Here is a 57,494-nt window from a genome sequence, read left to right as displayed (position 1 = left end):
AGATTGGAGCCTATTGTCGTCTTCAGTTAATAGCATGATGCAACCTTCCGTTAGCTACTTTTAAGAGATGAGTTGTTCAACTGTTTTAGTTAGCAGTTGCTGATCGACAGGCTTAGTCAAATAGGCATCTGCACCTAACATAGAGCCCCACAGCTTATCGGCGTCTGTGTCTTTAGTAGAACAAATCACAATTGGGATCTTTCGAGTGTTTTCGTTTGTTTTGAGGTCGCGACAGAATTCAAATCCGCTCTGGCCTGGCAAAACAACGTCTAGAAAAACAACGTCTAGAGACATCTGTTGAATAATGTCAAGCGCCTCTTCGCAGCTTTGCGCTGTCTCTACAGTCATTCCAGCCTTCTGTAGATAGGAGGTCAAAAGATTTCGATCAGTAAGGCTATCTTCTACGATTAGAGCAGTTGTCATGGTTTTTTAAACTCGCGAATAATGTGAATTATCTTTGGTTAAGAACGAAGCTTAGCCATCAGGCTACATGCGAAGTAAGTTGAAAAGTTGGGAGAACTACGGCTCTAGCTAAGGGCTATTCAGCCATAGCATCGGGCAGTTCTCTACTATCTTGTCCCGTTAGGCAGATACTTTTGAAACACCTTTAAAATCCTTTCTTCTTGGATAGGTTTACCCATAAAGCCAGAAGCACCCACTAGTTTTGCGCGAACCCGATCGGCAATACCATCGTTGCTAGTCACAATAACCACCGGTATCTCCTTGAATGCGGTAATTCGTCGAATCTGAGCACACACTTCATATCCATTAGCAATCGGCATGACCAAATCTAAAAAAATAAGCTTAGGTTTTAGTTCAATTAGCATAGGCAGCGCTTGAAGTGGATCTTGAATGTTGACGTACTCATAACCTAGCTTTTCTACAATAGAAGACATCGCCCTGCTGTCTGCGGGGCTATCGTCGATATAAACAACTCTAGGCAATCTTTTGTTGCCTGCCTTCTTGGTTCTCTTTGACTTACTGGATTTAGCTTCACCAGATTTTCTTACCCCACTGTTGGACTGAGAAGCGTTTGATGATTGAGGCTGCTTTTTTGCATCTAGCGACTGTTTGGGCTGCTCTTTATAGAGCAAGCTGGCCTGAAGTTCTGGGCTAGGGCGCTTTTCGGTTGGCAGTGCTCCAGCTGACGAGTCTACAGCCGCTGGTCTTTTGTTAGTCGATTCTTTCTTTAGCAACTCTTGGCTCGTTAGTCCTGTCTCTAACGTCCCTTTTGCTAATGATTCTCCTACCACAAATCCTTTATTAAGCGACCTCTCGGCAACGAGCTTTTCATTCGGCCTATCTTCAGAATTGGAAGCTTCAGTAGCTGATTCTACATTAGGCTGTCTCGCAGCTAGCACCGCTTCCCTCTGGATTTGACCCTCAGGGATTGTATCCTTCTCACTATTACCAGCATCCGCAGCTTGATGAACCTCCATCATTTCTGGATGAAAGCCATGATGAGCCTTGTTTACAATATCAGAGATTTCAGTGAAGACCAACAGACGCCTAGAAACATAGGGGTAGATGGATTTGGCAATTGGAATGATAGGCTGTTTAAACTTGATAGACAAATCTCTGATCGTGTTTTCTCCATTCGCAAAACTGTTTAGGGTTTGGAATGTCTGTAGGGGCGTTTGCGCTTTAAGTTCTTCAGGCTGTTTGATAGCAGGAGCCCAATTAGGAGAGAGTTTAGCTAGACCCGCCTCCTTCCATTTTTGCCAGTCTTGCTGCGCTCTTTCCCACGAATCAAGCTGTTCAAGCATAACAAGAGGCATACTAGCAGCTTCTTTCTGCTGTGTTTCGATCAGCAACTCGCCAGCTTTCTCGTACTGTAGCGTCCCTGCTTGCAGAATATCAAACAGGACTTCTGTCACACAACCTTCGACAACCTTAGAAAACTGCTCTCGCGGAAATTGCTTTAGCTTAACTAGGCGAGAGAGCGCTGAGTAATTCCAATACTCATAGTAAAGGCTTACTGGCTCATTAATTTGCTCAGCAAGTACAGGGCTATGAACGGTCAAATGCCTTTTCCAGCTTCGAAGAGGATGCTGGCTCGACTGTGCCCAGATGATTCGACCTAGCAAGAAATAGACGTACCACGGTCTGTTTTTTGATCCGGTGATCTTGAGAAATCCGGTAAACTGCTGCTCGTAGCAATAACGTATTTTATCCGTCAGCCTTCTGGCAACTATGTTCTCTTGGATCGTTTCTATTGGGGTCATATTTTGTGCCAGAAGTGACATCCAATGTCTTTCAGCTTAAATTCTTGAAGTCTCTAAAGATTATTCCCAAACCACTATCCCTACGAGCCAACGCAAGCAGTCTTTTCCTGACAACCTCACATCACACAATCGTAGTCAAGGAGTATAACCAAGATTCTTTAATTTCCATCTAAAATTCTTTGATGTTATTCCCGAATCGCTACTTTTAAAAACCAAATTTTTCTAAAAAATATATATCAAAAAATATAAGTGTTGACAGCGGACAAACACCTAACTTATCAAATGCGAGTATAAATACTTGAGAGATTCAACATATCAGAGCAACAACCCTGCTCTACCATAATTCTGTAAATAGGAATACTGGATTATATCTTACGAATAGATTTGTTCTAGGTAATTTCCGCCTCTAGCGCCACCGTACCGAAATCATTTGTTTTCGAGATCGTCGACGGTGGAGGGTACCAATGTGTTGAGAATAGAAGAGGTTCAGTCGGGTATGCTGAAGTCAGCCGTTTAATAAAGGGTTTTATAGAGGAAGGGATTTTGTAGAAAGTCAGCAGAATCCCAAGTAGCTCGGTAACTCTAAAGCCTACTGATAAGTCTCCATATTTCATTTTCACAAGCCGTTAGCCTACAAGGCTAGATTAGTTTCTTGAGTCAGCACCACCTGCTCGCTTTATTGAGCTGATAGCTCCATCGTCCATACAGACTCATGAATCGACTTTCGCCTATCTACCTAACAGAGACTGCCCATGAACACGCCTGCCCATCCTCAAGCGCAGCGATCCCTAGCTGCTATAGTGATCACAGATGCGGTGGGATTCAGCAAGCGAATGTCACAGGATGAAGATACCGCATTGATCATGATCAATCGAGATCTCAAGGTCATCAAGCAACTGTGCAATTCCTTTGAGGGTAAGATTCTAAAAACAACTGGAGACGGTGTGTTGATGTATTTCATCAGCGCAGTTAAGGCTGTCTCTTGTGCAATGGAGATCCAAAGGCAGTTTGCAACCTTCGCAAAAAATGGCCGGGCTGACGAGCATTTCACCCACCGCATCGGTGTTCATTTAGGCGATATCTTCTTCAATCAAGAAGACATGATGGGCACTGGCGTTAACATTGCGGCTAGGCTTGAGTCGGAGGCAAAACCTGGCGCGATCTGTATGTCTCAAGTGGTGTATGAAGTCGTAAAGTATAGACTGAAGCTAGATGCCATTTACGCCGGAGAACTATCTCTCAAAAATATAGAACAATGCGTTGCGGCCTATCATGTGTGGCCACCCGGTGTGCAACCTCAAAAAAACGCAGCCCAGTTCAGCGAAGCTATCTTTCCACTTGTCACACCACTGAACACAGTATTAAAAGCGCTCTCTGCTCATCTAGAAAGCCACCGGATCAAAAAATTACTCTATGCAGTACATCACGATAGGTGGGAAGACAATGCCAAGATTTTAGAAGGTCTTTCGCTCAAACTACTGTTGGAATCGTTAACTGATCGAAATGCAGACTTAGCCGAGTGCCAAGATACTCTGAACGACACTATCAACAGCTCAGGTGAAGCCGAAGACTATAGCTTAATTGTCAAGGTTATTGTCGAAAGTCTGAAGGATTTCTACGGAGAAGATAGCCATACCGAAACGAAAGCAGGTAGCCCTTCTCTTTTGGAAAGCAATCCTTCCCTCGTAGGGATCGCCTTTAAGCGGCAGCAGCCTGATGATATGGCGGCGCTGTATAAGAGCGTTGCTGATAAGATAGAGACCTTTGAAGAGCATATCTGCATCAAGCAAATTCTCTATTACGTGTGCTGCAATCAGTGGGAGAGCCTAACTGAGCGTATTAGAGCAATACCTACAGTTTCTTTAGTTCAAGAGCTTCGGCAGAAAGTAACAAGCTTTCAGATGTTGAAAAGTCAGCTGCATAAGGTGCTCTTGTCTTCGGAAAGAGAAGAGATATATACATCTGCTGTGGACAAGATTCTACAGGAAGGCCATGTCTTATACCACGAGACAAAAGATGAGACGTTTATCAGCGCCGATATACACAGCATACGAGATGATGCTGAAGAAACGAACGGCAAACTCATACGTCAGCCTAACGTACCACCGAATTCAGCTCCTATTATTCCAGGGCTAGCTATAAATACTTAAACGCAGTACTTTAGGTAGCGGTACTTTAGTTAATTGTGTGGGCTAGCTTAGCAGACCATATGAAAGCGTAATGGCATGAAAGTGAGTAGCGTCATTTGGTCCCTATCTTCGTGGCCAAGACCTTTCCTATCTGCGTTCCTACACATCTGTAGCCATAGCATTAACTGTATAGTCAGCCTGTTTGCGACGGTTTGCTCTAGTCGGTTTGCTCTAGACATTCAGACTGTAGCTGTATCAGGCAAAGATAGATAGAAAGCTAGGTAAGAGCGAGCTATTGGTTTAGGTCGGAGCGGGCAAAGTCTGGCGTAATTGTAAGCACTGAAGGCTGAGGTAGTGAATCGCTCGTACGGTCTTTAATCACACTTCCAAGCAGCGCTTCGTAGGCACTGATTGCCTGGTCGAAAGAATAGTTTTCAATGGCAAACTGTCTGGTGCGCTGGCCAAATGCTATAGCTGCTTTGGGATTGTCATAAAGCGTTTGAATTGCGCTTGCTAGCGCCGTAGGGCATTCGGGCTTTGTCACCATACCGCCTTGGCTGCGAGCGATCGCTTCAGCCGCAGCGCTATGAGCTGGAACAGAAGCAATGATTGGCCGACCGCTGGCCATAATCACCTGAATTTTTGACGGCATATTGAAGCCAACTACATTTTGCTTTTGCATTACCAGCGACACATCCGCCGCTGCTAGCATCTCTGGCAGGTTCTCCCGGCTAACAAATGGCAGCAGCAATAGATTCTGAACGCCTAGATCATTACGAAGCTGATCTAGCTCGCTGAGCTGACTTTTCTCTCCAACAATAACAAACTGCACGTCAGCATTAGACTGCATCTGCGCTGCCGCTCGAATGATGGTACGCACACCCTGTGTACGCGCAATATTACCCGCATATAAAACAACAAACTTACCGCCTAGGCCGTAGGCCAAACGAAAGGCATTGTCCTCTTTAGACATGGGCACGATGAAGTCGACATCTACCCAGTTTGAAATGCACTCTATTTTCTGAGCGGGCACCGCCTTTTCAACCAGATTTCGGGTAAAAGATGGGCTGATAACACCAATTTTTGTAGCGTTAGCGTAGGCAAATTTTTCTAGTTTTTCAAAGACTTTGATTGCTAGCGGATTAGTCAACAGCCCAGTTTGAATTGCAGCTTCGGGCAAAATATCTTGCAAACTTAAAACGCTAGGGCAGCGATGAAACGCTTTGGCAACGGCAACTGGCAAACAGGCCGTCAAGGAAGGGCTAGTTGAGAGAATCACGTCGGGTCGCCAGCCACTGATTGCTTTGACAACGCTAAGCGCTGCAAAGCTGCTTTCTAACAGCGCCCGACAAAGCAAACCGGGCTGAGGACGAATGGCCACAAAGCAGCGTTCAATTTCGACGCCGTTGCGGTATTCGCTTTTGTAAAGCTTGCCTTTGTAACCAGGATAGATCTTGCGCTCTGGATAGTTTGGCATCGCGGTTACCACCCGCACTTGATGCCCTCGCTTGACTAGCCCTTCGGCAAGCTCTGTCATAAGAGGGGCGATGCCGATCGGCTCTGGGTAGTAGTTATAAGAATAGACAAGAATACGCATATCAGTAAATTTTGAGACAAGCAGCGCTTGCGGTGAGACAACGTATCAAGAGAGAACGCATCAGGAGAGAACGCATCAGGAGAGAACGCATCAGTTAGAGCAGTAGCTGGCAGAAGAAAGTCGCGGTAACTCGAAGGAGTGGCCCTGCGATCGCACCACTGCAATCGCACTAATTGCATCGATAGACTAAAAGATTCACCGCAAGATAGAGGCAGGCTCCTAAGTACACATCAGGTAGTATTTGCTACACCCCCTGCATTTATCAGTTCCCAAAATCATCGACGAAAGCACATATCTATGTCTCAGACACCTCCTAAAAACCCGGCTCAGTGGAACCCGGAGCGATTCTTTCAAACCCTGAATTACTTTGGCGAAATCCCTTTTTTGGGAAGTTTCCGCTGGCTACAGCAGTGGTTGGGACAGGCCAAGAACTTTCCCGGCGAATCACCCGATGCCAGTACTAAGAAAGTGGCTATAGTCGGCGATTTGCCAGCCGAGGAACTTAGCTCGCTGCGTCAACGTTTGCCTGTAGGCACGCGAATAAAAATATTCCCAAAAAAGAGGCTGCAGGCAGCAGCAGGTAATACCGAGGAAAGCGAGCAGCTAATAGCACAGCTCATGAGAGCAGATGTGGCAGTAGCAGGTAGCGGAGCTGCTCAAATCTCGGCGTTACTTATGCGATTGGAAGAAGAGAGAGGAGGTCAGGTTGTGGAACCCGTGTTTGATTTTTCTGAGCCAGGCTGCGATCTGTCGGCATGGGGAGCGCTAGATGATGTGGTGATGGGGGGCGTCAGCCAGGGTCAGATATCTTTGGTCAACAGAAATCAGCTAGACCAGCAAGCAGTCTTTGCGGGTGTCGTCTCAACCGACAATTCAGGTGGGTTTTCGTCGGTAAGAACGCAGAACTTTGAGCCGCCTTTCAACTTTTCTGGTTGGATGGGTCTACGGCTAGAGGTGAAAGGAGATGGCCATCGCTACAAATTTATTTTGCGAAACAATGCTGGCTGGGATAGTCCGGCCTATATCTATGGGTTTGATACCGTAGCTGATGAATGGATTAGTGTGGACGTGCCTTTTGCAGAGCTAGTACCGACTTTTCGAGCGCGATCGGTTCCTGATGCGTCTCCTTACGAGTCGGCTAAGACTGTTTCGTTTCAGCTCATGCTTAGCAAGTTTGAATATGACAAGCGGCTTAACCCTCGTTTTACAGCGGGACCTTTTAAGCTAGCTATCAAGCGGATAGGTCTATATCGGGTTCAGCAAGATGAAGCTATTCTCCAGGCATGATGCTTGCTCAAAACGAAGACCCAAAACAAAGATCCAAAACGAAGATCCAAAACGAAGAAAGGAGCAACAGAACTAGTCGTCCGTTACTCCTTTCGCTTTTAGCTATTGTATTTAGCGTATAAATCAATAGGTTGGGCGCGGCTCTCTGCTGCCCTGTACCTGCTGTTTGGCCCGATTAGCGCTCTTTTTTAGGGCTTCGAGTCTGCGAATAAAGCGATCGCGCTGCTTTTTCTTTGGGGTCTGCTCAATCAGTGTCTTCAACGCGCTGCCCAAACTTTTGTAAGCGTTCGGCAACGTGTAGCCAAACCTAGTCGCAATCGAGATGGCTTTTTCATCGGCTGCGATCGCCTCCTGCAAAGTCCGTTGACCGTTGTTGCGTTTGTACAGCCGCCATCCAGACACCCCGCACAGGCCCAAAGCCAGCAGCAGTAACAGGCCATCTTGGACCCATAGCTCACCAACCGCGCCGCCTAGACCAATCGCTAGCGCCGCCATCTCCCAGCCATCACGCGGGATAGTATCGCTCTGCACGCGGGCAACTTCGTGCCAAAACAGCAGATTGCGCTGATCGATAGCAAGCTGTTCCCACTTGGTCAAATCGATCTGAATTTCTACCTGGTCACGTCCGAGTTCTTCGCAGGTAATCATCGGCGGGGCCACGTCGGTAGCGGGTTCTACCGTAACCCAGCTTTGCAGCTCAGGCGGTAGCAAACTCCTCAAACGACGCAATTCACCAATGTCTGCACGAGGCGAACTGTAGCTTGCGTAGGAGGTCATAGGTTTTCGGAGGTATTCAGCACTTAATGATATTCGGCACTTAGTATTCGATACTTAGATATTGGTTATAGCACGCTTGCGCCCCCCGCATCTTTGGGGTAAAACCGTCCCTTCTATATCTTTACGGTTTTCTCTGCCATATCATGAGTTTCTTCATCAGCCAGGCCGCCGGGTAGGTTTGAGCTAGATTTAAGCGATTTGAAGCTAGCTACTAGAGGCAATTAGCTAAGCCGAAGAATTGCCTGGTCGATGAGGTAACAACCTGCTTCTACCGAATCTATTCGGCAGAGGCGATCGCGCAGCTCTGCGGCCCCCGGAAAATCTTTGGCATACCAGGCCATATGCTTTCTAGCCTGGCGAATGCCTCGAATTCCCTTGTATTCCCACAGCATAGTTAGGTGCTCTTTAGCGCAAGTCAGCCGTTCTATCACACTAGGCACAGGTTTGATTTCGCCCGTCTTAATAAAGTGGTCAATCTCGCCCACTAAAAAAGGATAGCCCAGCGTACCGCGAGAACACATAATGCCATCCGCCTGAGTCTCGATCAGACAGCGCAGCGCCGACTCCACGGAGAATATATCGCCGTTGGCAATCACCGGAATTGTCAGGGCCGCCTTGACCCTAGCAATCCAGTCCCAGCGGGCACTGCCGGTATAGCCTTGAGCGCGGGTACGACCGTGCAGTGTCAGCATCTGAGCACCCGCAGATTCCATGCGGCGAGCAAAATCTACAGCATTGATGTCTTCATCTGACCAGCCGATTCGAGTCTTAACCGTCACCGGGACATCAACCGCTTCGCAGACGGCCTCGACAATACGAACCGCCGTATCCGGGTCACGCAGTAAGGAAGAGCCGCCACCGTTCTTAGTAATCTTGTTGACGGGGCAGCCCATATTGATATCGATAGTATCTGCCCCCTGGTCAACGGCCTTGCGGGCAGCGGCAGCAAGGAAATCGGGACGACGATCAAATAGCTGAATGCTGATAGGCCGCTCGTCTAGGTCAATATCCATCAGGATAGGCAGACGCTGAAGGTGGTGCAGCTCGGCGGCACTGACCATCTCCGTATACATCATCGACTGGGGTGCATAGCGACGGACTAGGCGGCGAAAAACCTTATCAGTGACGCCAGATAGGGGCGATTGCAAAACGCGACTACGAACGACAACATCACCGATTTGCAAAGGCGATCGCAGCCGCAGGCTCAGCTCACTAGGTAGCACTAGCGGACTTGACTCTAAGGCTAGCGACGATGACTGCAAAGGCAAATCGGTTGAAGGTAGGACAGTATTCATACGGAGGTTAGTAGTCTAGAGTCTTATTTTATAGCGGTTGAGAAATGTATGAAGCAAAGGGCGATCGCTATAGGAGATTTATAGAGGATCTAGTAGCAGCGGCGTGATGACAGTAAATGGAATAGGTGAATGGAGTTTGTGAATCTGTCGACTAGCGGGGTATTAGATGGCGCGTTAGTCGGTGAAGGGGCGGCGCTACTGGCGGCGTTTCTGTGGGCGATGGCATCGCTGATGTTTGGTCGTATGGGCCGGCAGCTATCGCCTTTGGTGCTGAATTTGGTGAAGGGTGCTTTTGCCCTAGCTCTGCTGCTATTGACGATATTGATTCAGCTCGGCGGTGAGCCGGTTCCCAGTTTGCCCTGGGTTTCTGTGGTCTTGCTAGGACTCAGCGGCGGATTAGGAATTGGGCTAGGCGATATGGCTTACTTTTCGGCTATTAATGCGCTGGGGGCCAGAAAGGCGCTGCTGTTAGAGACGCTTGCACCGCCGATGAGTACTGTCTTAGCCTGGATTTTTCTATCGGAGCGTCTACCTTTGAATGCGATCGCAGGCATCCTCATCACCCTTTTAGGAATCGCCTGGGTAATTAGTGAGCGAGTACCCGGCGATCCGGTTCCGGCTACCAGAGCAGGGCTACAGATTTCACTCTTGGCAACGGCCTGTCAGGCGATAGGTGCGGTTCTCTCTAGAGCAGCGCTGGCTGAAACAACAGTATCCCCTCTATGGAGCAGCTTGATTCGATTAGGAGCCGGACTGATCTTTATGGTTGGACTAGTCGCCATTAGACCGCAGTATTTAGAAGCGAAATCGACCGGAATTCAACAGGCGGCGAAGACCACAAGAGAAAGGTGGCAATCTGTTGCGATCGCGCTGAAGTCGCCTCGACTGTTGGGTGGCGTTGCGATCGCGTCCTTCTTTGCCACCTATTTAGGTATTTGGCTTCAGCAAATCGCACTTAAATACACAGCAGCCGGCATTGCTCAGGCACTTTTAGCAACTAGCCCACTCTTCGTATTACCTGTAGCGGCCTTGCTAGGTGAGAAGATTAGTCGCCGCGCCATTCTAGGCGTTGCTGTCGCACTCAGCGGCGTGTGGTTGTTGCTATATAAATGACTATCCTTTAGCTCTAGGTATCTCGCATTGCGGTCTAGTTCCGAAATTCTTTGTCCGCTGTCGTTGCGGTGGAACGCTCTGAGAATTGTCACATCCTAAAGACTGTTTTTGTTGAGTAGAGGCTAGCTCGGGCGATATCTCTATTGGATATATGATTTGCCACCGTCCAGTAGTAGGGTCTCGATAGCTTTCAAACGGGTTCGGTGTCAGGGGCTTAAAACAACGCTGTGGCACAATAGTCTTCCTTTTGCGTGCGTCCTGCGAAGATTGCTATCTTCACCATTCGACTTCCAAGACTCGCTAACACTGCTAAGAGAATTATGCAAGGAAAGCCTAAGAGCCAGAAATCCTAGAGACAGCTTGTGATATCTAGAGCAGACATAGTAATAGCTGAATTAGGACAGAAGCTGTTACCTAAATGTTCGAACAGCAGCAGCTAGTACTTATCTACAGCTCATGACGTCTAAAGTCCGTACAAGTCTTTGCAGTTTCTGGCTATCTCGCCTACTAAATGAAATATTTTTATGACTTTTGTTAAACAATCAGTGCTTTTATCTTCTTTTTGAAGTGGTCACTCTTTTAGTAGCAAGTAATACAGAGCACCTGTGTGATTGATCAGGCCAGCCACTTCTCCAGCGTCTGCACCCGTGCCCACAAATAAATCTACGCGGCCAGCGCCTTTGATCGCCCCTCCCGTGTCTTGATCTAGTACGAATCGGCTGGTCGTTGGACTTTCTTCTACTGAGCTTTCTTCTACTGAGCTTTCTTCTACCGGGCTTTCCGTAAGGTCTGCTTCGGTTTGCGTATCGTTGACTTGAGGTAGAGGCAAGCTAATTAAAGCTAGAGCGCCTGGCGGCATCACAGTCTTATCGGTGGCGATAGAGCGCCCTGCTGTTACCGGATAGCCAAGACTGCCCGTTGCTGGAGCGCCATTGGTTGCTCTAAAGAAAACGAAGCGATTGTTGCGGGGGATATAGCGATCGAGTGCCTCAGGATTACGCTCAAAGTAAGCCATTAAAACCGGTAGCGTTAGCTCGTCTTCTGGAATAATCCCATCCTCAATTAGCGCGCGGCCAATACTGGTATAAGGGTAATTCGTGCGGCCATCGTAGCCGATTGAGTAGGTACTGCCGTCTGTCATTTCTAGTCTGGCCGACCCTTGAACCTGGACTAAAAATGCCTCTAGGCGAGTAGGCAACCAGGCCAGCTCTAAACCCTTGAGGGGTCCTTGCTGAGCCTGCAATCCGTCGATGCCTTCTAGCTCTGCGCGGGTAGGGTGAGGTTCAGACCACTGATCTAACGTGAGCGGGCGGCTGTAGAGGGGATAGCGGTAGGTTTCGTCCGGCGTCAGACTGGCGCGGTAGGTCGGTTCAAAATAGCCTGTAAAAGCGACGCTGCCAGCTTCGTCTTGACCAATCGACTGATAGAAGTCAAATTCTGTAGCTACGGCTTGCTGTAGTTCTGCAACAGAGTCACTGTCGACCACTAGGTCACGAAAGCGCTGAAGACTGCGGCGCACGCGATCATGGGTAATACCGGGAACGGCGTATTCGCGGTAGTCATCGATAGCGCTGGGGGTACGCAGGTAGGCCAGACTGTGGTCAACGGCAGCTAACAGCGCGGCGCGACCTGTTTCAAATAGAGCGGTATCTCGGGCAATTAGTTCAACTGCTTGCTGTTTTTCTTGGCCCTGTAGTAGCCTTAACGGCAATAAACTCTCTAAGACGGCTGGTTCTAAGGTCTCTTCTTCGGTGCTTTTCTGGTCTAAACTTTTGTCGGATGCTTTTTGTTCTGAGCCTCTTTGTTCTGAGCCTTTTTCTAGAGAATAGTCTGCGCGACTAATACTGCTAGTGAGCATGAGTGCGATCGCCACAACAACCGCTTTCAAAAAGACTCTTGCAGAAGTTCTCAAACCAAATACCCAAAACTTATTTATGAATTTTATGCACACATATTGCCTTTAACCCGGCAACCTTTAGACGCCTTGAAAATTGGCAGGGAAGGACTTGGCAAAACGGCGCTTACCGCTTTCTTTTGACAAGGGAAGCACTTGAATAAGCCAGACTTCATAGGATATGCGGCAAGTCACCCAAGCTGTATATTTTGACTAAAGCTGCATGTTATGGAAAGTCATTCTAGGATGCGATCAGGAAAATGTACTTCTAGTTAGATGACCGTCCACAGAGATGCATCACAGTATGGGTGTCGAGCAGTTATTCAGAAATTACTAGAGCTAACTTGGACGTTTTAGATCGAGTCGTCAATATCATCACGCTTTTTGGCTATTGGGGCATCGCTTTTCTGATGCTGCTAGAAAATGTAATACCGCCGATCCCATCCGAGCTAATCATGCCGCTAGCTGGCTTTGCAGTCGCTAAAGGAGAAATGAACATGTCGCTAGCAATCGTTGCTGGCACGATCGGCTCTGTGCTGGGAGGGCTTGCCTGGTACTACGTCGGTAAGATCCTAGGACTAGCCAGAATACGGGGTCTCGCCGATAGATATGGCAGATGGCTAGGCATCTCTAGCAAAGAAGTCGTCGCCACACAGCAGTGGTTTTCTCAGCGGGGCTACTGGGCAATTGGACTAGGGCGTCTAGTCCCTGGCATTCGCACCTATATCTCTGTGCCCGCTGGCATTGCTAAGATGCCGATGTTTCAATTTTTGACTTACTCCACAATCGGCTCTTTAGCTTGGACTAGCCTGTTGACGCTAGCTGGCTTTTGGCTAGGCGCAAGCTACGAGAAAGTAGGTGAGTTCTTGGGGCCAATTAGTAAGATTGTGCTCATTTCACTCACAGTGATTGTGATCGCGAGAGTGCTGTCTCAGCTGAAGAAGAACCTTTAGATAATAGCCTTTGGAAGGTAGCAGGTAGTGCTCTGTTAAATCAGCTCTCGCTGGTATCTTGAGTCGCTTTTGAAAATACGCAGCGCCCCATCGATAGATCGAATAGATGTAGGCCGTACTTACGTGAGAGTTCTTCGAACACACGAATCCCTCTAACGCTATTGCCATTTTTATCGATTAGCGGCGAGAAAGTGGCAATTCCCGCCTTGCCTGGTACGATCGCTAGAATGCCGCCTGAAACGCCGCTCTTGGCAGGTATACCCACCCGATAGGCCCATTCGCCAGCGCGGTTGTACATACCGCAGGTGTACATTACGCTAAGAATATCGCGAACATAGTCGGGATTGACCGCTTGCTTTTGAGTGACAGGTTGTTTGCCTTTGTTGGCTAGCGTTGCAGCCATCATAGCCAGATCTTGGCAGGTCACCATCACAGAGCACTGCTGAAAATACAGATCGAGCGCGGCGTTAATATCATGGCTGATCATGTCGAAATGAAGCATCAGATGCGCCATGGCTCTGTTTCGATGCCCTGTGGATCTCTCAGACATGAAAGTTGGCATATCGATAAATACTTCATGGCCTAGGTAGCGCTCAAACATGCTGAGCAGGTTGTTGAGTTTGCTGGTGGGTCCGCTGCCTTTGATCAAGCTAGTGGTTGCGATCGCGCCAGCGTTAATCATTGGATTAAAAGGCCGCTTAGAATCTTCGTCTAGTCGGATCAGCGAATTGAAAGGATCGCCAGTTGGCTCGACGCCTACCTTTTCTAATACCGTATCCCTGCCCTGGCTCTCTAACGCTAGTCCAAACGCAAACACCTTAGAAACAGATTGAATGGTGAACTTCTGCTGTATATCTCCAGCGCCAAAAACCCGCCCGTCTACAGTCACCACACTAATTCCAAACCAGTTAGGATCGGCCTTCTTCAGCTCAGGAATGTAGCTAGCTACAGTACCGTCGCCTAGGGTGTGGTAGCGCTGATAAAGCTCATCGAGAAAGCGTTGAAGTAGAGTCATTGAATCTAGTCAAGAAGAAGTTAGAGAAGAGAACCAATCTGCATAAGGCGTATTTTTTGCCAGATAGCGATTATAGTCTGGCTCACCATCGGTCCACCAAACCGAGCCTCGCTCTCCTAACTCTATTTTTGCCTGGTTGACCTGAGCGCGAGCTACCGATAGTGCTTCTAGGTCTTCTCTTCTTTTTGCTTGTTTGATCTGGTTTCTCGCTTTCATCAGCACTTTTACGTGTCGCTGCCGAGTCTGTTCATCTAGGTTGGGGTTCGTGCAGCGCCACAGCCGTCCCTTCACTACAAAATAGCGGCCATCCGGTGTTTTAGGATACTTCAAGATTAAAGTCCTTGAAAAGAAAGAAAAGAGAGAAGTCGCTCATAACAAGACCTTCTCGCTCTTCTCATACTTATCATTACATCTTCTTTGATCTGCCTATTCACTGGCGATTGTTTTCTTAGTCGCAGTCTTGGCCTTAGTCTTCTGCCGGAGCTCGAACAACAGATTCAAACTCTATCTTTCGATGGGTGCCATTACAGAAAGGCTGCGTAGTCGAAGCGCCGCACCGACAAAGGGGAACCATCTCCTTATCAATCGTGAAGTCGTTGCCTTCTGCGTCAGTTAGCGTAAACGGGCCTTTAACAAGAAAGGGGCCACTGTCTTTAATTGTAATTTGAGTGCTATCAGCCATTAGGAATCCTCTATCAAGGCACTGGGTAAAAGGACAATCGAGTTGACTATCTAGGTAGCGGCCCAGACATCAGTAGACTGTCACTATGAATACAGTAGTTATCACACTGTAGTTATCACACTACTGATATCACACCATTGGCGCTTTGAGCTGTTTGATATGAATGGTCTAGCAACGACCCTCTGAAGCAGCGCGGCGCTAGCAAAGGGCACTATTGAGAAGAATTTTCAGAAGACGCAGGTGAAAGTCTCACTATCGGTTGGAACAGTTGTTTCTCTTGGGGGAAGTAAAAGCACCGGTATGACCACTACCTTTAAAGATGGAAAAAGCAATGCAACGTATGACTACTCAAGAACCAATCACCACTAATTCAGCTACCAACTTGACGGTTAGTGCCGACAACGCCAAGGCAGGAAGTATGGGCCAAAAGCTACTGATTAGCGGTAATGCGATCGCCATGAGGCTTTGGGACGAGCAGCCCGGCGATGGTGAACAAAAGCAAGCAGCGGCCCGCAACTATGAAACAGTCGGCTACGTTCTTAGCGGACGAGCCGAGCTGAGCCTAGAAGGCAACACCATCCTACTTGAGCCAGGAATCTCTTGGACAGTACCAGAAGGCACAGAGCACTCGTACAAGATACTAGAGCATTTTCAGGCGGTAGAAGCAACACACCCTTCGGCTAGGGGAGATGGCTAAAGGTAGGAAACTGGCCTTTCACAAGGCTAAGACAATCCAAACCCACACACCTCAGATACGGATTGTCTCGCTCAAAGGCTTGGTCTTAGGAGATTTGAGTCTTAGGAGATTTGACCTAGGCACTTGGGCCAGTCATCTTTAGCAGAAAACTGGAGGTAACCGTTTAATAGAAAAGGAGATCACTACACACATGACTATAGACACATTCTCAAAAGCAGAGCTTCATTCTCTTAACAGTACACGGAATAGTACACAGAGCGCTCCATGCATTTCCATATATCTACCTACTCACGAAGCAGGTAGAGAAGTCAGGCAAGATCCTATCAGGTTAAAGAATCAGCTATCGGAAGCTGAAAGGCGGCTGAGTCAGTTTAACGACAGTATAGACATCGAGAAGCTGCTAAAGCCCGCTACTGATTTATTAGAAGATAGTAATTTCTGGCAGCATCAGCAGGCCGGACTTGCCTTATTTCTATCGCCCGATTCATTTCGTTACTATCGCCTGCCTTTAGCCTTCGAAGCCTTTACTTCGGTTGGGGACAAGTTCTACACGCGACCACTGGTGCCTCTGCTGAGCGAGGACGGACAGTTTTACGTTCTAGCGGCCAGTCAGAATAAGGTAGCCCTGTACCAAGCTACCCGTCACCAAGTTCGCGCTGTGTCCTTAGGAGATACGCCCAATAGCTTAGAAGTGGCTTTGCGCTACGACGACCCCGAAGAGTCTTTCCAGGGTCATGGGGCAGGCCGAGGCGGTAGCCGTCAGATATTCCACGGACAAGGCAGCGGCAAGGATAGTGAGAATACAGATATCTTAAGATTCTTTCAGCTGGTGGCTGATGGCGTAGAAAAAGTATTGGCCGGGCAGACTGTACCGCTGGTATTTGTGGGGTTAGACTTTTTGTTTCCGATCTATCAGCAAGCTAGTAAGTATCCGCATCTGCTAGAGGATGCCGTCGACTTTCAGCCGGATCAGCTGAGTCCTGAAGAAATTCGCGATCACGCTCTAAACATCATCGAGCCCCATTTTGCGGCCAGTCGCAAGCAGGCTATAGAAAAGTACGGCAGCCTGCTAGATAAAGATCAAGCAACTCAAGACATAGAACAGATCCTAAATGCTGCGGCCAATGGTCAGGTAGATACGCTGCTAGTGGCCAACAACGCAAAGCTATGGGGCACGTTCGACGAGAAGAGCCGCAAGGTAACTTATCACAATGAACAGCAGTCTGATAGCCAGGAGCTGATTGACTGGGCAGCGACCCGCGCGCTAGAAACCGATGCTGAAGTCTATATAGTTGCACAGGATGAACTGCCAGCAGAAGCGGATGCTATAGCGACGCTGCGCTATCCGATTATGCAGAAGGCTGAAACGGTCACGGCATAAGTGCAGTGGGATTTTACCGCTAGAGAATATGCGAAGCTGAATGGCGAACGCGATCGCAAGTAATCAAGCTGCAGCGGCACCGTCTACCTATAGGCGGTGCCGCTGCGGCTTCTATTTGAGAACGCTAGCAGTTAGCGATAGGCTATTGATAGATTCTTTGTAGGTCAAGACTTTGTTCCTTGAGACGTCACACTCTGTATTAGATAGCGTGAATTTTAGTACACCCAAAAGGTCTCGTCTTACAGAGTTGACGTCTGCGATACTGGTCATTCTTTTGTGCCTTCTATCCGCATTTTGCTTGGCTATGCCAACCTCAGCGGCAGCTAGTTCAGATCTCTATCAGCAGCAGGTAAAAGAACATAGCTACCCGGTAAAAGACTATCAAGAGTCCACAGAGCGCCCTAGCTCATATACTTCCAGCAGTAAATTCGATACATCACCCAGCGAGTTGACACAGCCCGCCCCCACCCAAGAAGTTTTGGTAAAACAAGATGCCGCGCCACAAAGCAGCAGGCTAGTGCCATTAGTACCTACAACAATCTTTCATCATACCGACCCTTACAGGCTAATAGCAGCAAAACGTAGACACAGTCGTCTAAGCAGCTATGGTGTGTCAGGCGAGCCAAGGGCATCATCTATCGCAGCGCAACTACCAGAACAAATTTCTCAGTTCAATACGCGGTTCTCATCAAATATCAAACAGCAGCCCGAACGCTTTCGAACAGCAGTAGTGAATAAAAAGGCCAAGCTGCAGCAGCTATCAGCGCAACAAATCAGGCAGAGTCGTCGTGACTTAGAAACATTCTTTGAAGACGTGGTTAAAACGCCTCTTAGACGCCTCTTCAAAAGAATAGAATCGCTATCTCACGATGCGATCATACGACTCAACTAATTACTGAATCTACTCGACGAGCAACTATCTCTCTTTCTATATATCTCTCATAGAGAAGATGTCCGTGTATAGAGGTCAGTGTAATATACTTTATTGTTTTTCCTTCGCTGATTACTTATGGACTATTCACTTACATCCGATATTTTTGGTAGTTGGGAAAGCATATTACACACCGTTGTCGTCGGCACTCTATCCTACTTCGGCGTTATCGTTTGGCTGCGAATTTCTGGAAAGCGCACGCTGTCTAAGTGGAACTCTTTTGATTTTGTAGTCACTGTAGCTTTCGGTTCTATACTAGCTAGTTCCCTTCTATCTACTAGCACGCCTTGGACTCAGGCAATGCTAGCGGTTGGTATGCTGGTCAGCTTTCAATACATTTTGACTTGGCTATCAGTGCGAACTAGCGTGGTTCAAGGTCTATTAAAGGCAGAACCAACGCTGCTGCTATTTAAAGGTGAGTTTTTGTACAAAACGATGAAAGAGCAGCGGGTGGCAGAAGGCGAGGTGTTAGCCGCTATCCGCACGCAAGGGGGCAGCAGCGTAGAAGATACCGACGCGGTCATCCTAGAGACTAACGGCAACTTCAGCGTGATCCAAACGCTAGACATTAGCAACGCCTCAGCGCTCCGAGATGTTCGCGGGTTCAGAGGACAAGCCGTTAAGGTAGTATAGCTGCTGCTAAAACTTTCTCTCTTTAGAGTCTTTGAAAAGCTCTCTTTCGAAGGACATTTACTTTGCCAGATACGCCATATGCTTTATTTTGTGACGCATTACACCAGAGAGGACATATTATGACCATTTTCTCAAAGACATTTATTCGCCTGGCGCGGGCTGTCAAACAGTCAGTCGACCAGTATTTGACTACGGGCAAACTGTTTTTAATTGCAGGGCTAGTTGGCATTAGCCTGATGAGTATCAGCGCACCTGCACAGGCGGCAGACGTCGATTATTCCAAGAATTCGGAAGGTGGCATTCAGTCGACCGAGCGCTATGACAACATTCAGTCTAAAAAAGGAGGAATGAACAATTTTGAGGCAGTAGACCCACGGCGTAATACGAACGATGCGAAGGCGCAGACGTTGAAAGATAGTGCCAAGCGTAGAACAGCGGAATTGAGGGCGGAAGACCCTCTAGAGGCTGTTCGAGAAGCTGTCGATGATGTCAAGGAAAAAGTCAGCAACGCGACAGACAGCTTGAAGTAAATTATTCAGTTTGCTATGTAGCGTTCGTCATTTGGCTACGCACATATCAGCTACCAGAGATTATTCGTTAGGAGGCTGGGCCTGCTCTAGGTTTAACGGGAAACCGTTTCCACCTAGAGGCGGTCTGGTCTCCGTTGGTGTATCTGTCGAGTCATTAGAGGTTGGCCGGCTGATGCCTTCGGGCTGACGAGTCCTTTCCTGCCAAGATTGAATCCTAAGCTGGGCAGAATCATACGCCTCTGTCTGTGAAGGAATTTGGCTCGCTAGATTGATTGCTCGCTGGAAGTCCAACAAATTAGCTGAGCCTTCTGCTTCGCGCAGTAAATCCCAGCTCCATCGGTTAATTTGTCTATCAGCATTGAACTTACTATCGCTTTGTGCTGGCACCTGTTGCGCTAATCTAATCGCCTCAGATAGCGCCTCGCCTGTGCCTCTAGAGGAGGCGCGAGTCGCTGCGCCTAGCCGCTGCCGACCGGTTTCTTGAGCCTGCCAGCGACCAATATCTGACTGGGCGGTGCGATGAAGGGCTCTACCTTCTCCGATTCGAGAGGCGATCGCGATCGCCCCGGCGACATCCCCAGCACTTGCCCGACGACGAGCCTGATCGAGCAGAGGCTGATCCTCAATCCGTTGAATGCGATCGCGCCAGGTAGCAATTCGCTCGGCAGCTTCAGGGCCAAGTGTCCGCTTAGCAGAAATCTTGCGGGCTTCTTGAATGGCTGCTCGTAGGTTATCAGGCGACCCCCCGGCGGCTAGCTGAGTAGCTCTTTCTAGGATGGGCCGATCCTGCACGGTTTCTACGCGCGATCGCCATTCGCCGATTTGTTTTTCAGCCGCTTCCCACTGAGTCGAGCTACGCGATATTTGGTTAGCCAGTGCGATCGCCGCTGTCAGATCTGCTGTACTGCCTCGCACAGCTCGCTCCCTAGCCTGAGAAAGCAAGTTGATTTCCCTGATCTCCTGCTGCCACTGAGCAATCAACCGCTGACCTTTGCCATATAAAGGCCGACTCTTGCCAAGACGATTCATCTGGTTGATCGCGCCTTCTAGGCCACCGATAGTGCTCAGCCATGCCTGCTGATAAGCGGCTGCAAAGATCTGCAGATCGGCCACTTCTTCTCCTAGTCCCGCGTCTCTAGGAATCGCGTTCAGCATTGCCCGAGCCGACTGCAGTTGACGATCGGCTAATAGCTGCTCTCCGGCTAGAAGCATGCTGCTGGCAATCTCTTTTCTCTCTTTCTGTGCTTCCTCGTAGAAGACGCTCTCTTCGTCAATTTTCTCTAGCTGGTCTAACGCACTTGTAAATCCTTTGAGAGTTCCTGCCTTTGCCGAAGCAAGCGCTTTGGATAGTTTACGCCCATCTTCTCTAGCAAGGCTAATTAACTTCGTTAGATCGGCGTACTTTTCGGTTGCCCAGTACTGATTATCAACATCTAATAAAGCAACAGAAAGCGTGAAAGCGGACTGAAAGTTTTTCTCTTTTAGCCGATCGGTAGCCGTATTAAAGATATCTGCACCTTCTTTCCAGATTTCCTTCCAGCGAACAATTCTCTCTTCTACAACGCTAGCGGCAGCAGCCTGTGCTGGGATCTTTCTGGCGTTATCAATCGCGCCTTCGATATCGCCTTCCTCAAAAGAACGCTCGGCGAGATCGAGCAATAGATTAGCCCAATCCTCAATTCGCCTGTTTATAATATCTTGGCGTAGCGGATGGTCTTCGGGTAGCTGATCGACTAGATCAATAGCGGCTAACAGGCTTTTGACATCGCCTTTTTCTGCGTAGGTCTCGGCGCACTGCAGCCGTAGGGCAGCAGAGGCGGTCGGCCAGAAGATAGTCCGACAGTTCGGGCTGCTGGGCATGCGAAACAGGCTAAAAACGGCTGTCGTGCCCACCGTACCTAGAAACCCAAAGATTACCAGCATCACCAAAGGCCAGCTTCGCAGCCAGCCCATACCTAGTAAGGTAGCGCCTAAAGAACGCTTCCCCGGTAGAGATAGCTCCTGGTCAGGTGGAGCCGCTGTCCAGTTCTGAGAAGACGTCGACGGATGCCCTGTTTGAGGCTCGCTATCGTCGTACTTAGAGGTCATAGAGGTTCTAGCGATCGCACGCCTTCAAAAGACCGTTCGAGAGTCAGCATCTAACCTGAGTCGAACCTAGGTTTGCTCGATTCAGACGAACAACATCAATTGATTGTAACAATTGATTGGATATCGACCGCGCATCATCGAATTTTCAGTACTCTCACGGGCGCACCTGCTTCTATTTTTGTCTGCCCCTGCGGCACTATGCCTAGTCCGCTCGTGTTCACCAGATTCACCATATTTCCTGAGCTATGGCCACCTGCGGCTCGGTCAAAGCAATAGCCAAATTCATCCGTACTGAGCTGTCCCCATAGGTACGTCTCGCGCCTACCGCCTGCTGTCAGTTCGGTCGCTGCCTTAGCCATGACAAACTCTGGTGCCCACGGCCCTTTTCTACCCGAGAGCTTGGCGATCGCTGGCTCGACAAACCGCCAGAACCCTACCATCGCCGATGCTGGATTGCCCGGCAAACCGAAGTAAAGTTGAGTGCCTACCGTCGCGACCGTCAGCGGCTTACCCGGCTTCACCGCCACTGAGCGAATATGTAGGGTGGCACCGAGTTCTGCTAAAACCCGATCGACATAGTCATAAGCCCCAACCGATACGCCACCCGTCGAAAGCACCATGTCCGCTTGAGAAAGAGCAGCGGCGATCGCAGCTTTCACACTGGCCGGGTCATCTTGCACAATTCCCATGGGTAGGGGCACTGCGCCTGTCTTTGCGACTAGCGCCGCCAACGCATATTGATTGGAGTCGACAATTTGCCCCGGCGGCAAAGGCTGGTCGATTTTGGCTAGCTCACTGCCGGTTGAAAGAATTGCTATTCGGGGTCGGCGATAAACGCTTAGCTTAGTCTGCTGGGCCGCCGCGAGCAGGGCCACTTCTGGCGGTGCGATCGCCGCTCCCTGATCCAAAATCTGTGCCCCTGCTGGCGTAAAACTTCCCTGGGGGCGGACAAAAGCGCCCGGTTTCGCCACCGTCAAGATCGTCACCTGGTCGCCGTCGCGCTCAGTCTCTTCTTGCATAATGACGGTATCGGCACCCTTTGGCAGCATTGCCCCAGTCAAAATTCTGGCCGCCTGTCCTTTTTCTATTGTCTTTTGCGGCGATCGCCCCGCCGGAATTTCTTCAACCACACTCAGCTGCGCTGGCACAGAGCGAACATCTTCTGCGCGCACCGCATAGCCATCCATGGCCGAATTATCCCAGTGAGGAAAGTCTAGGTCGCTAGTCACGGACTGAGCTAATACTCGCCCTAAGCTGGCAGCCGCCTCTGCTGGCGTCGTTAGCGTCAGGGTCTCTACCGCCTCAATCGGTGAAACCAACGTAAAGATTAGCCGTTCCGCCTCAGCCGCTGGCAACATATAAAGAAGAAGATATCCACCACAAGCAAAGTATCATACCCCATGCAACCCGCGCCAAACCGCCCCTCTCTAGTGCCCGATCAATCACCTGATCAATTACCTAATCAATCGGCAGATGACTTCAATACGCCTTCACTGTCGGAAGTATTGCGATCGCGCCGCCACCGCCTTGCCCAGCTAATCGACTTTCCAGTTTTGCTGTGGTCAGGCACGCCGAAGCCGCGTAACTTCGCAGCGAATATCTATCCTTTTCGCGCCAGCAGCCATTTCCTCTATTTCGCGGGCCTTCCATTGCAAAACGCGGCTATCTTGCTAGGCGGCGACCAGCTCATTTTGTTTATCGACAACAGCACACCCGATGACGCGCTTTGGCATGGGCCTACGCCTAATCGCGACGACATCGCCCAGCAAATCGGCGCAGCACAAGCCTATCCACTCAGCGAGCTAGCCAACATTGCTAGAGGCGCGGCCACACTGGGCGATCGCGATGAAACGGTCAAAGCTATGGAGCAAACGCTTTTGCAAAGAGGTATCGTTTTGCAGAGGCAGCGGCCCTTGGGCGAGAAGAGGTTAGAAAAAGCGATTGTCAGACTGCGGATGATTCAAGATCGAGGTGCGATCGCCGCTATCCGCAAAGCCCTTGCAGTCACGATCCGCGCCCATAAAGCTGGGATGGCCGCTACTCCCACCGCCAAAACCGAAGCCCACGTCCGCGCCGCCATGGAATCGGTCATCATTGGCGAGAATATGAGCTGCGCCTATGGCAGTATCGTCACCATCGCCGGAGAAGTCCTACACAACAACCACTATCACAATGCTTTAGCGCCAGGCGATCTGCTGCTGGCGGATGTGGGCGCAGAGACAATGGACGGCTGGGCCTCTGACATTACTCGTACCTGGCCAGTTAGCGGCAAATTTTCCTCAACTCAAAAAGATCTTTACGATGTCGTGCTCGCTGCCCACGATCTCTGCATAGAAAAAGCAACGGCAGGCACGGAGTATAAACAAGTTCACCTGAGCGCTTGCCACACTATCGCAGCGGGTCTAGTCGAGCTAGGCATTCTTCAAGGCAATCCAGCCGATTTGGTTGATCAAGATGCCCATGCTTTGTTTTTCCCGCATGGGGTGGGACATCTGATGGGGCTAGATGTCCACGATATGGAAGATTTAGGCGATTTATCCGGCTATGCAGAGAGAAGAGGGAGAAGCGACCGCTTCGGGCTGGCCTTTCTACGGCTAGATCGACCGCTAGAAGCAGGAATGGCCGTGACTATTGAACCAGGGTTTTATCAGGTGCCCGCTATTTTGAATGACAAAAAGAATCGCGATCGCTATGCCAACATAGTCAATTGGGAGAAACTAGAACAGTTCAAAGACGTTCGCGGTATCCGCATAGAGGACGATGTCTTGATTACGTCTACAGGCAACGAAGTCTTGAGCCAAGATCTGCCCACGTCAGCACAGGACATCGAAACCCTAGTTCAAAAGCTCTAGCGCAAAAGCCTCAGTTCAAAAGCCCTAGTTCAAGAACCCTAGTTCCAATCGAACTAGATTTCCTGCCTGCTTACAGCTCCAAATTGATATCGGTATCGTCCATATTGGTATAGATAGTTCAAAGGGGAGAGTGCATTTCTACCCTTTGAACGGGTCGTACTCCGCTAGAAGCCTTTCCAGCTTTGCCTCGTCAATTCGACTCATCATCGTTTTTGATTCTTCAACATCTCGAATCGTCTTCGATAGGCTAGCAGTAGAAGCCACCGAAAACAGTACGCCCATTCCCATGTATCCTTTTAGCCAAGCATTACCAGGCATATAGAAAACGCCAATCAACGTCGCTGAGATCGAAACTAGAAAAGAAACGTAAGTCTGCGCGACCCAAGCGCTAGTATGCGTACCAGTCGAGATCTTCTTGTTATCCACGGCAATCATTCTCCCAAAAATCAACTTACGTGTATCAGTTTGGTGATGGGGCCGATGAGCCCGCAATGAGCAGCCACCAATCCCCACAAGTGGCACAGACAGTCAAGCTATCAGCAAAAGATATGAGTACATGAAGGAAGCAGCCTGAAGTAGTGCGAAGTTTCTTCCTCCCAGCGATAAACATAGCGATGAACATAGAACAGCTCAACCCAGAGCAGATTGACTTTTGGTTTCCTGTAGAGCAACAGCGTCCGCTGATCGAACAGATTTCGCAGCGAGTCGGTCTGACCCGGACTAGAGCGGAGTACTTTGTTCGACTTTGGGTGTATCTGGTTGCGAAGCAACGCTATAAACAGCCAGCTTCTAGGCAGCAACCTGAAGATATTTCTCGGCCCTTTGCGCTAGAAGCGCTAACGCCTATCACCGACTCTATCAAATGTAGTCACAGCGAAGCTGCTTGGCTGTTCTATGGCGATAAAGATAAAGGCAGCGATCGCGCTGCAGGCATGATGCTAGATAAACTCGCTGCCCTCGGCCTTTTGCAAAAGCACTTTGATGGCAACACCACTCGCATCACCATTTCTCTAAATTCCACCGATCTCTACTCAGAACACAGCTCTCCTAACCACCCGAGGGCTGAGCGGAGCCGAAGCCCACTCATCACCGACGACTTCAATCCCCGCTGTGACGCCGTTCCCGTTGCCAATCTACTCGCCATCAACTACGGCTGGATGAACCAGAGCCTAGATATTGTTCCCCACCGGATCACCCGCCTTTTGCGTCAGTGGGCTCAGCAATACCCAATAGGCATGCGCGTTCTGCGCCGCACCGACAACCTCAATCCCGTCGGCTTTTATCTGCTCTATCCCACCACCGCTGATTCAGAAATCACTTTCTCTAGCTCCCCTACCAAAGGACTGCACCTAGCTAGCCTCAACGACGTTGATCCCTTCACGCTAGCAGCTCCTGGCGATCTAGACTGTATGGCTGTCTTTATCCGCAGCTGGATGATCGATCCGGTTTATTTAGAACAATATCGAACCCCCTTTCTACAAGATGCCCAGAGAACGCTAAAGAAAATGCAACAGGATTTTCCTAACCTCTGCGATCTCTATACTCTAATCATTCATCCTAGTTACGAAGCGATGGCTACCGCTGTAGGCTTCCAAAAAATTGGGTCGCAAGCTCATCGCGATACTCAGATCTATTGGATGTATCAGGCGCTAGATCGGTATCTAGCGTTAGACCTATCTAACCATATTTCATAGAGGATTTATGCTGAGACTAAACGGTTATCGCTAGCTCTCTTGGCATCAGTCATTAGATCTGGTTCATCACTCTTGAATCTGCTTGTCTCGTGGACAACCTAGAGGGTATGCTTGCAGAAAACTAGCAAGAACAAAATTACCGAAGGTCATTTGCCTTTAAGAGCTGGTCTAACCAAGCGGAATTACTGTTATCTAAAGCAGGGACAGGCGCTTGTAGGTAGTCGAGCTTCAAGTCATAACCGGAGCGGTCATAGATGTTTTGCAGTGCCTGATGTAGGTTTACCGTAGGCTCTGAACTTCCCTGTCGTAGAGGCAAAGAGAAAGTGGGTATGTTGTCCCTTAGGTCAAAAGCATATAGCTCTGCTTGGGGTCTTGTTTCAGCTCGGCTGACCAAAATTCTATAGTTGCTTTGTATGCGATCGCCAAACATCGACATCGGCTTGTAAGCTCGCAGTAGATCGATCTCTACTAAGTGAGTTTTGCTACCTAGAAGGCGCTGACGCTTCGTTTCGTAAGAGGCTCTTCCTTTTCCAGCGCGTTTGTTAATTGGAGAAAGTAGTTCAATAGCAGTTACAACCTCTTTGGTAGATACCTCACGGACTTCTAAGAAACCTTGGCGAACTGTAGTCGGCATAGGGACAAAGACTGGAAGCGGCTGTGAGCGCATCTCAGCTATTGCAACATTGCTCTTCTCTGATGGGTTTCTAGTAGCCCTCTGGATGGCAACATCAGGGATACTGACTAATAGAGACTGTTCTCCTATCGTCTCGTACATTCTGACCTAAACCGAAACCGAATATTCGGGGCGTAGCTGAGGCGATAATGACTCGGCTAGAGCCGCAATCAACAGCAGGTGAACGCCAGGCCATATCTCTGGGTGTTCAAGGTAGGGATTCATTCCAGGAAATCGATAAGGCATGGCTCAGTGCCTCTATTAAGATTGCAAGTTTGCATCTATTGTATCGCTAGAGCTTGAGGTGAGACTCTCTATGCCGCCGTCGCCGCGATCACAGCCACCTCATCCTCAGTTTCTCTCGTGGCAATCACATCTTCGATCTGAGCCTCGATTTGATCTTTCACAATCTGGCGATATTCTAGAAAGTGCTCAATTTGGGCGCAGACTGTTAGATAGCTAGCCATCCCACCCCGATTGTGCTTGAACATCTCCCATAGATAAATCCAAAAAGTAGAGCGAGTCTTTCTCTCCACGCCCTGCTTCCAACAAACAATTGCCAACGCCTTTAGCAGATGCCAGTTAAATGGCTCTTTGGCAGATTTGGGCTTTGGCGGACGTTTGTTTTCGTTGTGGCAGGGAGCTTCACCCAAAATGCGGTAGTGGCGGTAGCAGCGGTCTAGGTACTTTTGTGGATCGTACAGGTTCCAGAAAGCGTCTACATATTCCTGCGCGACTTCTTCTACCGGACGAGTCGGCACAAAGTTCATCAGCGTGGTCTGGTGAATGTTCGCGGTTTCTTTGCCTGCGAGCAGTCTGCCTTCTTTTTCTAGACGAATCCAGAGCGCAGTGTCTGGCAAGGCCTGAAGCATACTAAAGAGCGCGGTAGGGACTGAGCATTTTTCGACGAACTGGACAATGCGATCGCCTGCCCCTTTCTTTTCACCATCAAAGCCAATGATAAAGCCTGCCATCACTCGAATACCGCTGCTAGCAATCTTGTGAATCGACTCGCTCAACGGATCGCGGTTGTTCTGAAACTTTTGAGTGAGCGCCAAACTGGCTTCATCCGGCGTCTCTACCCCTAGGAACACCGCGCCAAAATTACAGGCCGTCATCAGATCCATCAGCTCTTGATCTTGGGCCAAATCTACCGACGCCTCAGTCGAGAAGGTAAACGGATAGCCTTTTTCCTGCATCCAGGGGACTAGCGCCTTTAGCATCAGCTTGACGTTGCGCTTATTGCCAATGAAGTTGTCATCCACCATAAAGATGCTGCGCCGCCAGCCCAAGTCGTACAACAGCTCTAGTTCGGCGATTAGCTGCTCGGGGCTTTTGGTCCGAGGCTTGCGACCATACAGCACAATAATGTCGCAAAACTCGCACTGAAACGGACAGCCGCGCGAAAACTGAATCGCCATCTCTGAATAGGCATCTAGCTTTAATAAATCAAAGCGCGGCACCGGACTCGTGCTGACATCAGGCCGCTCTAGCGCCCGAAATGTGCCTTCTGTCTCACCTTTCTCAATCGCTTCTACCAGCATCGGCAGCGTAATCTCGCCCTCATCTAACACCCGAAAATCAGCGCCCGCTGCTATCACCTCATGAGATAGGGCCGTTGCATAGGGGCCGCCTACCGCGACCTGCTTGCCTCGGCGCTTAGCTTCTTTGATCTGAGCGAGCATATCTGGCTTTTGCACAATCATGCCCGAAAAGATGACCAGCTCAGCCCAGTCCCAGTCGTTTTCTGTGAGCGCTTCGACATTGCGATCGACTAGCCGCAGTTCCCACTCCTCCGGCAAAATACCTGCAACTGTTACTAGTCCTAGCGGCGGTAGAATTGCCTTTCGCCCTGCTAGTGCGATCGCTTTATCAAACGACCAAAAGCTCTTAGGAAATAGGGGATAAATCAGCAAAGCTCTCATGAGAGATACCCATATATAAGGACCGGGAGGGACGCTGATCGCCTATGGCCAGAGCCTGGTTTGGTTAATTAGGCATCAATTAAGCAACGCGATTCGACTAAGCAACTTGATTGAGTCGCTCAATCAAGCGACTCAATAGAGCTAGTAGGTTACATAAATTAAACATCCGCGCTGTCACTCTAACGCATAGTCGGTAGCACAACCAAGCCCATCCCAGTATCACAGCTCGGTCACATAGCCAAGCGTATTGTCTCTACTCACTCTTATAACCGAACATTTTCTCATCCCAAAGCACGTTCGTACATATCCAACTAACAATTTTCATCAGTATCACCACCAAACGTTTCCATTCAATCTACTCAACAACAAAGTTTGTTTAAGTGAAAACACTTAGCTTGATTCTATTATCTATTAATCACCAACAGAGCTTGATTAGAGCCCATAGCAAAGCTATAATCAACAATACAGATTTTCGTCTTACAACAACTTTATTTCAACTTCAAGAATTGTCTATTCCAGGGACAATCGCTTTATTATCCGCACATACAAGCATTAGATACATTTAGCGATAAACGCGAACAGCTTTACAAGACGTTCACCCAATCGCAACAATCAAAAGCCATACTCTACGTATAAACCGATACACGATTACAACAAAAGGATTCATCTCTATGCGTATTAAAGCGACCCTTGCACTCACTGCTCTTTCCGTTCTTTGTGCGATCGCCCCCGCCAAAGCCGCTACTTTCATCTACGAAGACAGTGCCTCTGTCTCTCAACCTGTCACCCCTAACAACAAAGCTGGTAAATACACCGACATCAAAGCTATCTTCGACGACCAGACAAACATCCTAAACTGGTCTTCTACTTTTGCTCGCAATAACAAAGGTAAGCTAGCTGATGGTGCCTGGTTAGTTCTAAGCGACGGACCCAACCCCAAGAACCACCTAAACGAGTATGCCATCATGTACTTAGATAGTCTCGAGGAAAAGGTTTCTATCTACAACTATGACGGTAACAACAATGCCAACAGCTACAAAGGTGGCACATACCTAGGCTCCGTCGATCTAGATGTTGATGACAGTGTCGCTGATGAAGTTACCTTCAGCTTCGATCTAGACGCGACTAATATCAACAGCTATTCCGATCCCAACTCAGACTGGAGCAATTGGGAGGGTGTTACCTTCGGTAAAGAAATCGGTATCTGGTTCCACAGCGTTGCCGGACTCGATGCTGACTACGACAGCAATGGCAAACTACTGAGTTTCGGAACGCTCAAAGGCGGTAAAACTGGCTACTATGACGCCAAAGATCTTGATACAACAAAGGTGCCTGAGCCAGGTAGCGTAGCTGCACTAGGTCTGTTTGGCGCGGTTGCTGCTACTAAGTTGCGTAAGCGCATCGGCTAATTAGCCGCCTGTAAGTTGTGTTCAAATAAAGTCTAGACCGTCTGCTGCATTTAGATATTATCCTCAGAGAAAGTGATGTCTCTGAGGATTTTCTTATTAGCTCCAGTCTTCCCCTTTCTTTAGCCAGGTGGGTTTAAACACAGACTCCGTTTGATGTATTGCCCTAGTCTTGGCAAATAGGTCGTCTTCGCTCAAGCCCAGCTTTGTCAGCATCTTATCTAGATCGGATTGAATATCGCGCGCGCCCTGAAACCCGTCATAGCGCACTCGCAATCGGGCTAGCTCGGCTAAATTCAGAGTATCCGCTGGGCCTGCCATAATGCTATTGAGCGTTTCACGATCTTTCTTGTATTGGGGATGAAGATAGTCTTTGTTGTTTGTCATAGTTGGTTCGTTGCAATTAGCCATCAAAAAATAGGCACTTAAGGAACAGACACTAATTAACTTAATTAGAGTTCAAGATCTCGGCATGATGCCGAATATGATCACCTATGAACGTCGAAATGAAATAGTAGCTGTGATCGTATCCTGGCTGTCTTCGCAGGGTTAGCGGCTGACCCGCCTGCTCACAGGCATTCTCAAACGCTTCAGGCAATAGCTGGGCATCAGCTAGAAACTGATCGGCTTCCCCTTGATCGATCAAGATAGGAGAGAAATTGTCTCTTGCTGCTCTCTTCACAAGTTCCGTCGCATCATACGCTGCCCATTGCTCAGTATCTTCTCCTAAATATCCAGTAAAGGCTTTCTTCCCCCACGGACACTGCGACGGCGCTGCGATTGGCGCAAAGGCAGAAATCGAAGCATATTGATCGGGGTTGCGAAGCCCACAGACTAAAGCGCCATGTCCTCCCATTGAATGGCCAAAGATCCCGGCTGGCCCCGAGCGTACTGGCAGCTCTTCGGCAATCAGCTCAGGCAGCTCTTTTGTCACATAGTCATACATCTGGTAGTGCTTTGCCCAAGGATCTACCGTCGCATTCACATAAAAACCTGCCCCTGAACCGAAATCCCAGTCGTCATCTTCACCTGGAATATTTAAACCGCGAGGGCTCGTATCAGGCGCGACTAGAAGCAATCCATACTCGGCGGCGTACCGTTGAGCCCCTGCTTTTTCGATAAAATTTTTCTCTGTACAGGTCAATCCAGATAGATAGTACAGCACTGGCACGGGACCTGTTTCTGCCTGCGGTGGAACGTATACCGCTAGATTCATATCACAATCGCATACCGCTGAGCGATGAGTGTAGAAGCGGGTTGTTCCACCAAAGCTCTGAGCACGCGACTTTTCTGACAAGCTCATAGACGCAATATTTCCTTAAGGTAACTGTAGCTACGCGAGTCTCTAATCGTACAAAACAACACTGCGGATAGACTCGCCACGATGCATCAGATCAAAGGCGTCGTTGATCTGATCTAAAGGCATGGTGTGAGTAATCAGATCGTCGATGTTGATTTTGCTATCCATGTACCAGTCCACGATTTTGGGGACATCGGTTCGGCCTCTCGCGCCGCCAAACGCGCTGCCTTGCCACACTCGCCCAGTCACTAGCTGGAAAGGACGAGTGCTAATTTCCGCGCCTGCTTCGGCCACGCCGATAATTGTGCAAACGCCCCATCCTTTATGACAGCACTCTAGCGCCTGACGCATCACTTTGACATTGCCGATGCACTCAAATGAATAATCTGCACCGCCGTCGGTCAGTTCTACCAAATGCCCCACCAAATCGCCTTCGATTTCTTTTGGATTAACAAAGTGGGTCATGCCGAATTTCTCTGCGATCGCCCGCTTCTCTGAATTCAGATCCACGCCTACGATCTTGTCAGCGCCCACCATCTTCGCGCCTTGAATCACATTCAGCCCGATGCCACCTAGGCCAAACACCACCACATTCGCCCCTGCCTCCACTTTAGCGGTAAATATCACCGCCCCAATTCCGGTCGTCACCCCGCAGCCGATGTAGCAAACCTTATCAAACGGTGCATCAGAGCGAATTTTTGCCAGCGAGATTTCAGGCACGACCGTATAGTTTGCAAATGTAGACGTACCCATGTAGTGATAGATAGGCTGCCCTTTGAAAGAAAATCGGCTGGTTCCATCTGGCATCAGCCCTTTCCCCTGAGTCGCCCGCACCGCCTGACACAGGTTCGTCTTCTGACTTAGGCAATAAGCACACTGCCGACACTCTGCCGTATACAAAGGAATGACGTGGTCTCCAGGCTTCAGGCTCTTTACTTCTGGCCCCACTTCTCGAACAATGCCAGCGCCCTCGTGCCCTAGAATCGATGGGAAAATGCCTTCCGAATCCTTGCCCGATAGCGTGTAGGCATCGGTATGACAAATGCCAGTCGCCTTGATTTCGACTAAGACTTCACCGGCCTTCGGCCCTTCTAGCTGTACCGTCTCAATCGTTAGAGGTTGATTGGCCTCAAATGCCACCGCTGCCTTTACATCCATTACTGACACTCGGATAATTGCTCTGATTATTATCGGTGAAGTGTCCTAAAATCGGCTCTTCCTGATACATAAATCAAAGCGATCTCTCACAGCGCCCCGCTAGGTAAGAGAAGAATTTATCGAGGAACGTAGAGCATCCGTCGATAACAGCAAGTAGCCTCTCTAGACGATTACCTTCCTGTATAATTGAAAAATTAACCTCATTTTCGAAAGCTAGCTGGCAAATACTCCAAACTAAGGACTCGTCCGTAAATAAACTACCTAACTCGGGTTGACTCACTCGTACAAGTTTGCGAGGCTGCCAAGATGTTGAAAGGAAATCTTGTTGAAAGTCTTCGAGTAAAATATCTGGCTCTGGTCAACGATCTCGATGAGCGTGGTCGCCGCCGCTGGGCAGCTACCGAAGCCATGGCGCTTGGATATGGAGGTATTACGGCGGTTGCAGCAGCGACGGGGTTATCAGATCGAACCGTCAAAAACGGGATTAAAGAACTCCGTCACCCGGAGCCCTTAACCGCAACCCGACAGCGACGCGAAGGCGGTGGTCGTAAAAAGCTGGAATACTACGATCAAAATTTACGACAGGCCATTGAGCGTTTGATAGAACCGAGTGAACGAGGTGATCCACAATCGCCACTGCGTCGGACCTGCAAAAGCTTGACCAACTTGCAAGCTCAGATGAAGCAACAAGGGCACCCGCTGAGTCGCACGAAGCTGGCCGAAACGCTCAAAGAACTAGGGTATTCACTCCAGGGCAATCGCAAGACCAGAGAGGGCAAAGACCACCCCGACCGCGACTTACAGTTTGAGCACATCGCCCGGCGCGTCAAGGCATATCGTCACGGCGGGCGGCCTGCCATTTCCGTCGATACCAAGAAGAAAGAAGTGCTAGGCACCAAAGCGAATGCAGGGCGAGAGTACCGCCCAAAAGGTGAGCCACTGGCGGTAGACACGCATGACTTCCCAGACAAAAAATTAGGAAAAGCAGTGCCCTATGGTGTTTATGACATCGCCAAAAACGAAGCTATCGTATCGATTGGAATTAGTCACGACACGGCAGAATTTGCTGTTGAATCTATCCGACGATGGTGGTACGAGTTAGGTCAGCTTCGATACGCGAAGCCGCACCGTTTGCTCATCACTGCTGATAGCGGTGGTAGCAACGGACATCGAAGTCGATTATGGAAGCTCGAATTGCAACGGCTAGCAGACGAAATAGGGATAAAAATAGAGGTGTGTCACTATCCACCCGGCACTAGCAAATGGAATAAGATTGAGCATCGTTTGTTCTGTCATATCACCCGCAATTGGCGAGGCGTTCCACTCGAAACCCATCAAGTTGTTGTTAATTTGGTGAGTTCAACAAGAACTCACCAAGGGCTTGAAGTTCACTGCTGGCTCGATGGCAACCTCTATCAGAAGGGACGAAAAGTTACCGATAAAGAACTCGGAAGCGTTAGGCTAAAACGCAACTCATTTCAAGGCGACTGGAACTATGAAATTCAACCACATGAACAATTAAAAGTTAGGTAACTTATTTCCGTACGGGGCCTAAGCAGTTTCTTGAATAGCTGCTTAGCAGTTTAGCCGCCAACTGCGCTAAAAATTGACTGAGCGGTAAGACGTAGTTCAGGGAAAGTTTGAGAAATAACGACATCCTCTCCTCGAAATTGTTGAAGGTAATATTCGTTCTCTGCTAGCTGATAAACCGAAATGGTCGGCGTTTTAGGCGAGCCAATATAGCGAGCAGCCCCAAGCGCCAGGTAGTCTACAATCCAGTATTCGTCAATACCTAGCTGTTCGTACTCCGCCAACTTATAGAGATAGTCATCACGCCAGTTTGTCGGGGTAACTTCTACCGCTAGCTGAATTGAATCCTCTAAAGCAGCGTAAGCTCGTAGATCAGCATTCCAAATTTCCCTGTCAATCACGCTTACATCAGGTGTTCGGCCCTGCTGTAGTCCGTCATCTCTAAATGTCTTAATAGAGCCAAAACGAGTTATCTTCCAGTTAGATTGGGTCTTTTTAACTTGATCACGAAAGGCATCGTAGATAAAGTCTACAACATCATCATGCGCTCTAGTCGCCATTATCTCAGAGATCTGGCCATTGACCAGCTCATATCGTCTACCGTCATCTGGCCGAATTTCAACAAACTCCGAGAAGCTCAAAGATTTAACAGCGGCTTGAGTCATAGCATTTGAATCGTAATATCTAGATCGAATTTGTCTAGTTTAACAAGCCTATTAGTTTCGGAGACAGTATTCAAAGCTGGAGGCGATCGCACCCAAAGCGCACCCAGGCCCATATACCTAATAAAAGTTTCTCATCCATGCAAGTGCAAAAGCTACCTAGCTCTTTTGTGACTGATGAATAAGGTATTTCTACGCAGAAAAAGCGGTAACCAATACGCTTGGTCACACGTTTTCTCCTCAGACTATGAACTACAAACGATTGATCTTGATCCTCGGTCTAACCTCACTTGCGGCAGCCTGCTCACCAACCATATCTTCTACCGCAGAAGAAAATACTCGAACGCCCGCCTCTACCGACAAATCCACAACTACTGACGACGGTGAAGTGCCCCACGAACCCACAGTCAAAATACCGTCAGAGTCAATCGAAGTCCAGCCTGCGCCTATCGATAATGAACAAGCCGTAGACGAAACCGTTGGCCTCGTGACCACCTCTATCGACAGCGAACCTAACGCCTATGAGACCAGCCCTAACGATTTGCTCACTACCCTCGGTAGTGACTGCGATCCTAGAAGTATTCGGTATTACCGATCTCAAATCCTCAGTGCGCCCAATAGCAAAGTTAAAGCCTATGCAACTGGCTTGCTGACAAAAACGGTGAGTGAAGAGAGGGCCGAAAGAGGAAGAGAAGCAGGCTACTGCTTTGGAAAGGTGCAAGATACCGCCAATCGTCAGGTTGTCTTTCAGCGAGCTAATAGAGCCGATCTCACTCAGAAAGACGACTATGAAGGCGGGTTTGTTGTCTTTCAGCCCCGATCGTTCTCAGGCGGATCTAGCTACCTGATTGGACAATCGACTGTCTTCTACAAAGGCGGAGAGAGCGGCATCTATGTTTCTATTTTTGACACGGCGACGGGTGAGATGGATTCATACATAAAAATATGCCAGGAGGAAGCTAAACAAGGCTATGGAGGTAGTGAATACCTGGGATTCTCTCGTCCAGCGGAGTTTGTTGTTTCTTGCTATGGAGAGCGAGGTGAGGCTTTAGAGACGATCAATTTAGAAACGGGTGAGGTTCGTAGACTCTCGCAAAGACCCGCTTCACTGACAGACTACGGCACGGTAGAAAGCAGCTTCAAAGCTGTTCGAAGAGATCCTTAAGCTCATTTCCCTAGCGATCGCAGCGCCAAATAGCTGTGCCAATGTCAGTTTCGGCAAAGCCTAGACAGCCTCGATTGACTGTGAACTTTAAGCCTGATAGAGAAATAGTAGGCGGGCGATCGCACCTTTCTAGGCGGGCTTTTCAGCATTATATAAAGCTACGATATTGCCTTTGTATAGACTTCAAGTAATTTTGTTTAATAGTGGTCGGTTGAGGCTTTTGGACTGGGTATTCACCACCCGATAAATAGTATAGATAAGGTAAATACATCATCTACAGCCAACCACAATTCCTATTCAAACCATGAGACATGACACTATTGCATCAGGTATCTGTGCTAGATCAACAGGCTCCGGGCAAATCGCCTGCTCGAAAATTCAAGTTCAGCCAGCTTGCCCTCAGATTAATCGGGGCTCTGGCCGTATTAGCGCAGGCTGAGGCTGCTTTTGCGGGAATTTGCCGAGCCGACCTGCCGAGGAAAATTGATGCGATCGCCAACGGCTACACGCTAGATGGCGCGAATGTCGGCATCTTGATTGAAGATATCACCCCCGACACTCGCACCCTCTACGCCCGCCAGGCTCAAGCAAAGCTGGTTCCTGCCTCTAATGTCAAACTTCTGACTACTGCGGCGGCGCTGCAAGCTCTCGGCCCCGACTTCAGCATCCGCACCTCAGTTTATGGTCAGCTAAATGCGGCTATTCAAGATCTTTACGTAGTCGGTCGTGGCGATCCGACCTTCACTAGCTATCAAATCAATTTACTCTCTAGCCAGCTAAAGCAGCAGGGCGTTCGCCAAGTCAACAGCCTTACCGCCGTCGACAACTACTTCGCTGGCCCTGTAGCCAATCCCTACTGGGACGAAGAAGACTACCGCGCTGGCTATGGCGCTGCGGCTAACAGTCTAATACTAAACCGCAACGAGCTAGGCTTTACTGCCATCCCCAATGGTGTCGGACAGCCGCTCAGTATCGTCTGGGACCGTCCCGAATTTGTTCGCGGCTGGCGCATCGAAAACAACTCTCGTACTGTTGGCGGCGGTAGCGAATTTATCGACGCCGGACAAACACCAGGTCAAAAGGTGATGAACGTGCGCGGACAGTTAATCGCTGGAACCGCCTCTGAAAATACCTCTATCGCCCTGCTTGATCCAGGCAGCTACTTTGCCGAACAGTTTCAACAAAGCCTGAGTGCCTACGGATTAGGAAATGCCGCCGCTCAAGTCACCACGACTAGCCTCCCTGACGGCCTCGTCGAACTAACCGCGATTCAGTCTCCACCGCTGCGGGCCTTCATTGACCCCACTAATCTATACAGCGTGAACATTTACGCTGAGGCAATGCTCAAAGCCCTAGGCCGCAGTATAGACCCTGAAACGAGCAATGCCTACACTGCTGGCGCAGCCGCCGTAGACAGCATCCTTACAGGTCTAGGCGTCGCTCCAAACAGCATTTCTGTCGTTGACGGGTCTGGGCTTTCTAGACGCAACCAGGTCACGCCCGAAGCATTCGTTGATACCCTTCAGCTGATGGCCAAGACCGCTAATGCGACGACTTATCGCAATTCGCTTGCTGTTGCTGGCCGCAGCGGTACCCTACGCAATCGGATGAAAGGAACGCTGGCCGAAGGTCGATTCCAGGGGAAGACTGGCACCCTCAGCGGCACTTATACGCTAAGCGGCTATCTCAACCCAGTGAATCATCCGCCGCTAGCGCTCAGCATTTTGGTCAACGACACAGAGGCGCGGGCCAGAGATGTTCGCAGTTTAATCGACCAGATTATTACTCATGCAGCTAGCCTAGACGACTGTTAGCCGCTATGCCGCTATTGTTAGCCGCTATATAGTGTTTCCCCGATGCATGAGAGAAACGTGGATCACTTGGCCTGTTGGCATATGCGGCTTTTAACCAGAAAACTGCACCTTAGCCAAGTAACCAAAGCTATAGATTAGACGTTATCAATAAGATAGATGCAGTTGATGAAGTCTGCTAGTATATGATGCTATTGGCCGCGTACCTAGTCTGCGCTCGTGCCAGAGGCATGATTATTGTGTTTCAAACCGCTGACGATATGCTCTTAGACTAGGTTCGTAGGTTGTAAGTGCTACCTGTGAGAAAAGGGCACCTTACCAACTGCCTCTAGGCACTTGCATTGACTTGACTATGTCTTTTGAATCCCTCGGTTTGCGAACCGAAATTTTGCGGGCGATCGCAGACCAAGGCTATACAGAACCAACGCCGATCCAAACTCAGTCTATTCCTTTGATCATCGCGGGCCACGATGTCATGGCTAGCGCCCAAACTGGCACCGGCAAGACGGCTGGTTTCACGCTGCCGCTGCTGCAGCGGCTATGCGAAGGTGTACCTGCCCAAGCCTCATCGAACGTTAGTCCAAACCAGTCCAAACCAGGTCAGCTAGAAAATGGGACTTCTAAGCCAGTCTTGCGTAAGAATAAGGGGTCTATTTCTCGCGGCGATCACAGGCCCATTCGCGCTCTAATCGTCACACCTACTAGAGAACTCGCCGCCCAGATTGGTGAAAACGTCACCGCCTACAGTAAGTACTTACCTGTTCGCTCTACCGTTGTCTTTGGCGGAGTCAAGATTAACCCCCAGATATCTAAGCTGCGCCAAGGCGTTGATATTTTGATTGCGACGCCGGGTCGCTTGCTCGATCACGTCGGTCAGCAAACTGTTGATCTTTCACGGGTCGAAGTCTTGGTATTAGACGAAGCCGATCGCATGCTGGATATGGGCTTTATCCACGATATTCGCAAGATCTTGGCGCTGATCTCTGAGGAACGACAGACGCTGCTGTTTTCTGCGACGTTCTCTAGACCGATCAAGAAACTAGCCGACAGCTTTTTGCGATCGCCTAAAACCATCGAAGTCGCTCGCCAAAACGCCGCTGCCGACACGGTTGACCAGGTCGTCTACCCGGTCGATCGCGTTCGCAAAAGTGAACTGCTCTCTTTCATCATCGGATCGCGTAACTGGCAGCAGGTACTTGTTTTCACTCGAACCAAACACGGTGCCAACAGACTCACCAAACATCTTCAAAAAGACGGTCTCACCGCCGCCGCTATCCACGGCAACAAAAGCCAAGGTGCCCGTACTCGTGCGCTGGCTGACTTCAAATCAGGAGATGTGCGAGTGCTGGTTGCAACAGATATTGCCGCTCGTGGACTAGACATTGACCTGCTGCCGCATGTGGTGAATTTCGAGCTGCCGAACGTCGCTGAAGACTACGTGCATCGCATCGGTAGAACCGGACGGGCGGGCAATGAGGGACAGGCGGTTTCACTAGTCTGCGTCGATGAAAAAGATCTCCTGCGTGGAATCGAACGGCTGCTGAAGCGAGAGATTCCGAGAGAAGTAATCTCGGGATACGAGCCAGATCCGTCTATTCCGCCAGAACCTATTCCTAACGGACGCAACAATCAAAGGGGCGGTAATCATGGTAGTAGTAGGGGAAAAGGAAGAAGCGGTCGCGCTCGCGGCTCTCGACCCAAGGCATCACGTCCTTCAACATCCAAGCCTGTACTCAAGGGTCGTCGTTCCTCTAGCTAGCGCAGCATGCCAGCATCTGAGAGTATGAGCTGAAGGCCGAACAGTTGAACAGAATAAAGGCCGCGCTTGATCGCATTGCAGATTGAAAGAAAAACAATGTCCTATATTATGAATAAGAATGTTTGTTGCAGTCGATAACTCGCTTTAAAACAATGCTCAGTTGTAAGCCTATCGCTTAGAGTAAATAAAAGAGAGGATTGAATAACTACTTCTTTCTCTTTTCACCTTTCTCTTCTTTCACTTGGATTTCTCACAATTGTTGGCCAGTGCAACAATTGCGCTTAGATAGTTATCTATAGATAAGGTCAAGGCGATGTTCTATTCAGTGTTCTATTAGAAGCGCCAAGGGCACGATAGAGCCGAGGCATTCAAGAACAGGGAATCGACATACTTATGCTGGCAAGAGTCTGGAGTGCTTCATTAATCGGTATTGATGCCCTTAAAGTTGGGGTGGAAGTCGATCTTTCTGGCGGACTACCAGGTGTGGTCGTGGTAGGATTGCCTGACACTGCAGTGCAGGAATCTCGAGAGCGAGTTAGAGCAGCACTTAAAAACGCAGGCTTTGAATTTCCGATGCGAAAGGTAGTAATCAACCTGACGCCGGCAGATGTGCGTAAGGAAGGGCCGGTTTACGATCTGCCCATTGCGATTGGTATTCTAGCAGCGGCTGAAACGGTTAAACGCACCTGCTTAGACGACTATCTCTTTCTAGGTGAGATGTCTTTGGATGGGACATTAAGACCAGTCGCCGGCGTGGTTGCGATCGCAGCGGCAGCCAGACAGCTCGGGCTAAAAGGGCTAGCGCTTCCAGCCGATAACGCTTATGAAGCCGCCGTCGTACCCGATTTGGAAGTCTATGGATTCAAGCACCTCAGCGAAGTCGTAGATTTTCTCAACAATCCAGAAGCCACTCAGTCAGTGCAAGTAGGTGAGCCTGACACTTTGTTGCGATCGCCCACACCCGTTCTAGATCTATGTGACATCAAAGGCCAAGCTCAGGCCCGCCGCGCCCTAGAAATTGCCGCCGCTGGCGGTCACAACACTATTCTTATCGGCCCGCCGGGCAGTGGTAAAACCATGCTCGCCCAGCGGCTGCCTGGCATCCTGCCACCCCTCACCTTTCCCGAAGCCCTAGAAGTCACACAGATTCACTCCGTCGCAGGCTTACTCAAAGAAAAGGGGCATCTAGTCAATCAGCGCCCCTTTCGCACGCCTCATCACTCCGCTTCCGGGCCTTCTCTAGTCGGCGGCGGCAGCTTCCCCAAGCCAGGCGAAATTTCTCTGGCCCATCGCGGCGTTCTTTTCCTAGACGAACTCACAGAATTCAAGCGTAGCGTCCTAGAGTTTCTGCGTCAGCCGCTCGAAGATGGCAAAGTAACCATCACTCGAACTCGCCAATCGGTCGAATTTCCAGCCCAATTCACCCTAGTCTCTAGCACCAACCCCTGCCCGTGTGGCTACTTTGGCGACACGGTTCAGCCTTGTACCTGCACCCCTCGCCACCGAGAACAGTACTGGGCGAAGCTTTCTGGCCCTTTGATGGATCGAATCGACCTGCAGGTAATTGTTGGCCGACTGAAACCAGAAGAGGTTACCAGTCAGCCCGAAGGTGAAGACTCAGCCACTGTTAGAGTTCGCGTTGAAGCGGCCCGCAAGCAAGCACAAATAAGGTTCAAAGGCTCACCAACGTTGCAGTGCAATGCAGATATGGAAAGTCGTCATATTCGTCAGTGGTGCCAGTTTGACGAAACAACTCGCCTGTTAATAGAAGGGGCCGTTCGCAAGCTAGGTCTTTCTGCGAGGGCAACCGATCGCATTCTCAAAGTGGCTAGAACCATCGCCGATTTGGGAAGCGCCCCTGATATAGAAGCGCACCACGTAGCGGAAGCCATTCAATATAGAACCATCGACAGGATGCAGTAAGCAGTCCACAGCTCCAGTTTTCTTAAACACTCTAGGCTGTCGATCATTTTATACTCGTTCACCCTCTGTCTTACCTAGCATCAAGTAACGGATATTTGAACATGTTTATCCTTTTGACAGAAGCTGATTGCTAATATCGTAGTTACCCTATTCGGGTATTCTATGGCTACATATATTTAGAGCTTCAAAAATCGAAGCTCGTAGAGGAGTTATTTACCATGTTCGTCAGAAAAGGCATCTTCGGAGCCCTCGGTATGCTATTGGTGGCTGCCGCTCAGCTACCCGCACAGGCTCAAACTACTGTTCAAGATCAAAGCACTGCTCAAGATCTCGTTGAAGATATTCAGGCCGTTGAAGACATTCCAACCGAGGCGGCTCTAGTTCAGGAGATCCCAGTTGCAGAAGACACCCAAGCTGTTGAAGAATTTCAGGCTATTGAAGACGAGCAATCTGAAGCCGTAGCCGTTCTGCCAGCGGTGGAGCAAGCCCCCGTCGAAGCAAGTGCTGAGGCGCTGACTTACCCCGGAGAAGAGTCTTTGGAGCTGGCCCAGGCTCGGCGGCGGACGAGACGCGCAGCCGCCAACTCCAGCTTCGTCGGCATTGGTGGCGATATTGGCTATGTAGACGACATCTCGTTTGCAGTCATTAGTAAAATCGCTTTCGCTAACAGACTCGCCGTTCGTCCGTCCGTTTTAATTGGCGACGACCTGGCGGTGCTTGTCCCGGTGACCTATGACTTTAGGCAGTACGCACCCGAAGCTGGTGGATTCCAGTTTATCCCCTACGGCGGTTTGGGCGCAGCTTATAGCTCTGGTGATGGCGACTCTGATATCAACCTGCTGCTGTCGGCTGGTGTAGATGTACCCGTTAGTCGCCAGGTTACCGTCAACGCTCAGGCCAATTTAGGTGTCCTTAATGATACGGACTTTGGCGTGACAATCGGCGCTGCCTATAATATCGGCAATCTCTTACGGTAATGACAAACAAACTATCAGCAAGCCTAAGCATCATAATCTGACTGCTTGCTTGTTCGGTTGTTTACCTTAAGTACCGCAGGCGGCTCAACCATTGGCCCCTGCGGTATTTTTGATTGACTAGCAAACCTCTAGAGCGACCGTTAGGGAAGAATAGGCTAAGTTTTGCTGGGTCGAGAAAATGAGCACTGCAGCCAAAAGCAACCCTACACCGCCAGACGGTTTGGCTAGGTTACGCAAAGCTTTCCAAAGCATTTGGGGCTACTCTGATTTTCGAGCACCGCAGGGAGAAATTGCCCAAGCCATTTTGAACGGGCAGGACATCATCACGGTGATGCCAACCGGATCTGGGAAGTCAATCTGCTTCCAATTGCCGGCACTGATACAAGACGGGGTGACGCTGGTGGTGTCTCCTTTAGTGGCACTGATGGAAAATCAGGTGCAGGAGCTAAAAGAGAAGCGGCTACCCGCAGCGGCGTTACACAGTGAGATGGGCAAGAGAGAGCGATCGCATACCCTACAACGCCTTGCCCAAAATCACCTGCGTCTGCTCTACCTATCCCCCGAAACCCTCCTTAGTCGCCCAGTCTGGGAAATCCTCAATCAGCCTCAGATCAAGATTAATGCGCTAGTCCTAGATGAAGCGCACTGCTTGACTCAATGGGGTGATAGCTTTCGTCCTACCTATCGACGACTGGGTGCCGTCCGTTCAGCGCTGTTGGCTAACAGGCCCAAAGGCAGCAAGATCGCGATCGCTGCCTTCACCGCTACCGCCGATCCCACGACTCAAAAGGCGTTACATACCGTCCTTCAGCTACAAAAACCCAAGATCATTCGCCTTAATCCCTACCGCAGCAATCTTCGCCTTGCCGTTCGGGTCGTCTGGACGCCAAAGGGCCGCCAGCAGGCGCTAGCTAAGTTCGTCCAGCGTCAGGGGAAACGCTCAGGGTTGATCTACGCTCGCACTCGCCGTGGAACTGAAGATTTAGCTAAGTGGTTTGCAGCAAAAGGCTACCGGGTCAAGGCTTATCACGGCGGGCTCTCTGCTACGCGGCGACGGCAAATAGAATCAGAATGGATCGAAGGAGACTGTCAGTTTGTCATCTGTACATCGGCATTTGGTATGGGCATTAACAAGCCAGACTGTCGATTTGTAGCGCATTACGAAGTGCCTAGCCTGATTTCTGAATATGTTCAAGAAGTAGGGCGCGGCGGACGTGATGGGCGACCAGCTGTGGCGCTTTCACTCGTCAGCGAGCCGACTGGGCTCCTCTCACCAGAAGATAAGCAGCGGTGGAAATTCTTTGAGCAAAAGGCTCAGCAGCTGCAGCAATCGGCCCGGCAGCTGGTCAAGCAGATACCCAGCTCGGGCAATATTGACGATATTCGCAGCCAGTTCAAAAACTGCGATCAGGCGATCGCGCTCCTGCACCGAGACGGGCAGCTACAGTGGAAAGATCCGTTTAACTATCAGATCCAGACGCATCACCGCAGGCGAACAGAGCCCGCTATTTCGGCGGCGGCAGTCATGCAGCGCTACCTGTTTACGAAGCGCTGCCGCTGGCAGGTTTTGCTAGAAGAATTTGGATTTGCCCAAGAGGCCAAGTCTATGCGATGTGGGCAGTGCGATCGCTGTCGTAAGGGCTAGCACACCGAACGCTAGCAGGCCATTTTAGCCAGACGCCTCTGTAGCGACATACTCACCATCTCTATATCGTCTCTGCTTGCCTTTCTTCATTAGTTGTCACTAGTTCATCAGCAGATACTTTAGGCTCTGTGACTGCACCAGACAGATCGGGAACGGTGACAGAAATTTCTGATTTGGCGATAGTGGGGGTGGAGACTCTTTCGGAGAAGCCCCAGGCGAAGAGACCAAAGATCACGCTGACCATCACCCACTCTGGAGGAACTAGGGCAGGATCAATGACGCGGACAATCAGGCGCAGGCCGACGATGGCAACGGTGACAAACCCAGCATCTTCTAGGTGGACGTAGATAGCCAGCCAGCGGATGAAAAGTCCGGCCATGAAGCGAAGGGCGATGATACCAATGGTGCCGCCAAGAAGCACGATCAGCACTTCTTTGGAAAGCGCGATCGCAGTGGTCACACTATCCAAAGAAAAGGCCAAATCAGTCAGCGCGATGGTGGGGATGGCTTTCCACAGCGAGCTAAACCTGGGTCCAGTCTGATCGTCTTCGTCCTCATCACTCGTGGAAAAGTGCTGATAGACTAGCCAAAGTAAGTAGATCGCCCCAGCAATCTCAAATTGCCAGTATTTGAGCACCCAGCTAGCAGCTAGAATCAAAGCCAATCTGAGGATAAAGGCTACTACGAGGCCGATGTTGAGCGCTTTTTTTTGAAGAGCAGGTGTCTCTAGCCCTTTGGCGATCGCAGCTAGGGCGATCGCATTGTCAGCAGAGAGCACTAGTTCCAAAAGAATCAGAACGGGCAGCAGCAGCAGCGTGTCTCCCCCTAACGTAGGAGACATTTCGAGTAGGCGATCTAACATGTATTTGCTGAAGGAATCAGTCCTTCAAAAGGATGAGGACAGAAAAGATAAAGGCAAGTGTCCTTTTTATCAGAGTGAGGCATGAACGCTCACCCCTCTTTAGAATAGATCGAAAGCCGAAGTCGTGCTGCTTCGGATTGCCGTCTATAGTGCCTTCTAGTTAAGAGAGCGTAGAAGAATTTCTAGTGGCTACATCCTTCCAAGAATTTAGAACCCAATATCCGCAGGGCTCACTCATTACCGATCTGATTTCTATCTACGATGGTCAGTTCGTGGTTCGCGCTAGCATTCTAGTCGAGGGCGAACCGATTGCGACCGGGCTGGCCATGAGACAGTCGGTGGAGGCGGCTGAGGATGAGGCGCGTGATCGCGCCTTAGCACTGCTAGGAATTTCAGCTCTAGAGAGTTCAGCAAGTAGCCAGCAACCGAACCAACTAAAAACCGATCCCTCTGAGATTACCGAGGAAGAAACTTCTCAAGCAGTATCGGTTGGACAGGCTGAAACCAAGCCTTTGTCAACATCTGAAAATGATCAAGCGGCGTCAGTTTCAGAGGAAGAACCCGCTTTGGTGGATTCAGAAGATCTTGGTCCTCCTATTGACGATGTGGTCGAACAGCCACTGTCTGCCTCGGAGCAGGAGCCATCTATGCAGGCAGCGTCTACACCGAGCATCTCTGCAGCTGCGATCGCCTTAGAAAATTTCAATACCAGTGCGCTACCCGTCGATCTCTCTGATGTGATTGCCCAGACGGATGTAGAGCTAAGACGCTTGGGTTGGACCAGTGCCCAGGGCCGCGAGTATCTAGAGAAAACCTATGGCAAGCGATCGCGCCAACAGCTCACAGACGATGAGCTTATGAGCTTTTTGCTATATCTAGAAGAGCAGTAAGCAAGTTAATGAACAGCGCTTGTCTGCGACAGTTAAGATTGCAGACAAAATTAAAGAACTAGCCAACCGCTCACTTCCCTGAGAAGATATAGCGTTACTCAAACAGTCGGCAGAGTGACTCGCCGCCGCCGTTCATAGACCATAGACTAGACAACAAAACTATGAAGATTCCCCCTTCTACTGATTCCACCCCTCGTGTCAGACTGAGCGCATTGCTTTCCGCCGCAGAAGCGGATGCTCTGCAAAACCTGCTAGACAAGCTCACCACAGATGATTTTCATCGACTGGCCGAAGGTGACGAAGAAATCACTATCTACGTAGAAGCCACTAACAAAATTCGGCGTCAGCTCAACGCCGCAGAAGAAATTCCGGTGCTACCAGCCTACGACGATTAAAACTAGGCGCTTAGGCGGGCACTCAAGCGGGCACTCAAGCGGTAGCCTGAGCACGGATTTTAGCTATCTTAGACTTGATATCATCCACATTTTCAACTAGCGCGGATTGAGTCATCTCTGACTGTTCACCAGAGCCTAACCATTTAAGCTGCACTTTTTGAGCTTCGGCTTCGGCATCACCAAGAATCAGACCCAGCACCGCGCCGCTGCGATCAGCCCGTTTGAACTGTTTACCAAAGGCGCTGCCACTCAAGTCAACTTCAACAAAATAGCCGTTCTGTCGAAGTTGACTGGCAAGTTTCATCGATTGCAGTTCCGCTTTCTCGCCGCGCGAAATCAGGTAGATATCTAGAAAGGGATCGGTGCTGTACTGCGCCATCTGCTCTAGTAAGATCACGAGCCGCTCTAGTCCCATGCCAAAGCCGATCGCTGGCGTATCGGGACCACCTAGCTGAGCGACCAAGCCGTCGTAGCGCCCACCGCCACAGACGGTCGCTTGCGCCCCTAGATCAGAAGATTGAATTTCAAAGGCGGTGTGCGTGTAGTAGTCTAAGCCGCGCACCAGCCGAGGATTGATCGTGAAGTCAATGCCAATATTGGTCAGGTGGTGCTGAACGGCGTCGAAGTGGCGTTGAGAATCTTCGCAGAGAAAATCGAGCAGGCTAGGCGCATTGGTAACAATCTCTTGGGTGCGTTTGTCTTTGCTATCTAGAATGCGAAGGGGGTTGCGATCTAGGCGGTCTTGCGAATCGGGATCAAGATCCGACTTATAAGGCGAGAAGTAGGCAACTAAGGCATCTCTGTAGTTCTGACGGTCTTCGCCGCTGCCGACAGAGTTGAGATCAAGGCTAAGCGCAGTGAGTCCGAGGGTGCTGAGAATTTGGGTCGCGATCGCAATAATCTCTACATCGGCTCTAGCATCCCGGCTACCTAGAATTTCCACATCTAGCTGATGAAACTGCCGCTGCCGCCCCGCTTGAGGCCGCTCATATCGAAAGGCCGGACCGATATGCCACAGCCTTTGCACGCCGCCTTGAGCAAATAGCTTATTTTGAATAAACGCTCGCACCAGCCCAGCCGTAATTTCAGGCCGCAGCGCAATCGAGCGCCCGCCGCGATCTTCAAAGCTGTACATTTCTTTGCCAACTGCATCAGTGGCCTCACCAATGCCACGGGCAAACAGCTCAGTCATCTCAAAGATCGGTGTCCGAATCTCCTTGTAGGCTGATTGAGAAAGCACATGACGAGCAATCCCTTCTATCACCACCCACAGAGGAGACTCCGACGGCAAAATATCACGAGTTCCACGAATGGCCTGAATGCTGCTCATAGTCCTTTAATTCTTCACGTTCGAGTTCTTTACGCTCAGAAAGTTTAACCTTCTAGGGAGTCAGCGCGTCAAAGAAGTTCTGCGACTGAGCAGCGCTATCGAGAAAGCAATCAACTAAGAAGAGTGAATACAAGGACGTGAATATAGCTAGATTTCTCTATGATTCCTACAAACTATATTCCTATAGAGAAGCATCTGGTAGACGACAGCAGTTCAGTTCGTCAATGCAGACTTTACCAGACTGCAAGGCCCAGCGAACCAAAGCAACTCGATTACCAGTCGCGGTCTTACTCAAGATGTTGCTGACATGATTATCGACGGTGCGCTTGCTAATTTCTAGCTGCTGAGAGATCTCCTGGTTGGTCAACCCTGCGGCGACTAGCTCCACAATTTCTAGCTCCCGCTTAGACAAGTCATGCTGGACACTTTCTATGACCTCGTTGGTTGAATTCTGACTGTCGATTTCGGAGGCTTGGCTACCTATCATAGAGTCCTTAGTCTGTAATTATGCTTAGTAATCATTGTAGTGAATGAAATTTATCGCATGGCCGTTTTTTCCAGTCTTAATAGAATATTCTTTTCCCAGAGTTTTCTCACCCGCCGCCTTCTCACCTACCTTAAAACTTCGCTACTGAATTTCTTTGTGGCTTTTGTATTACTAGGAAGCCCTGTGGTTCTTGCGTTTCCAAGCAACAGCCTAGCAGCGCCATGGGTAGCGATCGCGCCAAAACAGCCAGAAGAGACACAGCCGTCTATGCAACTCTTGGCAGCAAATACCGCAGCGATCAACATCGACAAAATTTCCACCGACAAGCTCGATCAGTTCGCCAGAGCTTACCTCCAAATCTTGCAGCTGCTGAGCGATCGCCAGTCCGAACTGCCCGAAGATGAAAATAGCCCCATGGCGCTAGAAGTTCAGCGCTCTATCGAAACCGACACTATCGAGATCATTCAAGGCAGCGGGTTAACACTGCCTGAATACATGCGAATCTTGGACACAGCGAGTCGAGATAAAACCTTTCAGCGCCAGATATTCGACAGAGCCACCGAGAAATAGCATAAGAAATAGCACCAAGTGCAGAAATCGGCTTACTGAACCACCGTTTCCCTGCTCGCCTGACGTTCCCTTTGCTCGTTTAACAAATTAGAAATTACAGAAGCTGGCTGATGCGGATGGCTCCAGGCAAACGCATGGCGAAAGGCCGCTGCCTGACAGGCCCTGAGCCCATCGAAACCAATTACATCGTGGGTAAGCAAGTTTTCATACTCAAAGGGCAGTCGGACATTGTGCAATCCAGCGTTGTCTGTGCAGATAGCGATATCTACGCCAGCATCAAAGCAGCGGTCAAACACAGTTTTGAGCTGAGCAATCTCTTCTAACGTGCCAGTCTGCAAATAGGTAGTCGGACACACTTCTAGACACTGACCTCTAGCGGCAACGTCTCTAAGCAGTTCTGGATAGTGCAACGGGATTTGGATACCGTGGCCGATCCGCTTGAGGTAGGGCAACAGCTCTGGGTAGCAGCCGTCTTTGGTTTCATAGAGGTGGCCAGTCGTGTTTAGCCCTAGATTCTGGGCATGGACATACAGCCGCTTAATTTCTTCGAGTTTATAGGCGGCATCTCCACCAGCGATATCTACCCCACAGACGTACTCTGGATACTGGGCTGCTAGCTCTATCGTCGCCCGGTTGATCTCATAGGGCAACCGGGAGTGCATACAAAGAATTTGCTTAGTCACCACCGGATATTCACTTTGCTGGCTGGCCCGCCCGACCACCTCAATAATATCGGCCATCGCATCGATCCTTTCGACATTGCTGAGTCGCTCGGGCGTGCGATAGAAGGGAGTGTAGCGCAGCTCTAGATAGGCTAGGTTCTCAAAAATATAGGCACCGCGAATCAGTCGATAGATAAAGTAGGGCAGCGCTTCTTTGGTCTGTACGCTCTCAACTAGCGTGTGGAGCTTCAGATAGTCTTCTAGCGTATCTTTGGGCTGGGTATAAAACAGCTCGAAGTCGCTGTAGCTGTCGAACTGGTCAGAAATGTCCGGTCGATTACGCTCAAAATAGCGCCATAGCACTCTAGGTACGACGGACCCTCCTAAATGGCGGTGAAGTTCTGCGTATAAACTCATTGAAAATAATCCTCTAGGAATGTTTTGTCTTTGCGGCCCAGTCCCTTTGCAGCTTTCGTACATTTGCCTTTCGTACAGGCGGGTTCCAGAACCCTTTTTCATCCATACAGTCATCCATACAGTTGTCAGTACGGAGCTAGCTGATACTGGCGTTAGATCGATTCGGTGTTCAGATCAATTCAACGTTCAGCTTGGGGCTTTTTCATCAGGCGCGAATCAGAGAGTTTGGTGATTCAATGAACTCGGTGATTCAGAGAGCTCACTGAAAGTTCAAAAAACTTATTTGTTTCTTGTAACGCATAATTACGCACTTCGTGTACGCAAGGTGTGAAGATCTTCTATAGATAAGATTGATTTTTTGCAGTCGCAGCAGGCGATCGCGGCAGAATTCAGTGCTTAACACCCACTATTTACTCAAATAGCAAGCAGTCAGTGTGTCGATACGCCAACGTTTTTTGTTGACACTTAACTCAAAGCTTGGCGATAATTGTTGTTTGGTTGAACTTTAGCAACGTACTTCTTTTGGCTAACGTTATTGTTATCGGCGCTCAGTGGGGCGATGAAGGTAAAGGCAAAATCACCGATCTGCTCAGCAAATCAGCAGATGTGGTGGTGCGCTATCAGGGCGGCGTTAACGCTGGCCACACCGTCGTCGTTGACGATCAGACCTTCAAATTGCATCTGATTCCATCGGGTATTCTCTATCCTGATACCGAATGCATCATCGGTAGCGGTACGGTCATCGATCCCAAAGAGCTGATCGCAGAATTAGACAAAGTAGAGGCGCTAAATGTTTCTTCTAAGAATCTATTTATCTCTCAAAGCGCCCATGTGACGATGCCCTACCATCGTCTGATCGATCAGGCGGCAGAAGAGCAGCGCGGCAGCAAAAAAATTGGCACGACCAAGCGAGGAATCGGCCCAACCTACGCAGATAAGTCTGAGCGCACCGGCATTCGGATGATCGATCTGATGGATGCAGACGGCTTTGCCGAGCAGCTCAAGTGGACGGTCAAGGCTAAAAACGTGGTGCTAGAAAAGCTCTATAACTTGGAGCCACTAAACGTAGAAGAAATATTAGAAGAATATTTGGGATATGCAGACAGGCTGCGATCGCATATCACCGACAGCTCCCTAAAAATCTACAACGCCTCTTTGCAAAAGAAAAACATCCTCTTTGAAGGCGCACAGGGCACGCTGCTAGATCTTGACCACGGCACCTATCCCTACGTCACCTCATCTAATCCGGTAGCGGGCGGAGCCTGCATCGGTTCAGGCGTCGGCCCTACGGCAATTGATCGCGTTATTGGCGTCGCCAAAGCTTACACAACCCGCGTCGGCGAAGGTCCCTTTCCCACTGAACTAGACGACGAAGTCGGTAACATGATCTGCGAAATCGGCGCGGAATTCGGCACCACGACGGGTCGTCGTCGTCGCTGTGGCTGGTTCGATGGCGTCGTCGGTCGCTACGCCGTTCGGATCAACGGCCTCGACTGCCTAGCCGTGACCAAGCTCGATGTGCTAGACGGATTAGAAGAGATCAAAGTGTGCGTTGCCTACGAACTAGACGGCGAGCGCTGCACCGATCTGCCTAGCAACGCGCAGCAGTTTGCCCGCTGCAAGCCAATTTACGAGACCCTTCCTGGCTGGAAAGAATCAACCGAGCACTGCCGCACCTTAGAAGATTTGCCCAAAGCTGCATTGGACTATTTAGAGTTCTTAGCCAGACTAACCGAGGCTCCGATTGCGATCGTTTCGTTAGGGGCTAGTCGCGACCAGACTATTATTGTCGAAGATCCGATTCACGGTCCAAAGCGAGCGTTGCTAAAAGAACACACCAGCGCTTTTGGCACAGCCGCTTAAATCATAGAGCTCTGACGACAGGGACTCAGCCTAGCGATGCTGATTTGCTCTACGTTAGCGCTCCCGCTGATCCGCTGCGTCTGGAGTGCTATTTCTGTAAGCTACGCGGTCGGAGGCTCTAGGGAGAGATTCATTTCGCTGGTGATTGCTATCAGTCTTTTATCACGTGTCCATAGCTTTGAGCCGTTTCGGATTAGCACGGATGCCAGCAAATGCATGTCGATGTAGCCGACACCTCTTCCCATCAAGGAACGACTTTCTACTAGCAACAGTACTTCTTGTTCGCTGGCGACTGAAATGAGCGGCAGGTTATGAAGCAGGCTTAGAACTTCCCGGCGATTCTGAATATTTCCGCAAGCAAGCTCTCCAATAACGAATGGATGAATCAACACCTGCTCTTGTAGGAGCAGTTCTGCTAAAGCCGGAATGCCTATACGAAGATGGTCTACCCAAACGGAAGTATCGACAAGAATCATCAGGAATCGAGCTGGCGTCTTGGAATAGTACGTAATTCTTTTTCGGTACCGCCAAGCGAGGCTAAGCGTTTTGCGCTCTCCCTTTCTATCAGCGCAATCAGGCCCGCTTTTACTAAAGCCGTTTTTTCGGCTAAGCCTGTAACGCGACGAGCTTCTGCTAGTAGATCATCGTCGATATTAAGAGTCGTACGCATTCGTGATCTTTACCAATATCTATACGACTCAATTATATGTAGTCTGATGCTACTTTGTATGCATGTATTTCTCGCTATACACTTGTCTGAGTTGCAATGTGCTGTTTTGTGATCGCGTGCTCAGTCTTAGTTTGTTTGATGCGTGAAGAAATTGGGCAGCAAATTCGACCTGTCGCGATCGCCCCTAACGAAAAACCTCATGCGATCGCCCACTAATCAGGTACTATAGATCCTCGGGCTTGTCTGGCTATTGACACCTGCCTTATCTTCAATCCCACCACAGACTGAACACACCGCCTGAACATACCGCCTGAACATACCGCCTGAACCAACAGAACTCTCATGGATTTATCAATTGAATGCGCCCAGCGTGCGCCAGAAGACAAGCCCAAAAAACTGCGTAGAGAAGGCACCCTACCTGCCGTCTTATACGGACATGACGGTAACAACTCCATCTCGCTCAAGCTAAGCAACTACGAAGCTGAAGCCCTGCTGCGAAAAGCATCGGTGAACAAGTCGGTGATTACCGTCAACGTGCCTGATTTGCCTTGGAGCGGCAAAGTGATCTTGCGCGAGGTGCAAAAGCATCCTTGGAAAAACAAGCTGCATCACTTGAGCTTTTTCTCGATCGCTTCGCAGTCAGAAATTGAAGTCAGCATGCCGATCAGCTTTGTCGGAGATGCGATTGGTGTAACCGATGAAGGCGGCACTCTCGACACAGTCATGACCGAAGTTCAGCTAAAGTGCCCGCCTGATGCCATTCCTCAGACTTTGGACGTAGACGTTTCCGAGATGAAGATTGGCGATGCGCTGCACGTGGGTGAGATTAAGCTGCCGAAGGGAGCCTCTATCGATTTAGACCCTAATTTGCTAGTTGTCTCAGTGCTGGCACCTCGCACAGTGGCTGCGGTTGAAGCCGCTTCTGGAGAGGTTCCTGAAGCAACGCCGACAGAGACAATCAAGGTTGAGGAAGATATCAACACGGCTGATTCATAGTCACCATTTTTATGCATGTATGCGAGGAAAGCGTACCTGTAAGCTAGCTAAAGAATTTATTTCTGAAACTAGAAACTGAAGAAAGGGGTTAGGAAATAGACTTCCTGGCCCCTTTCAGTTTTTTGGCGATCGCAGCGGCCCAAAGCTTTCAAGGTTCATCTCCTAGCGCCTATTTCTCGTTTTCTATCCCTATCCCCTATTCCCCCACCCTTCATCTCCAGAAACCATGCCCGATTCCACCCTGCCACCGCTAATTCAGCAGATGCTCAAGCCAGATTTCTACCCGCATTCGGTAGCCGATCCCATCCGCCTAATGCAGACTCACATCTCATACGTGCTGCTGACGGGTGACTATGTCTACAAGCTGAAGAAGCCCTTGAATTTTGGGTTCCTAGACTATTCCACACTCGAAAAACGCCAGTATTTCTGTGAAGAAGAGCTACGGCTCAACCAGCGAGGGGCCGGCAGCCTGTACCTAGATGTGGTGACTATCACTGGCACAGCAGATAATGCTGAGATCAATGCCGAGATCAATGGTGACGGTGAGCCCGTCGAATACGCGGTGAAAATGCGACAGTTTCCGCAGTCGGCGTTGCTCAGTGAGCAGTTTGCCAAAGGATTATTGGATGAAGAGAAGGTGCGATCGCTGGCCCAAACTATCGCTGAGTTTCATAGCAAGACCGCTACTAGCGAGCACATTCGCACCTACGGCAAGCCCGAAGCTATCCGTCAGGCATTCGATGAAAACTACGAACAGACTATCGCCTACGTTGGCGGCAACGAGATCACCAAACCTCAAACCCAAAAGCAGTTTGACGAAACCAAAGCCTACACAGACCGCTTCTTTGAAACTGAACAAGCGCTGTTCCAAAAACGCTTAGACGCCGATCGAATTCGTGCCTGCCACGGCGATTTGCATCTGGGCAATATCTGCGAATGGGAAGGCAAAATTCTACTGTTTGACTGTATTGAGTTCAACGAGTCTTTCCGCTTTGTCGATACGATGTTCGATATTGCCTACATCGTCATGGACTTAGAAGTGGCCGGGCGGCAAGATCTCGCTCAAGTCTTTTTGAATCAATACGTCGAAGCGACAGGCGACTACGAAGGATTGGAGATCCTGCCTCTGTACGTCAGTCGTCAGTCTTATGTGCGCGCGAAAGTGACCTCTTTTATGCTGGGCGATCCGTCTGTGCCTGAAGCCGAGCAAAAGGCGGCTAGCGAGAGAGCCGCTAAGTACTACAAACTGGCCTGGTCGTATATCAAAGGAAAGGACGGGCAAAAAAAAAAGCAGCTATAGTCGCGATGTGCGGGCTATCGGGCTCGGGGAAAAGCACAACGGCTAGCCAACTGGTGAAGACATCAGGCGCTATTCGCTTGCGTTCGGATGCGGTGCGTAAGCATTTGGCGGGTATTTGCTTGCAGGAAAAAGGTGGCGACGAGATCTATACCGCTGCGATGACAGACAAAACATACAGCCGACTGATCGATCTAGGCGTGCAGTTAGCCACTCGGGGCTACCGGGTGATATTAGATGCAAAGTTCGATCGGCAGGAGAAAAGATTGGAGGCGATCGCCAAAACCACTACCCAAAACCTATTGCTAACCTTTTTGTATTGCACTGCGCCGCCAGAAGTCTTGAGGACACGAGTAAAGCAGCGTAGCGGTGATATTGCTGATGCGACTGCGGCAATCTTAGCAAAGCAGTCTATGGAGCCCTTTGGCCAAACAGAACCCGTGATAACCGTCGATACGACACAGACAGCCAACGAGGTCCAGCGGCAGTTGGGTGGTGTATTTGACTCTCTTGAACGAAATCAGATGAGAGAATAAAGAGTATATTTGGAACTTCTGATCGTTCGCCTAGCGCAACCCCCGTTGGCAGCTTGTATATCCACTCAATACAGGATTTTTCATCGTGGCTGATTTAATCATCCCAGCAGTCATCAGAACCTGGCTGATTTTCCTCATTATCTTTTTCTTGATCGGGTATTCGGTGCCTTTTAGCATTTTGTTTGGCGCGATCGCTGGTATTGCGGGTGGCATTGCAACTGGCTGGTGGAAAGTTGAGGGCGGCACGCCGAAAGGGCCGAAAGGACTACCGCCGACAGACAAGCTCAGACGCCCCGATGCAGACGGCTCTGATGCAAATCCATACTTTGAGCTGCCTTTCTTAAAAACAAACAGAGCGAATCAGCGATATATAGAGCGCCAGCGGCGGGCAAGAGATAGACGGCTGGGCAAGTAAACCGCCTATCAGTAGATCGCTTCGAAGCAGATCTTTCGACTGGATCGCGCTTACACCGCTAGCTTTTACTTATATTCTTTCTCTCTAAATGTTCTTTCTCTCTAAACTGCTTCCCCTGTTTGTTTATCCTGTAGGGCTTAGCAGCTTACTGATGGCGCTAGGTCTAGTTTGGCTGTGGCGTCATCCTCGCCGGGCAACGGGTGCGATCGCCCTTGCTCTATTCATCCTTTTTTTCAGCAGCAATCCGGTGGTCAGCGACAAGCTGCTCAGCTCGTTAGAGTGGCGCTATTTTCCACCCGATCCGGTGCCGACAGCCGATGCGATTGTAGTACTAGGCGGAGCGACTGTACCAGCGATCGCACCGAGGCCGTGGGTAGAAGTAGGCGAAGCGGGCGATCGCATTCTCTATGCCGCCAGACTTTACAATCAAGGCCACGCCCCCAAGCTAATCCTCAGCGGCGGTCGGGTGCAGTGGCGAGGTGGCAGCGACGAATCTGAAGCAGATGATATGAAAGCGTTGGCGATGGCGATGAATGTGCCAGCAGCAGACATCATCCTGGAAGAGACCTCACTCAACACCCGCCAAAACGCAGTGAACGTCAAAGAGATTCTAGCAGCGCAATCCATCGAATCCGTGCTGCTAGTGACGTCTGCGGTCCACATGCCTCGTTCTGTTGCTATCTTCCAAAAGCTAGATATTGAGGTCATTCCAGCGCCCACAGATTATCTAGTGGCCACGCCCCCAGATGAGTCGGGGGGGACTACGATTGAAGGACGGATTCTATCTCTGCTGCCCCACGCCGAAGCGACTGGGCGATTCACTAGGGCTATGAAAGAATACATAGGATTTGCAATTTATCGACTGCGAGGCTGGGCATGACCGATAGCATCAAGCCAGATATCAACCATTTGGGTATGCATCAGCATGCCGTGTTTGAGTATCTAGTCCCGCGCGCTGCCGAAGTTAGAGGGGTCAGCGAGGCGCTACAGCTCCATCAGGCTGCGATCGACTTTCAAAGAGAGGCCGCCCATCGACAGGCGTTTGCCGACTATTGCGAATGGTATTCCAAGCTGGCGGAGCAGAACCGGGCAGAGGTCGCGTCCATGCAGAACGACGCAAATTCGTTCATGTGGTGGCGCGGCGCAGCTTCACCATAAAGAAGCCGTCCATCTGCTGAAGATGAGGCCATACCTTAATCCAGCCAGCTTCACTGGGTTCGATCAAAAACGAAGGCGGTGGCGCTTCGATCGCCCACGCTGGATTTTGAGCCAGAAAAGTTTCGATCTGCGCTTCGTTTTCGTCTGGATGCAGCGTGCAGGTAGCATAAACGAGGATGCCGCCAGGTTTAACCCAGGTAGAAGCGTGAGTCAGGATTTCTTGTTGCAAGATCACCAGAGATTTTACAGACTCAGGGGTTTGTCGCCAGCGGCCATCGGCATGACGGTTGAGCGTGCCTAGCCCAGAGCAGGGCACGTCTAGGAGCACGCGATCGCCCTGGCCAACAAAAGCGGGCTGACTGCGGCTATCGCCCATGATTGGACGGACAATGGTCGCGCCGAGACGGTCAATGTTTTGCTGAATCTTTTTCGTGCGCGAGGGAGTGCGATCACAGCTCCAGACCGTACCCTCATTCTGCATCATCTCTGCAATATGTAGGCTTTTTCCGCCGGGCGCGGCGCAGGCATCAATAATTACTTCGCCCGGCTGCGGGTCTAATAGATAGCTCACGAGCTGAGCGCTGCTATCTTGCACCGCCCACCCGCCTTGGGCATAGCCTGGAAGCCGAGCCACTGCACCTACAGGTGAAGTCAGTCTCAGCGCCGACGGCACTCCTTCGACAGGCACTGCTTCGATGCCAGCCTCTGCAAAAACAGCGATCGCAGCTAATAGAGACTGGCGCTGCAGATTAATTCTCAAATCCAGATGGGGCGGTTGATTGAAATACTCACACAGGGCGGCTACTTGGTCATCTGGCAACACAGAGCGCCAAACATCAACAATCCAATCGGGATAGCTGTGCAAAACGCCTAGCCGCTGCGTACTCTCTTCCAGCAGCTTCAGCGGGTCAGCGGCTATATCTGACTCAGATTTTGTTTCGCGGATATATTGGCGCAGCATCCCGTTAACCACGCCGCTGAGCTTACCGAGTCTTTGAGATTTCGCTAGCTGCACAGTTGTATCAACAACAGCATGCTCAGGCACGTGATCCAAGTAGCGCAGCTGATAGAAACCCAGCCGTAGAATTTGGAGCAGATCGCTCTGCTGCTTTGCCGCCGGACGCTTGCCGAACTGATCAATCAGCGCATCTAGCGTTCTACGTCTACGGACGCTGCCATAGACCAGCTCGGTGACAAGTCCTTTATCCTGGGCACTCAGACCAGTGCTGGATTGAGTAC

At 49.9% G+C, this 57,494-nt stretch carries 54 protein-coding genes and 1 pseudogene (1 of these 55 running past the window's edge); 29 read left to right on the top strand and 26 right to left on the bottom strand.

Annotated features, from left to right (window positions below; translation table 11 throughout):
* From IQ256_RS08275 to IQ256_RS29515, 3 genes are all read right to left on the bottom strand, one after another.
* Window positions 1-36 carry the start of a chemotaxis protein CheW gene (locus tag IQ256_RS08275; protein WP_193855063.1) on the bottom strand. The gene continues 522 nt to the left of window position 1, outside the view, so the window shows 36 of its 558 coding nt (coding positions 1-36); it begins with the start codon at window positions 34-36; its stop codon lies off the left edge, out of view.
* A 24-nt stretch (window positions 37-60) separates the two neighbouring features.
* Window positions 61-423 carry a response regulator transcription factor gene (locus IQ256_RS08270; protein ID WP_193855062.1) on the bottom strand — a complete coding sequence of 121 codons (363 nt, stop codon included), beginning with the start codon at window positions 421-423 and terminating at the stop codon, window positions 61-63.
* A gap of 146 nt (window positions 424-569) precedes the next feature.
* Window positions 570-2,225, bottom strand: a complete 1,656-nt coding sequence (locus tag IQ256_RS29515; protein ID WP_228024684.1) for a response regulator — start codon at window positions 2,223-2,225, stop codon at window positions 570-572.
* 752 nt (window positions 2,226-2,977) lie between these two features.
* On the opposite strand from IQ256_RS29515, the gene IQ256_RS08260 reads away from it, so the two are divergent.
* Window positions 2,978-4,375 (top strand): adenylate/guanylate cyclase domain-containing protein, encoded by a 1,398-nt coding sequence (locus IQ256_RS08260; protein ID WP_193855061.1) that lies wholly within the window; start codon window positions 2,978-2,980, stop codon window positions 4,373-4,375.
* A 271-nt stretch (window positions 4,376-4,646) separates the two neighbouring features.
* Here the strand turns inward: IQ256_RS08260 and IQ256_RS08255 are convergent, their stop codons facing one another.
* Window positions 4,647-5,951 (bottom strand): glycosyltransferase family 4 protein, encoded by a 1,305-nt coding sequence (locus IQ256_RS08255; protein WP_193855060.1) that lies wholly within the window; start codon window positions 5,949-5,951, stop codon window positions 4,647-4,649.
* A gap of 297 nt (window positions 5,952-6,248) precedes the next feature.
* Here IQ256_RS08255 and IQ256_RS08250 point away from each other — a divergent pair, with 297 nt between their 5' ends.
* Window positions 6,249-7,238 (top strand): CIA30 family protein, encoded by a 990-nt coding sequence (locus IQ256_RS08250; RefSeq protein WP_228024683.1) that lies wholly within the window; start codon window positions 6,249-6,251, stop codon window positions 7,236-7,238.
* 123 nt (window positions 7,239-7,361) lie between these two features.
* On the opposite strand, the gene IQ256_RS08245 is transcribed toward IQ256_RS08250, so the two are convergent.
* Together IQ256_RS08245 and dusB are read right to left on the bottom strand one after the other, a co-directional pair.
* A complete protein-coding gene (locus IQ256_RS08245; protein ID WP_370623379.1) occupies window positions 7,362-7,976 on the bottom strand; it encodes a DUF3318 domain-containing protein in 615 nt (204 codons plus the stop codon).
* A gap of 260 nt (window positions 7,977-8,236) precedes the next feature.
* A complete protein-coding gene (gene dusB, locus IQ256_RS08240) occupies window positions 8,237-9,310 on the bottom strand; it encodes a tRNA dihydrouridine synthase DusB (protein WP_228024682.1) in 1,074 nt (357 codons plus the stop codon).
* Between the two features lie 129 nt (window positions 9,311-9,439).
* On the opposite strand from dusB, the gene IQ256_RS08235 reads away from it, so the two are divergent.
* A complete protein-coding gene (locus tag IQ256_RS08235) occupies window positions 9,440-10,423 on the top strand; it encodes a DMT family transporter (RefSeq protein ID WP_193855058.1) in 984 nt (327 codons plus the stop codon).
* Window positions 10,424-10,994: 571 nt separating this feature from the next.
* Here IQ256_RS08235 and IQ256_RS08230 read toward each other — a convergent pair.
* Window positions 10,995-12,311 (bottom strand): murein transglycosylase A, encoded by a 1,317-nt coding sequence (locus tag IQ256_RS08230; protein WP_228024681.1) that lies wholly within the window; start codon window positions 12,309-12,311, stop codon window positions 10,995-10,997.
* A 350-nt stretch (window positions 12,312-12,661) separates the two neighbouring features.
* Between IQ256_RS08230 and IQ256_RS08225 the strand changes: the two genes are divergently transcribed.
* Window positions 12,662-13,270 (top strand): DedA family protein, encoded by a 609-nt coding sequence (locus IQ256_RS08225; RefSeq protein ID WP_193855057.1) that lies wholly within the window; start codon window positions 12,662-12,664, stop codon window positions 13,268-13,270.
* A 40-nt stretch (window positions 13,271-13,310) separates the two neighbouring features.
* Here IQ256_RS08225 and glsA read toward each other — a convergent pair whose 3' ends face one another.
* The 3 genes from glsA to IQ256_RS08210 form a co-directional block, all read right to left on the bottom strand.
* The gene (glsA, locus tag IQ256_RS08220) at window positions 13,311-14,285 is read right to left on the bottom strand and encodes a glutaminase A (RefSeq protein ID WP_193855056.1); all 975 of its coding nucleotides are present in this window, start codon (window positions 14,283-14,285) and stop codon (window positions 13,311-13,313) included.
* Between the two features lie 9 nt (window positions 14,286-14,294).
* A complete protein-coding gene (locus IQ256_RS08215) occupies window positions 14,295-14,615 on the bottom strand; it encodes a hypothetical protein (protein ID WP_193855055.1) in 321 nt (106 codons plus the stop codon).
* A 136-nt stretch (window positions 14,616-14,751) separates the two neighbouring features.
* Window positions 14,752-14,967, bottom strand: coding sequence for a CDGSH iron-sulfur domain-containing protein (locus tag IQ256_RS08210; protein WP_193855054.1), 216 nt, complete (start codon window positions 14,965-14,967; stop codon window positions 14,752-14,754).
* 340 nt (window positions 14,968-15,307) lie between these two features.
* Here IQ256_RS08210 and IQ256_RS08205 point away from each other — a divergent pair, with 340 nt between their 5' ends.
* The 5 genes from IQ256_RS08205 (at window position 15,308) to IQ256_RS08185 (ending at window position 19,139) form a co-directional block, all read left to right on the top strand.
* A complete protein-coding gene (locus IQ256_RS08205; protein ID WP_193855053.1) occupies window positions 15,308-15,664 on the top strand; it encodes a cupin domain-containing protein in 357 nt (118 codons plus the stop codon).
* A gap of 190 nt (window positions 15,665-15,854) precedes the next feature.
* Window positions 15,855-17,045: a hypothetical protein gene (locus IQ256_RS08200; protein WP_193855052.1), complete on the top strand. Its 1,191-nt coding sequence runs from the start codon at window positions 15,855-15,857 to the stop codon at window positions 17,043-17,045.
* A gap of 304 nt (window positions 17,046-17,349) precedes the next feature.
* On the top strand, window positions 17,350-17,937 hold the full coding sequence (locus IQ256_RS08195; protein ID WP_193855051.1) for a hypothetical protein: 588 nt from the start codon (window positions 17,350-17,352) through the stop codon (window positions 17,935-17,937).
* A gap of 117 nt (window positions 17,938-18,054) precedes the next feature.
* Complete coding sequence (locus IQ256_RS08190; protein WP_193855050.1) at window positions 18,055-18,609, top strand: DUF421 domain-containing protein; 555 nt, start codon at window positions 18,055-18,057, stop codon at window positions 18,607-18,609.
* A gap of 119 nt (window positions 18,610-18,728) precedes the next feature.
* Window positions 18,729-19,139 (top strand): hypothetical protein, encoded by a 411-nt coding sequence (locus tag IQ256_RS08185; protein ID WP_193855049.1) that lies wholly within the window; start codon window positions 18,729-18,731, stop codon window positions 19,137-19,139.
* A 60-nt stretch (window positions 19,140-19,199) separates the two neighbouring features.
* Here IQ256_RS08185 and IQ256_RS08180 read toward each other — a convergent pair whose 3' ends face one another.
* Both IQ256_RS08180 and glp read right to left on the bottom strand, forming a co-directional pair.
* Entirely contained in the window at window positions 19,200-21,227 is a 2,028-nt protein-coding gene (locus IQ256_RS08180; RefSeq protein ID WP_193855048.1) for a chromosome segregation ATPase, read from the bottom strand.
* Between the two features lie 134 nt (window positions 21,228-21,361).
* The gene (gene glp / locus IQ256_RS08175; RefSeq protein ID WP_193855047.1) at window positions 21,362-22,585 is read right to left on the bottom strand and encodes a gephyrin-like molybdotransferase Glp; all 1,224 of its coding nucleotides are present in this window, start codon (window positions 22,583-22,585) and stop codon (window positions 21,362-21,364) included.
* Window positions 22,586-22,627: 42 nt separating this feature from the next.
* On the opposite strand from glp, the gene IQ256_RS08170 reads away from it, so the two are divergent.
* On the top strand, window positions 22,628-24,079 hold the full coding sequence (locus IQ256_RS08170) for an aminopeptidase P family protein (RefSeq protein WP_193855046.1): 1,452 nt from the start codon (window positions 22,628-22,630) through the stop codon (window positions 24,077-24,079).
* 138 nt (window positions 24,080-24,217) lie between these two features.
* Here IQ256_RS08170 and IQ256_RS08165 read toward each other — a convergent pair whose 3' ends face one another.
* On the bottom strand, window positions 24,218-24,505 hold the full coding sequence (locus IQ256_RS08165) for a YiaA/YiaB family inner membrane protein (protein ID WP_193855045.1): 288 nt from the start codon (window positions 24,503-24,505) through the stop codon (window positions 24,218-24,220).
* 188 nt (window positions 24,506-24,693) lie between these two features.
* On the opposite strand from IQ256_RS08165, the gene IQ256_RS08160 reads away from it, so the two are divergent.
* The gene (locus tag IQ256_RS08160; RefSeq protein ID WP_193855044.1) at window positions 24,694-25,773 is read left to right on the top strand and encodes a hypothetical protein; all 1,080 of its coding nucleotides are present in this window, start codon (window positions 24,694-24,696) and stop codon (window positions 25,771-25,773) included.
* A gap of 136 nt (window positions 25,774-25,909) precedes the next feature.
* Here IQ256_RS08160 and IQ256_RS08155 read toward each other — a convergent pair.
* Window positions 25,910-26,692 (bottom strand): annotated as a pseudogene (locus tag IQ256_RS08155) (DUF4058 family protein).
* Between the two features lie 68 nt (window positions 26,693-26,760).
* Window positions 26,761-28,371, bottom strand: coding sequence for a B12-binding domain-containing radical SAM protein (locus IQ256_RS08150; protein ID WP_193855043.1), 1,611 nt, complete (start codon window positions 28,369-28,371; stop codon window positions 26,761-26,763).
* A 671-nt stretch (window positions 28,372-29,042) separates the two neighbouring features.
* Between IQ256_RS08150 and IQ256_RS08145 the strand changes: the two genes are divergently transcribed.
* A complete protein-coding gene (locus IQ256_RS08145) occupies window positions 29,043-29,780 on the top strand; it encodes a PEP-CTERM sorting domain-containing protein (protein WP_193855042.1) in 738 nt (245 codons plus the stop codon).
* 96 nt (window positions 29,781-29,876) lie between these two features.
* Here the strand turns inward: IQ256_RS08145 and IQ256_RS08140 are convergent, their stop codons facing one another.
* The 3 genes from IQ256_RS08140 to IQ256_RS08130 form a co-directional block, all read right to left on the bottom strand.
* The gene (locus tag IQ256_RS08140) at window positions 29,877-30,164 is read right to left on the bottom strand and encodes a DUF3288 family protein (RefSeq protein WP_193855041.1); all 288 of its coding nucleotides are present in this window, start codon (window positions 30,162-30,164) and stop codon (window positions 29,877-29,879) included.
* A gap of 61 nt (window positions 30,165-30,225) precedes the next feature.
* A complete protein-coding gene (gene fghA, locus IQ256_RS08135; protein ID WP_193855040.1) occupies window positions 30,226-31,080 on the bottom strand; it encodes an S-formylglutathione hydrolase in 855 nt (284 codons plus the stop codon).
* Window positions 31,081-31,122: 42 nt separating this feature from the next.
* On the bottom strand, window positions 31,123-32,235 hold the full coding sequence (locus IQ256_RS08130; RefSeq protein WP_193855068.1) for an S-(hydroxymethyl)glutathione dehydrogenase/class III alcohol dehydrogenase: 1,113 nt from the start codon (window positions 32,233-32,235) through the stop codon (window positions 31,123-31,125).
* A 306-nt stretch (window positions 32,236-32,541) separates the two neighbouring features.
* On the opposite strand from IQ256_RS08130, the gene IQ256_RS08125 reads away from it, so the two are divergent.
* Complete coding sequence (locus tag IQ256_RS08125) at window positions 32,542-33,768, top strand: ISAzo13 family transposase (protein WP_193855039.1); 1,227 nt, start codon at window positions 32,542-32,544, stop codon at window positions 33,766-33,768.
* 50 nt (window positions 33,769-33,818) lie between these two features.
* On the opposite strand, the gene IQ256_RS08120 is transcribed toward IQ256_RS08125, so the two are convergent.
* A complete protein-coding gene (locus tag IQ256_RS08120) occupies window positions 33,819-34,430 on the bottom strand; it encodes a Uma2 family endonuclease (RefSeq protein ID WP_193855038.1) in 612 nt (203 codons plus the stop codon).
* Between the two features lie 244 nt (window positions 34,431-34,674).
* On the opposite strand from IQ256_RS08120, the gene IQ256_RS08115 reads away from it, so the two are divergent.
* The 6 genes from IQ256_RS08115 (at window position 34,675) to IQ256_RS08090 (ending at window position 43,707) form a co-directional block, all read left to right on the top strand.
* Window positions 34,675-35,592, top strand: coding sequence for a hypothetical protein (locus IQ256_RS08115; RefSeq protein ID WP_193855037.1), 918 nt, complete (start codon window positions 34,675-34,677; stop codon window positions 35,590-35,592).
* A gap of 311 nt (window positions 35,593-35,903) precedes the next feature.
* Window positions 35,904-37,406 (top strand): D-alanyl-D-alanine carboxypeptidase/D-alanyl-D-alanine-endopeptidase, encoded by a 1,503-nt coding sequence (gene dacB, locus IQ256_RS08110; protein ID WP_193855036.1) that lies wholly within the window; start codon window positions 35,904-35,906, stop codon window positions 37,404-37,406.
* Window positions 37,407-37,755: 349 nt separating this feature from the next.
* Complete coding sequence (locus IQ256_RS08105; RefSeq protein WP_193855035.1) at window positions 37,756-39,162, top strand: DEAD/DEAH box helicase; 1,407 nt, start codon at window positions 37,756-37,758, stop codon at window positions 39,160-39,162.
* Between the two features lie 393 nt (window positions 39,163-39,555).
* A complete protein-coding gene (locus tag IQ256_RS08100) occupies window positions 39,556-41,085 on the top strand; it encodes a YifB family Mg chelatase-like AAA ATPase (protein ID WP_193855034.1) in 1,530 nt (509 codons plus the stop codon).
* Window positions 41,086-41,303: 218 nt separating this feature from the next.
* Window positions 41,304-42,062 carry a hypothetical protein gene (locus IQ256_RS08095; protein ID WP_193855033.1) on the top strand — a complete coding sequence of 253 codons (759 nt, stop codon included), beginning with the start codon at window positions 41,304-41,306 and terminating at the stop codon, window positions 42,060-42,062.
* A gap of 178 nt (window positions 42,063-42,240) precedes the next feature.
* On the top strand, window positions 42,241-43,707 hold the full coding sequence (locus IQ256_RS08090) for an ATP-dependent DNA helicase RecQ (protein ID WP_193855032.1): 1,467 nt from the start codon (window positions 42,241-42,243) through the stop codon (window positions 43,705-43,707).
* Between the two features lie 61 nt (window positions 43,708-43,768).
* Here the strand turns inward: IQ256_RS08090 and IQ256_RS08085 are convergent, their stop codons facing one another.
* The gene (locus IQ256_RS08085) at window positions 43,769-44,569 is read right to left on the bottom strand and encodes a TerC family protein (RefSeq protein ID WP_193855031.1); all 801 of its coding nucleotides are present in this window, start codon (window positions 44,567-44,569) and stop codon (window positions 43,769-43,771) included.
* 185 nt (window positions 44,570-44,754) lie between these two features.
* Here IQ256_RS08085 and IQ256_RS08080 point away from each other — a divergent pair, with 185 nt between their 5' ends.
* Both IQ256_RS08080 and IQ256_RS08075 read left to right on the top strand, forming a co-directional pair.
* Complete coding sequence (locus IQ256_RS08080; protein WP_193855030.1) at window positions 44,755-45,459, top strand: hypothetical protein; 705 nt, start codon at window positions 44,755-44,757, stop codon at window positions 45,457-45,459.
* Window positions 45,460-45,620: 161 nt separating this feature from the next.
* Entirely contained in the window at window positions 45,621-45,854 is a 234-nt protein-coding gene (locus IQ256_RS08075; protein ID WP_193855029.1) for a hypothetical protein, read from the top strand.
* Between the two features lie 34 nt (window positions 45,855-45,888).
* On the opposite strand, the gene hisS is transcribed toward IQ256_RS08075, so the two are convergent.
* The gene (gene hisS, locus IQ256_RS08070; RefSeq protein ID WP_193855028.1) at window positions 45,889-47,184 is read right to left on the bottom strand and encodes a histidine--tRNA ligase; all 1,296 of its coding nucleotides are present in this window, start codon (window positions 47,182-47,184) and stop codon (window positions 45,889-45,891) included.
* 181 nt (window positions 47,185-47,365) lie between these two features.
* Window positions 47,366-47,671 (bottom strand): LuxR C-terminal-related transcriptional regulator, encoded by a 306-nt coding sequence (locus IQ256_RS08065; protein WP_228024680.1) that lies wholly within the window; start codon window positions 47,669-47,671, stop codon window positions 47,366-47,368.
* Between the two features lie 183 nt (window positions 47,672-47,854).
* On the opposite strand from IQ256_RS08065, the gene IQ256_RS08060 reads away from it, so the two are divergent.
* Complete coding sequence (locus IQ256_RS08060; protein WP_193855027.1) at window positions 47,855-48,241, top strand: DUF4168 domain-containing protein; 387 nt, start codon at window positions 47,855-47,857, stop codon at window positions 48,239-48,241.
* Window positions 48,242-48,273: 32 nt separating this feature from the next.
* Here the strand turns inward: IQ256_RS08060 and IQ256_RS08055 are convergent, their stop codons facing one another.
* Entirely contained in the window at window positions 48,274-49,320 is a 1,047-nt protein-coding gene (locus IQ256_RS08055; RefSeq protein ID WP_193855026.1) for an adenosine deaminase, read from the bottom strand.
* Between the two features lie 522 nt (window positions 49,321-49,842).
* Between IQ256_RS08055 and IQ256_RS08050 the strand changes: the two genes are divergently transcribed.
* Window positions 49,843-51,183: an adenylosuccinate synthase gene (locus IQ256_RS08050; RefSeq protein WP_193855025.1), complete on the top strand. Its 1,341-nt coding sequence runs from the start codon at window positions 49,843-49,845 to the stop codon at window positions 51,181-51,183.
* Window positions 51,184-51,284: 101 nt separating this feature from the next.
* On the opposite strand, the gene IQ256_RS08045 is transcribed toward IQ256_RS08050, so the two are convergent.
* Window positions 51,285-51,659 carry a type II toxin-antitoxin system VapC family toxin gene (locus IQ256_RS08045; RefSeq protein WP_193855024.1) on the bottom strand — a complete coding sequence of 125 codons (375 nt, stop codon included), beginning with the start codon at window positions 51,657-51,659 and terminating at the stop codon, window positions 51,285-51,287.
* Window positions 51,659-51,853, bottom strand: coding sequence for a type II toxin-antitoxin system VapB family antitoxin (locus tag IQ256_RS08040; RefSeq protein WP_193855023.1), 195 nt, complete (start codon window positions 51,851-51,853; stop codon window positions 51,659-51,661). Before IQ256_RS08040 ends, IQ256_RS08045 begins: the two co-directional genes overlap by 1 nt.
* 342 nt (window positions 51,854-52,195) lie before the next feature.
* On the opposite strand from IQ256_RS08040, the gene IQ256_RS08035 reads away from it, so the two are divergent.
* From IQ256_RS08035 to IQ256_RS08015, 6 genes are all read left to right on the top strand, one after another.
* A complete protein-coding gene (locus tag IQ256_RS08035; RefSeq protein ID WP_193855022.1) occupies window positions 52,196-52,849 on the top strand; it encodes a 50S ribosomal protein L25/general stress protein Ctc in 654 nt (217 codons plus the stop codon).
* A gap of 226 nt (window positions 52,850-53,075) precedes the next feature.
* Window positions 53,076-54,149, top strand: coding sequence for a hypothetical protein (locus IQ256_RS08030; protein WP_228024679.1), 1,074 nt, complete (start codon window positions 53,076-53,078; stop codon window positions 54,147-54,149).
* Window positions 54,150-54,154: 5 nt separating this feature from the next.
* A complete protein-coding gene (locus tag IQ256_RS29510; RefSeq protein ID WP_255516190.1) occupies window positions 54,155-54,682 on the top strand; it encodes an AAA family ATPase in 528 nt (175 codons plus the stop codon).
* Window positions 54,683-54,767: 85 nt separating this feature from the next.
* Window positions 54,768-55,097: a hypothetical protein gene (locus IQ256_RS08025; RefSeq protein ID WP_193855021.1), complete on the top strand. Its 330-nt coding sequence runs from the start codon at window positions 54,768-54,770 to the stop codon at window positions 55,095-55,097.
* Between the two features lie 151 nt (window positions 55,098-55,248).
* Complete coding sequence (locus tag IQ256_RS08020; protein ID WP_370623377.1) at window positions 55,249-55,977, top strand: YdcF family protein; 729 nt, start codon at window positions 55,249-55,251, stop codon at window positions 55,975-55,977.
* Window positions 55,974-56,255 (top strand): hypothetical protein, encoded by a 282-nt coding sequence (locus IQ256_RS08015; RefSeq protein WP_193855019.1) that lies wholly within the window; start codon window positions 55,974-55,976, stop codon window positions 56,253-56,255. The genes IQ256_RS08020 and IQ256_RS08015 overlap by 4 nt, the downstream gene beginning before the upstream one ends.
* Here the strand turns inward: IQ256_RS08015 and IQ256_RS08010 are convergent.
* Window positions 56,224-57,494 (bottom strand): 16S rRNA (cytosine(967)-C(5))-methyltransferase (locus IQ256_RS08010; RefSeq protein ID WP_193855018.1); only part of this gene is annotated, 1,271 nt, incomplete at its 5' end. The genes IQ256_RS08015 and IQ256_RS08010 overlap by 32 nt on opposite strands.

Origin of the sequence: cf. Phormidesmis sp. LEGE 11477 (assembly GCF_015207105.1) — a bacterium.
Lineage (GTDB): Bacteria > Cyanobacteriota > Cyanobacteriia > Phormidesmidales > Phormidesmidaceae > Phormidesmis.
The sequence above is the reverse complement of the archived record's forward strand: the minus strand, read 5'-3'. Positions and strand labels throughout refer to the sequence as shown.

What these genes read in the sequence shown, in the direction of transcription:
- IQ256_RS08190 (WP_193855050.1), top strand. Translation starts at nt 18,055, where the DNA reads ATGGACTATTCACTTACATCCGATATTTTTGGTAGTTGGGAAAGCATA.
- IQ256_RS08200 (WP_193855052.1), top strand. Translation starts at nt 15,855, where the DNA reads ATGACTATAGACACATTCTCAAAAGCAGAGCTTCATTCTCTTAACAGT.
- IQ256_RS08075 (WP_193855029.1), top strand. Translation starts at nt 45,621, where the DNA reads ATGAAGATTCCCCCTTCTACTGATTCCACCCCTCGTGTCAGACTGAGC.
- glp (WP_193855047.1), bottom strand. Translation starts at nt 22,585, where the DNA reads ATGTTGCCAGCGGCTGAGGCGGAACGGCTAATCTTTACGTTGGTTTCA.
- IQ256_RS08055 (WP_193855026.1), bottom strand. Translation starts at nt 49,320, where the DNA reads ATGAGTTTATACGCAGAACTTCACCGCCATTTAGGAGGGTCCGTCGTA.
- IQ256_RS08260 (WP_193855061.1), top strand. Translation starts at nt 2,978, where the DNA reads ATGAACACGCCTGCCCATCCTCAAGCGCAGCGATCCCTAGCTGCTATA.
- IQ256_RS08100 (WP_193855034.1), top strand. Translation starts at nt 39,556, where the DNA reads ATGCTGGCAAGAGTCTGGAGTGCTTCATTAATCGGTATTGATGCCCTT.
- IQ256_RS08085 (WP_193855031.1), bottom strand. Translation starts at nt 44,569, where the DNA reads ATGTTAGATCGCCTACTCGAAATGTCTCCTACGTTAGGGGGAGACACG.
- IQ256_RS08045 (WP_193855024.1), bottom strand. Translation starts at nt 51,659, where the DNA reads ATGATTCTTGTCGATACTTCCGTTTGGGTAGACCATCTTCGTATAGGC.
- IQ256_RS08105 (WP_193855035.1), top strand. Translation starts at nt 37,756, where the DNA reads ATGTCTTTTGAATCCCTCGGTTTGCGAACCGAAATTTTGCGGGCGATC.
- IQ256_RS08090 (WP_193855032.1), top strand. Translation starts at nt 42,241, where the DNA reads ATGAGCACTGCAGCCAAAAGCAACCCTACACCGCCAGACGGTTTGGCT.
- IQ256_RS08130 (WP_193855068.1), bottom strand. Translation starts at nt 32,235, where the DNA reads ATGGATGTAAAGGCAGCGGTGGCATTTGAGGCCAATCAACCTCTAACG.
- IQ256_RS08035 (WP_193855022.1), top strand. Translation starts at nt 52,196, where the DNA reads ATGGATTTATCAATTGAATGCGCCCAGCGTGCGCCAGAAGACAAGCCC.
- IQ256_RS08205 (WP_193855053.1), top strand. Translation starts at nt 15,308, where the DNA reads ATGACTACTCAAGAACCAATCACCACTAATTCAGCTACCAACTTGACG.
- dacB (WP_193855036.1), top strand. Translation starts at nt 35,904, where the DNA reads ATGACACTATTGCATCAGGTATCTGTGCTAGATCAACAGGCTCCGGGC.
- IQ256_RS08160 (WP_193855044.1), top strand. Translation starts at nt 24,694, where the DNA reads ATGAACATAGAACAGCTCAACCCAGAGCAGATTGACTTTTGGTTTCCT.
- IQ256_RS08210 (WP_193855054.1), bottom strand. Translation starts at nt 14,967, where the DNA reads ATGGCTGATAGCACTCAAATTACAATTAAAGACAGTGGCCCCTTTCTT.
- IQ256_RS08185 (WP_193855049.1), top strand. Translation starts at nt 18,729, where the DNA reads ATGACCATTTTCTCAAAGACATTTATTCGCCTGGCGCGGGCTGTCAAA.
- IQ256_RS29515 (WP_228024684.1), bottom strand. Translation starts at nt 2,225, where the DNA reads ATGACCCCAATAGAAACGATCCAAGAGAACATAGTTGCCAGAAGGCTG.
- IQ256_RS08125 (WP_193855039.1), top strand. Translation starts at nt 32,542, where the DNA reads ATGTTGAAAGGAAATCTTGTTGAAAGTCTTCGAGTAAAATATCTGGCT.
- IQ256_RS08120 (WP_193855038.1), bottom strand. Translation starts at nt 34,430, where the DNA reads ATGACTCAAGCCGCTGTTAAATCTTTGAGCTTCTCGGAGTTTGTTGAA.
- IQ256_RS08140 (WP_193855041.1), bottom strand. Translation starts at nt 30,164, where the DNA reads ATGACAAACAACAAAGACTATCTTCATCCCCAATACAAGAAAGATCGT.
- IQ256_RS08115 (WP_193855037.1), top strand. Translation starts at nt 34,675, where the DNA reads ATGAACTACAAACGATTGATCTTGATCCTCGGTCTAACCTCACTTGCG.
- IQ256_RS08195 (WP_193855051.1), top strand. Translation starts at nt 17,350, where the DNA reads ATGCCAACCTCAGCGGCAGCTAGTTCAGATCTCTATCAGCAGCAGGTA.
- IQ256_RS08065 (WP_228024680.1), bottom strand. Translation starts at nt 47,671, where the DNA reads ATGATAGGTAGCCAAGCCTCCGAAATCGACAGTCAGAATTCAACCAAC.
- IQ256_RS08250 (WP_228024683.1), top strand. Translation starts at nt 6,249, where the DNA reads ATGTCTCAGACACCTCCTAAAAACCCGGCTCAGTGGAACCCGGAGCGA.
- IQ256_RS08255 (WP_193855060.1), bottom strand. Translation starts at nt 5,951, where the DNA reads ATGCGTATTCTTGTCTATTCTTATAACTACTACCCAGAGCCGATCGGC.
- IQ256_RS08270 (WP_193855062.1), bottom strand. Translation starts at nt 423, where the DNA reads ATGACAACTGCTCTAATCGTAGAAGATAGCCTTACTGATCGAAATCTT.
- IQ256_RS08015 (WP_193855019.1), top strand. Translation starts at nt 55,974, where the DNA reads ATGACCGATAGCATCAAGCCAGATATCAACCATTTGGGTATGCATCAG.
- IQ256_RS08095 (WP_193855033.1), top strand. Translation starts at nt 41,304, where the DNA reads ATGTTCGTCAGAAAAGGCATCTTCGGAGCCCTCGGTATGCTATTGGTG.
- IQ256_RS08150 (WP_193855043.1), bottom strand. Translation starts at nt 28,371, where the DNA reads ATGAGAGCTTTGCTGATTTATCCCCTATTTCCTAAGAGCTTTTGGTCG.
- dusB (WP_228024682.1), bottom strand. Translation starts at nt 9,310, where the DNA reads ATGAATACTGTCCTACCTTCAACCGATTTGCCTTTGCAGTCATCGTCG.
- IQ256_RS29510 (WP_255516190.1), top strand. Translation starts at nt 54,155, where the DNA reads ATGTGCGGGCTATCGGGCTCGGGGAAAAGCACAACGGCTAGCCAACTG.
- fghA (WP_193855040.1), bottom strand. Translation starts at nt 31,080, where the DNA reads ATGAGCTTGTCAGAAAAGTCGCGTGCTCAGAGCTTTGGTGGAACAACC.
- IQ256_RS08170 (WP_193855046.1), top strand. Translation starts at nt 22,628, where the DNA reads ATGCAACCCGCGCCAAACCGCCCCTCTCTAGTGCCCGATCAATCACCT.
- IQ256_RS08020 (WP_370623377.1), top strand. Translation starts at nt 55,249, where the DNA reads ATGGCGCTAGGTCTAGTTTGGCTGTGGCGTCATCCTCGCCGGGCAACG.
- IQ256_RS08145 (WP_193855042.1), top strand. Translation starts at nt 29,043, where the DNA reads ATGCGTATTAAAGCGACCCTTGCACTCACTGCTCTTTCCGTTCTTTGT.
- hisS (WP_193855028.1), bottom strand. Translation starts at nt 47,184, where the DNA reads ATGAGCAGCATTCAGGCCATTCGTGGAACTCGTGATATTTTGCCGTCG.
- IQ256_RS08040 (WP_193855023.1), bottom strand. Translation starts at nt 51,853, where the DNA reads ATGCGTACGACTCTTAATATCGACGATGATCTACTAGCAGAAGCTCGT.
- IQ256_RS08235 (WP_193855058.1), top strand. Translation starts at nt 9,440, where the DNA reads ATGGAGTTTGTGAATCTGTCGACTAGCGGGGTATTAGATGGCGCGTTA.
- IQ256_RS08030 (WP_228024679.1), top strand. Translation starts at nt 53,076, where the DNA reads ATGCCCGATTCCACCCTGCCACCGCTAATTCAGCAGATGCTCAAGCCA.
- IQ256_RS08180 (WP_193855048.1), bottom strand. Translation starts at nt 21,227, where the DNA reads ATGACCTCTAAGTACGACGATAGCGAGCCTCAAACAGGGCATCCGTCG.
- glsA (WP_193855056.1), bottom strand. Translation starts at nt 14,285, where the DNA reads ATGACTCTACTTCAACGCTTTCTCGATGAGCTTTATCAGCGCTACCAC.